Source organism: uncultured Dechloromonas sp., assembly GCF_945957265.1.
GTDB lineage: Bacteria > Pseudomonadota > Gammaproteobacteria > Burkholderiales > Rhodocyclaceae > Azonexus.
In genome coordinates this window covers 1-52,329 of the sequence record NZ_CAMFKO010000015.1, presented here as the reverse complement: position 1 = coordinate 52,329, position 52,329 = coordinate 1, and the positions used below count along the sequence as shown (strand labels likewise).

The 52,329-nt window shown below is 65.7% G+C and carries 60 protein-coding genes (1 of these 60 only partly in view); 15 read left to right on the top strand and 45 right to left on the bottom strand.

Going from position 1 to position 52,329, the window contains the following annotated elements; all coding sequences use genetic code 11:
- The 3 genes from nifK to nifH all read right to left on the bottom strand — a co-directional run.
- Positions 1 to 1,299 carry the 5' portion of a nitrogenase molybdenum-iron protein subunit beta gene (gene nifK / locus Q0P59_RS09955; protein WP_295006178.1) on the bottom strand. Its footprint begins 270 nt before the window's first position, so only the first 1,299 of its 1,569 coding nucleotides appear in the window; it begins with the start codon at positions 1,297 to 1,299; its stop codon lies beyond the left edge, outside the window.
- 138 nt (positions 1,300 to 1,437) lie between these two features.
- Positions 1,438 to 2,910, bottom strand: coding sequence for a nitrogenase molybdenum-iron protein alpha chain (gene nifD, locus Q0P59_RS09950; protein WP_295006176.1), 1,473 nt, complete (start codon positions 2,908 to 2,910; stop codon positions 1,438 to 1,440).
- 90 nt (positions 2,911 to 3,000) lie between these two features.
- On the bottom strand, positions 3,001 to 3,882 hold the full coding sequence (gene nifH, locus Q0P59_RS09945; protein WP_295006174.1) for a nitrogenase iron protein: 882 nt from the start codon (positions 3,880 to 3,882) through the stop codon (positions 3,001 to 3,003).
- Positions 3,883 to 4,058: 176 nt separating this feature from the next.
- Here nifH and Q0P59_RS09940 point away from each other — a divergent pair, with 176 nt between their 5' ends.
- The 5 genes from Q0P59_RS09940 to Q0P59_RS09920 all read left to right on the top strand — a co-directional run bounded on the left by Q0P59_RS09940 (position 4,059) and on the right by Q0P59_RS09920 (position 7,902).
- Positions 4,059 to 4,883 (top strand): NAD(+)--dinitrogen-reductase ADP-D-ribosyltransferase, encoded by an 825-nt coding sequence (locus tag Q0P59_RS09940; protein WP_295006172.1) that lies wholly within the window; start codon positions 4,059 to 4,061, stop codon positions 4,881 to 4,883.
- 143 nt (positions 4,884 to 5,026) lie between these two features.
- Positions 5,027 to 5,965 carry a diguanylate cyclase gene (locus tag Q0P59_RS09935; RefSeq protein ID WP_295006170.1) on the top strand — a complete coding sequence of 313 codons (939 nt, stop codon included), beginning with the start codon at positions 5,027 to 5,029 and terminating at the stop codon, positions 5,963 to 5,965.
- 132 nt (positions 5,966 to 6,097) lie between these two features.
- Entirely contained in the window at positions 6,098 to 6,934 is an 837-nt protein-coding gene (locus Q0P59_RS09930; RefSeq protein WP_295006169.1) for an SIR2 family protein, read from the top strand.
- 27 nt (positions 6,935 to 6,961) lie between these two features.
- Positions 6,962 to 7,519, top strand: a complete 558-nt coding sequence (locus Q0P59_RS09925) for a hypothetical protein (protein ID WP_295006167.1) — start codon at positions 6,962 to 6,964, stop codon at positions 7,517 to 7,519.
- Positions 7,519 to 7,902: a hemerythrin family protein gene (locus Q0P59_RS09920; protein WP_295006165.1), complete on the top strand. Its 384-nt coding sequence runs from the start codon at positions 7,519 to 7,521 to the stop codon at positions 7,900 to 7,902. Before Q0P59_RS09925 ends, Q0P59_RS09920 begins: the two co-directional genes overlap by 1 nt.
- A 145-nt stretch (positions 7,903 to 8,047) precedes the next feature.
- Here the strand turns inward: Q0P59_RS09920 and Q0P59_RS09915 are convergent, their stop codons facing one another.
- Together Q0P59_RS09915 and Q0P59_RS09910 are read right to left on the bottom strand one after the other, a co-directional pair.
- Positions 8,048 to 8,464, bottom strand: coding sequence for a hemerythrin family protein (locus Q0P59_RS09915; protein WP_295006163.1), 417 nt, complete (start codon positions 8,462 to 8,464; stop codon positions 8,048 to 8,050).
- 16 nt (positions 8,465 to 8,480) lie between these two features.
- On the bottom strand, positions 8,481 to 8,819 hold the full coding sequence (locus tag Q0P59_RS09910) for a helix-turn-helix transcriptional regulator (protein ID WP_295006160.1): 339 nt from the start codon (positions 8,817 to 8,819) through the stop codon (positions 8,481 to 8,483).
- A 149-nt stretch (positions 8,820 to 8,968) separates the two neighbouring features.
- Between Q0P59_RS09910 and Q0P59_RS09905 the strand changes: the two genes are divergently transcribed.
- Positions 8,969 to 9,496: a hypothetical protein gene (locus tag Q0P59_RS09905; protein WP_295006158.1), complete on the top strand. Its 528-nt coding sequence runs from the start codon at positions 8,969 to 8,971 to the stop codon at positions 9,494 to 9,496.
- Between the two features lie 32 nt (positions 9,497 to 9,528).
- Here the strand turns inward: Q0P59_RS09905 and draG are convergent, their stop codons facing one another.
- From draG to Q0P59_RS09860, 9 genes are all read right to left on the bottom strand, one after another.
- Entirely contained in the window at positions 9,529 to 10,488 is a 960-nt protein-coding gene (gene draG, locus Q0P59_RS09900) for an ADP-ribosyl-[dinitrogen reductase] hydrolase (RefSeq protein WP_295006156.1), read from the bottom strand.
- Complete coding sequence (locus Q0P59_RS09895) at positions 10,467 to 11,039, bottom strand: nitrogen fixation protein NifQ (protein WP_295006154.1); 573 nt, start codon at positions 11,037 to 11,039, stop codon at positions 10,467 to 10,469. Before Q0P59_RS09895 ends, draG begins: the two co-directional genes overlap by 22 nt.
- A 24-nt stretch (positions 11,040 to 11,063) precedes the next feature.
- The gene (locus Q0P59_RS09890) at positions 11,064 to 11,426 is read right to left on the bottom strand and encodes a 2Fe-2S iron-sulfur cluster binding domain-containing protein (RefSeq protein ID WP_295006152.1); all 363 of its coding nucleotides are present in this window, start codon (positions 11,424 to 11,426) and stop codon (positions 11,064 to 11,066) included.
- 89 nt (positions 11,427 to 11,515) lie between these two features.
- Positions 11,516 to 11,803 (bottom strand): 2Fe-2S iron-sulfur cluster-binding protein, encoded by a 288-nt coding sequence (locus Q0P59_RS09885; protein WP_295006150.1) that lies wholly within the window; start codon positions 11,801 to 11,803, stop codon positions 11,516 to 11,518.
- An 18-nt stretch (positions 11,804 to 11,821) separates the two neighbouring features.
- Positions 11,822 to 13,093 (bottom strand): FprA family A-type flavoprotein, encoded by a 1,272-nt coding sequence (locus Q0P59_RS09880; protein ID WP_295006148.1) that lies wholly within the window; start codon positions 13,091 to 13,093, stop codon positions 11,822 to 11,824.
- The gene (locus Q0P59_RS09875) at positions 13,071 to 13,556 is read right to left on the bottom strand and encodes an ArsC/Spx/MgsR family protein (RefSeq protein ID WP_295006146.1); all 486 of its coding nucleotides are present in this window, start codon (positions 13,554 to 13,556) and stop codon (positions 13,071 to 13,073) included. The genes Q0P59_RS09880 and Q0P59_RS09875 overlap by 23 nt, the downstream gene beginning before the upstream one ends.
- A 619-nt stretch (positions 13,557 to 14,175) precedes the next feature.
- On the bottom strand, positions 14,176 to 14,454 hold the full coding sequence (locus Q0P59_RS09870; protein WP_295006144.1) for a 4Fe-4S binding protein: 279 nt from the start codon (positions 14,452 to 14,454) through the stop codon (positions 14,176 to 14,178).
- Positions 14,455 to 15,957 carry a nitrogenase cofactor biosynthesis protein NifB gene (gene nifB, locus Q0P59_RS09865; protein ID WP_295006142.1) on the bottom strand — a complete coding sequence of 501 codons (1,503 nt, stop codon included), beginning with the start codon at positions 15,955 to 15,957 and terminating at the stop codon, positions 14,455 to 14,457.
- A 210-nt stretch (positions 15,958 to 16,167) separates the two neighbouring features.
- Entirely contained in the window at positions 16,168 to 16,662 is a 495-nt protein-coding gene (locus tag Q0P59_RS09860; protein WP_295006140.1) for a lipocalin-like domain-containing protein, read from the bottom strand.
- Between the two features lie 375 nt (positions 16,663 to 17,037).
- On the opposite strand from Q0P59_RS09860, the gene Q0P59_RS09855 reads away from it, so the two are divergent.
- The 3 genes from Q0P59_RS09855 (at position 17,038) to Q0P59_RS09845 (ending at position 18,865) form a co-directional block, all read left to right on the top strand.
- Complete coding sequence (locus tag Q0P59_RS09855; protein ID WP_295006138.1) at positions 17,038 to 17,247, top strand: hypothetical protein; 210 nt, start codon at positions 17,038 to 17,040, stop codon at positions 17,245 to 17,247.
- Between the two features lie 118 nt (positions 17,248 to 17,365).
- On the top strand, positions 17,366 to 17,758 hold the full coding sequence (locus tag Q0P59_RS09850) for a hypothetical protein (protein ID WP_295006136.1): 393 nt from the start codon (positions 17,366 to 17,368) through the stop codon (positions 17,756 to 17,758).
- 18 nt (positions 17,759 to 17,776) lie between these two features.
- Positions 17,777 to 18,865 carry an MBL fold metallo-hydrolase gene (locus Q0P59_RS09845; protein WP_295006134.1) on the top strand — a complete coding sequence of 363 codons (1,089 nt, stop codon included), beginning with the start codon at positions 17,777 to 17,779 and terminating at the stop codon, positions 18,863 to 18,865.
- A 48-nt stretch (positions 18,866 to 18,913) separates the two neighbouring features.
- Here Q0P59_RS09845 and Q0P59_RS09840 read toward each other — a convergent pair whose 3' ends face one another.
- From Q0P59_RS09840 to Q0P59_RS09830, 3 genes are all read right to left on the bottom strand, one after another.
- The gene (locus Q0P59_RS09840; RefSeq protein ID WP_295006132.1) at positions 18,914 to 19,744 is read right to left on the bottom strand and encodes a methyltransferase domain-containing protein; all 831 of its coding nucleotides are present in this window, start codon (positions 19,742 to 19,744) and stop codon (positions 18,914 to 18,916) included.
- A gap of 168 nt (positions 19,745 to 19,912) precedes the next feature.
- The gene (arfB, locus tag Q0P59_RS09835; protein ID WP_295006130.1) at positions 19,913 to 20,317 is read right to left on the bottom strand and encodes an alternative ribosome rescue aminoacyl-tRNA hydrolase ArfB; all 405 of its coding nucleotides are present in this window, start codon (positions 20,315 to 20,317) and stop codon (positions 19,913 to 19,915) included.
- Positions 20,318 to 21,058 carry a GntR family transcriptional regulator gene (locus Q0P59_RS09830; protein WP_295006128.1) on the bottom strand — a complete coding sequence of 247 codons (741 nt, stop codon included), beginning with the start codon at positions 21,056 to 21,058 and terminating at the stop codon, positions 20,318 to 20,320.
- A gap of 135 nt (positions 21,059 to 21,193) precedes the next feature.
- On the opposite strand from Q0P59_RS09830, the gene pcaB reads away from it, so the two are divergent.
- Positions 21,194 to 22,567 carry a 3-carboxy-cis,cis-muconate cycloisomerase gene (gene pcaB / locus Q0P59_RS09825; RefSeq protein WP_295006125.1) on the top strand — a complete coding sequence of 458 codons (1,374 nt, stop codon included), beginning with the start codon at positions 21,194 to 21,196 and terminating at the stop codon, positions 22,565 to 22,567.
- Between the two features lie 21 nt (positions 22,568 to 22,588).
- Positions 22,589 to 23,989: a cation:dicarboxylase symporter family transporter gene (locus tag Q0P59_RS09820; protein ID WP_295006123.1), complete on the top strand. Its 1,401-nt coding sequence runs from the start codon at positions 22,589 to 22,591 to the stop codon at positions 23,987 to 23,989.
- Positions 23,990 to 24,032: 43 nt separating this feature from the next.
- Here Q0P59_RS09820 and Q0P59_RS09815 read toward each other — a convergent pair whose 3' ends face one another.
- The 5 genes from Q0P59_RS09815 to Q0P59_RS09795 form a co-directional block, all read right to left on the bottom strand.
- Positions 24,033 to 25,136, bottom strand: a complete 1,104-nt coding sequence (locus tag Q0P59_RS09815; protein WP_295006121.1) for a PepSY-associated TM helix domain-containing protein — start codon at positions 25,134 to 25,136, stop codon at positions 24,033 to 24,035.
- Positions 25,137 to 25,215: 79 nt separating this feature from the next.
- Complete coding sequence (locus Q0P59_RS09810) at positions 25,216 to 27,396, bottom strand: TonB-dependent siderophore receptor (RefSeq protein ID WP_295006119.1); 2,181 nt, start codon at positions 27,394 to 27,396, stop codon at positions 25,216 to 25,218.
- A 112-nt stretch (positions 27,397 to 27,508) separates the two neighbouring features.
- Entirely contained in the window at positions 27,509 to 28,360 is an 852-nt protein-coding gene (locus Q0P59_RS09805) for a putative RNA methyltransferase (protein WP_295006117.1), read from the bottom strand.
- Positions 28,361 to 28,383: 23 nt separating this feature from the next.
- Positions 28,384 to 30,048: an ATP-binding cassette domain-containing protein gene (locus Q0P59_RS09800; protein WP_295006115.1), complete on the bottom strand. Its 1,665-nt coding sequence runs from the start codon at positions 30,046 to 30,048 to the stop codon at positions 28,384 to 28,386.
- A gap of 210 nt (positions 30,049 to 30,258) precedes the next feature.
- A complete protein-coding gene (locus Q0P59_RS09795) occupies positions 30,259 to 30,753 on the bottom strand; it encodes a heme-binding protein (RefSeq protein ID WP_295006113.1) in 495 nt (164 codons plus the stop codon).
- Positions 30,754 to 30,929: 176 nt separating this feature from the next.
- Here Q0P59_RS09795 and Q0P59_RS09790 point away from each other — a divergent pair, with 176 nt between their 5' ends.
- Positions 30,930 to 31,124, top strand: coding sequence for a hypothetical protein (locus Q0P59_RS09790; RefSeq protein WP_295006111.1), 195 nt, complete (start codon positions 30,930 to 30,932; stop codon positions 31,122 to 31,124).
- A 75-nt stretch (positions 31,125 to 31,199) separates the two neighbouring features.
- Here the strand turns inward: Q0P59_RS09790 and Q0P59_RS09785 are convergent, their stop codons facing one another.
- The 6 genes from Q0P59_RS09785 to Q0P59_RS09760 all read right to left on the bottom strand — a co-directional run bounded on the left by Q0P59_RS09785 (position 31,200) and on the right by Q0P59_RS09760 (position 36,707).
- Complete coding sequence (locus Q0P59_RS09785; protein WP_295006109.1) at positions 31,200 to 32,843, bottom strand: SagB/ThcOx family dehydrogenase; 1,644 nt, start codon at positions 32,841 to 32,843, stop codon at positions 31,200 to 31,202.
- A 114-nt stretch (positions 32,844 to 32,957) separates the two neighbouring features.
- Positions 32,958 to 33,218, bottom strand: coding sequence for a hypothetical protein (locus Q0P59_RS09780; RefSeq protein WP_295006107.1), 261 nt, complete (start codon positions 33,216 to 33,218; stop codon positions 32,958 to 32,960).
- A 231-nt stretch (positions 33,219 to 33,449) separates the two neighbouring features.
- The gene (locus Q0P59_RS09775) at positions 33,450 to 34,499 is read right to left on the bottom strand and encodes a COX15/CtaA family protein (RefSeq protein ID WP_295006105.1); all 1,050 of its coding nucleotides are present in this window, start codon (positions 34,497 to 34,499) and stop codon (positions 33,450 to 33,452) included.
- Between the two features lie 6 nt (positions 34,500 to 34,505).
- A complete protein-coding gene (gene cyoE / locus Q0P59_RS09770; RefSeq protein WP_295006102.1) occupies positions 34,506 to 35,402 on the bottom strand; it encodes a heme o synthase in 897 nt (298 codons plus the stop codon).
- Positions 35,403 to 35,412: 10 nt separating this feature from the next.
- Positions 35,413 to 35,970, bottom strand: coding sequence for a hypothetical protein (locus Q0P59_RS09765; protein WP_295006100.1), 558 nt, complete (start codon positions 35,968 to 35,970; stop codon positions 35,413 to 35,415).
- Positions 35,967 to 36,707 carry an SURF1 family protein gene (locus Q0P59_RS09760; RefSeq protein ID WP_295006098.1) on the bottom strand — a complete coding sequence of 247 codons (741 nt, stop codon included), beginning with the start codon at positions 36,705 to 36,707 and terminating at the stop codon, positions 35,967 to 35,969. Before Q0P59_RS09760 ends, Q0P59_RS09765 begins: the two co-directional genes overlap by 4 nt.
- 25 nt (positions 36,708 to 36,732) lie before the next feature.
- On the opposite strand from Q0P59_RS09760, the gene Q0P59_RS09755 reads away from it, so the two are divergent.
- The gene (locus tag Q0P59_RS09755) at positions 36,733 to 36,933 is read left to right on the top strand and encodes a twin transmembrane helix small protein (protein ID WP_295006095.1); all 201 of its coding nucleotides are present in this window, start codon (positions 36,733 to 36,735) and stop codon (positions 36,931 to 36,933) included.
- On the opposite strand, the gene Q0P59_RS09750 is transcribed toward Q0P59_RS09755, so the two are convergent.
- Genes Q0P59_RS09750 through coxB form a run of 5 tightly spaced genes read right to left on the bottom strand, consistent with a single transcriptional unit; the run spans position 36,921 to position 41,360 of the window.
- Positions 36,921 to 37,793 carry a cytochrome c oxidase subunit 3 gene (locus Q0P59_RS09750; protein ID WP_295006093.1) on the bottom strand — a complete coding sequence of 291 codons (873 nt, stop codon included), beginning with the start codon at positions 37,791 to 37,793 and terminating at the stop codon, positions 36,921 to 36,923. The two genes, Q0P59_RS09755 and Q0P59_RS09750, sit on opposite strands and share 13 nt — an antisense overlap.
- Positions 37,790 to 38,401: a cytochrome c oxidase assembly protein gene (locus tag Q0P59_RS09745; protein WP_295006091.1), complete on the bottom strand. Its 612-nt coding sequence runs from the start codon at positions 38,399 to 38,401 to the stop codon at positions 37,790 to 37,792. The genes Q0P59_RS09750 and Q0P59_RS09745 overlap by 4 nt, the downstream gene beginning before the upstream one ends.
- Before the next feature lie 4 nt (positions 38,402 to 38,405).
- On the bottom strand, positions 38,406 to 38,537 hold the full coding sequence (locus Q0P59_RS09740) for a hypothetical protein (RefSeq protein ID WP_295006089.1): 132 nt from the start codon (positions 38,535 to 38,537) through the stop codon (positions 38,406 to 38,408).
- A gap of 11 nt (positions 38,538 to 38,548) precedes the next feature.
- A complete protein-coding gene (ctaD, locus tag Q0P59_RS09735) occupies positions 38,549 to 40,144 on the bottom strand; it encodes a cytochrome c oxidase subunit I (RefSeq protein ID WP_295006088.1) in 1,596 nt (531 codons plus the stop codon).
- Between the two features lie 10 nt (positions 40,145 to 40,154).
- Positions 40,155 to 41,360, bottom strand: a complete 1,206-nt coding sequence (gene coxB, locus Q0P59_RS09730; protein WP_295006085.1) for a cytochrome c oxidase subunit II — start codon at positions 41,358 to 41,360, stop codon at positions 40,155 to 40,157.
- A 79-nt stretch (positions 41,361 to 41,439) separates the two neighbouring features.
- Between coxB and Q0P59_RS09725 the strand changes: the two genes are divergently transcribed.
- Positions 41,440 to 42,018, top strand: coding sequence for an SCO family protein (locus Q0P59_RS09725; protein WP_295006083.1), 579 nt, complete (start codon positions 41,440 to 41,442; stop codon positions 42,016 to 42,018).
- Positions 42,019 to 42,047: 29 nt separating this feature from the next.
- On the opposite strand, the gene modA is transcribed toward Q0P59_RS09725, so the two are convergent.
- Positions 42,048 to 42,794, bottom strand: a complete 747-nt coding sequence (gene modA, locus Q0P59_RS09720; RefSeq protein ID WP_295006081.1) for a molybdate ABC transporter substrate-binding protein — start codon at positions 42,792 to 42,794, stop codon at positions 42,048 to 42,050.
- A gap of 22 nt (positions 42,795 to 42,816) precedes the next feature.
- Positions 42,817 to 43,635, bottom strand: coding sequence for a TOBE domain-containing protein (locus tag Q0P59_RS09715; RefSeq protein ID WP_295006079.1), 819 nt, complete (start codon positions 43,633 to 43,635; stop codon positions 42,817 to 42,819).
- A gap of 189 nt (positions 43,636 to 43,824) precedes the next feature.
- Between Q0P59_RS09715 and Q0P59_RS09710 the strand changes: the two genes are divergently transcribed.
- Complete coding sequence (locus tag Q0P59_RS09710; RefSeq protein WP_295006077.1) at positions 43,825 to 44,253, top strand: TOBE domain-containing protein; 429 nt, start codon at positions 43,825 to 43,827, stop codon at positions 44,251 to 44,253.
- Positions 44,254 to 44,312: 59 nt separating this feature from the next.
- Here the strand turns inward: Q0P59_RS09710 and Q0P59_RS09705 are convergent, their stop codons facing one another.
- From Q0P59_RS09705 to Q0P59_RS09660, 10 genes are all read right to left on the bottom strand, one after another.
- The gene (locus tag Q0P59_RS09705) at positions 44,313 to 45,644 is read right to left on the bottom strand and encodes a di-heme oxidoredictase family protein (RefSeq protein WP_295006075.1); all 1,332 of its coding nucleotides are present in this window, start codon (positions 45,642 to 45,644) and stop codon (positions 44,313 to 44,315) included.
- Entirely contained in the window at positions 45,641 to 46,945 is a 1,305-nt protein-coding gene (locus Q0P59_RS09700) for an extracellular solute-binding protein (RefSeq protein WP_295006073.1), read from the bottom strand. Before Q0P59_RS09700 ends, Q0P59_RS09705 begins: the two co-directional genes overlap by 4 nt.
- On the bottom strand, positions 46,942 to 47,508 hold the full coding sequence (locus Q0P59_RS09695) for a DUF2478 domain-containing protein (protein WP_295006070.1): 567 nt from the start codon (positions 47,506 to 47,508) through the stop codon (positions 46,942 to 46,944). Before Q0P59_RS09695 ends, Q0P59_RS09700 begins: the two co-directional genes overlap by 4 nt.
- Before the next feature lie 10 nt (positions 47,509 to 47,518).
- Positions 47,519 to 49,540 carry a TonB-dependent receptor gene (locus Q0P59_RS09690; RefSeq protein ID WP_295006068.1) on the bottom strand — a complete coding sequence of 674 codons (2,022 nt, stop codon included), beginning with the start codon at positions 49,538 to 49,540 and terminating at the stop codon, positions 47,519 to 47,521.
- Positions 49,534 to 49,848 carry an XRE family transcriptional regulator gene (locus tag Q0P59_RS19675; protein ID WP_366090558.1) on the bottom strand — a complete coding sequence of 105 codons (315 nt, stop codon included), beginning with the start codon at positions 49,846 to 49,848 and terminating at the stop codon, positions 49,534 to 49,536. Before Q0P59_RS19675 ends, Q0P59_RS09690 begins: the two co-directional genes overlap by 7 nt.
- The gene (locus Q0P59_RS09680) at positions 49,820 to 50,233 is read right to left on the bottom strand and encodes a hypothetical protein (RefSeq protein ID WP_295006064.1); all 414 of its coding nucleotides are present in this window, start codon (positions 50,231 to 50,233) and stop codon (positions 49,820 to 49,822) included. Before Q0P59_RS09680 ends, Q0P59_RS19675 begins: the two co-directional genes overlap by 29 nt.
- Positions 50,234 to 50,394: 161 nt before the next feature.
- Positions 50,395 to 50,700: a hypothetical protein gene (locus tag Q0P59_RS09675; RefSeq protein ID WP_295006062.1), complete on the bottom strand. Its 306-nt coding sequence runs from the start codon at positions 50,698 to 50,700 to the stop codon at positions 50,395 to 50,397.
- On the bottom strand, positions 50,697 to 51,242 hold the full coding sequence (locus Q0P59_RS09670; RefSeq protein ID WP_295006060.1) for a flavodoxin: 546 nt from the start codon (positions 51,240 to 51,242) through the stop codon (positions 50,697 to 50,699). The genes Q0P59_RS09675 and Q0P59_RS09670 overlap by 4 nt, the downstream gene beginning before the upstream one ends.
- Positions 51,243 to 51,245: 3 nt before the next feature.
- Positions 51,246 to 51,515, bottom strand: a complete 270-nt coding sequence (locus Q0P59_RS09665) for a nitrogen fixation protein NifZ (protein WP_295006057.1) — start codon at positions 51,513 to 51,515, stop codon at positions 51,246 to 51,248.
- A 2-nt stretch (positions 51,516 to 51,517) separates the two neighbouring features.
- Positions 51,518 to 51,844 carry a (2Fe-2S) ferredoxin domain-containing protein gene (locus tag Q0P59_RS09660; protein WP_295006055.1) on the bottom strand — a complete coding sequence of 109 codons (327 nt, stop codon included), beginning with the start codon at positions 51,842 to 51,844 and terminating at the stop codon, positions 51,518 to 51,520.
- Positions 51,845 to 52,329 lie beyond the last annotated feature (485 nt).

Sequence of the window (52,329 nt, the reverse complement as noted above, 5' to 3'; positions counted from 1 at the left end):
GCACAGGCTGCGCATGTGCCACAGGTCGTTGCCGACGTAGACCTTGCCCAGGGTGCCGAACGGGCTGGAGGCGAGCAGCTTTTCCATGCTCTTGCCCCAGCGCTTGTTGGCGTTGTGGGAGAGGATGTGGGTCGGCTCGGCGCCAACTTCGAGCAGGATCTTGACCATGCCCATGACGAAGTCCGGGTCGCCGTAGAGGGCGAACTTCTTGCCGTGCAGCCAGGCGTGGCTGTCGGAGATGAGGTCCATGCAGCGGCCGCGTTCCAGTTCCAGCGAAGCAGGGATCGGCTGGCCGGTGACTTCGGAGACCTTCATCAGGAACTCGTCGGTCCACTCGACACCCATCGGGATGTTGAGCTTCGGAATGTCGTGCTTCCACGTGTTTTCGACGAACTTCTTCGTCTTTTCCAGCTGGGCAGGTTGCATCAGCAGCGTGGTGATGGCGTTCGGCGCGTCCTTGACTTCGTCCATCGTCGTGCCGCCGGAGTACATGCGGAATTCGCCGTCGGCCGGGGTGTCGAAGACGTCGGTCGGGTCGGACAGCATGGTGTAGCCGACGCCCATCTCGGTCAGCATGCGCTTCACGACACGGTAGTTGCCGAGGTAGGTCTCGAAGCCGGGAACGATGTTGACCTTCTTGTTCGAGCCGACGACCTTGCCTTCCATGGCGTTCAGCGTGAAGTAGCGGAGGATGCCTTCTTCCATGTTGTCCCAGCCGGTGGTGTGCGAACCGACGAAGGACGGGGTATGGGCGAAGGGCACCGGGTAGTCCTGCGGAATGTGGCCGGCCTTCTTCGAGTTGTTGATGAAGGCGTTGAGGTCGTCACCGATGACTTCGGCCATGCAGGTGGTGGAGACGGCGATCATGTCCGGCTTGTAGATGGCCTTGGCGTTTTCCAGGCCGTCGAACATGTTCTTCTGGCCGCCGAACACCGCGGCGTCTTCCGTCATCGAGTCGGAGACGCAGGAGCACGGTTCCTTGAAGTGACGGTTGAAGTAGGTGCGGAAGTAGGCGACGCAGCCTTGCGAACCATGCACGTAGGGCAGGGTCTTGTGGAAGCCGGAGGCGCAGAGGACGGCGCCGAGCGGCTGGCAGGCCTTGGCCGGATCGACGGTCAGGGCTTCGCGCTTGAAGTTGAGTTCCTGGTATTCCTGCGTGGTCGTCCACATGAAGGTTTCGAAGACCTTGTCCGGACCGTGACCTTCCTCGAACTGGACGCGCTTCTCGGCCAGGTTCTTCTTGTAGTCGTCGTCGCGGAACAGCGGATAACAGGGCTTGATGTTGTCTGCGGTTTGCATTGCTATCTCCTTGCCCGTACCGCTCATCTGCAGTGCCGGGCGCAAGGTTGAAGATCAGGGTCCCGGGGGAGGGGACGGGTGAAGGACGCGAAGTCCGCAATCACCCGCCGCCATCGTCCGTTTCCCAATTCCTGGTACTTAGGCGGCCTTCTTCACGTCTTCTTCAGCGACCTTCTTCCAGGGCGGAACCAGGTTCTTGAAGGTCGGGTTGGAGAGGGCGATGTCCATGTCGCGGGCGAAGATCGCGAAACCGTCGTAACCGTGGTACGGACCGGAGTAGTCCCAGGAGTGCATCTGGCGCAGCGGGATGCCCATTTTCTGGAAGATGTACTTTTCCTTGATGCCGGAGCCGACCATGTCGGGCTTCAGGCGCTTGACGAACTCTTCCAGCTCGAAGCCGGTGACGTCGTCGTAGAGCAGGGTGGCGTCGCCCATTTCCTTGATCGTCCGGTCGTAGTCGTCGTTGTGGCCGAATTCGTAGCCGGTGCCGATGACTTCCATGCCGAGGTCTTCGTAGGCGCCGATGACGTGACGCGGACGCAGGCCGCCGACGTAGAGCATGACCTTCTTGCCTTCGAGGCGCGGTTTGTACTTGGCGATGATCTCGTCCATCATCGGCTGGTAGCGGGCGATCATGGCCTCGGTCTTGGCCTTGACGGTGTCGTCGAAGAAGGCGGCGATCTTGCGGCAGGATTCGACGATCTTGGTCGGGCCGAAGAAGTTGTATTCCAGGTAAGGAATGCCGTACTTCTCTTCCATGTGGCGCGAGATGTAGTTCATCGAACGGTAGCAGTGCAGCAGGTTCAGCTTGACCTTCGGCGTGTTCATCATTTCGGCAATGGTGCCGTCGCCGGACCACTGCGCCGTGACGCGCAGGCCCATTTCCTCGAGGAGGATACGGGTGGCCCAGGCGTCGCCGCCGATGTTGTAGTCGCCGATGATGGCCACGTCGTAGGGGGTCGATTCGAAGGGCTGGCCGTCGCGCTTGTCGAGCACCCAGTCGCGGATCGCGTCGTTGGCGATGTGGTGGCCGAGCGATTGCGACACGCCGCGGAAGCCTTCGCAGCGCACCGGGACGACCGGCTTGTCGAGGACGGCGGCAGCCTTCTTGGACACCGACTCGATGTCGTCGCCGATCAGGCCGATCGGGCACTCGGACTGGACCGATATGCCCTTGTGCAGCGGGAAGAGCTGTTCGACTTCCTCGATCAGCTTGGCCAGCTTCTTGTCGCCGCCGAAGACGATGTCCTTTTCCTGGAAGTCCGAGGTGAAGTTCATCGTGCCGAAGGTATCGACGCCGGTGGTGCCGACGTAGTAGTTGCGGCGGCCGGCACGGGAATACTGGCCGCAGCCGACCGGGCCGTGCGAGATGTGGATCATGTCCTTGATCGGACCCCAGACCACGCCCTTGGAACCGGCGTAGGCGCAACCGCGGATGGTCATCACGCCGGGCAGCGACTTGCGGTTGGAGGTGATGCACTTCTTGGATTGTTCAACGGAAACGTCGTTGGACGCGAGGTGCTTCGTACGGTCCTTCTTGGCTTTTTCCGGGTAAACCTCGAGCACCTCGGCGATGAGGGCGTCGGTTTCTTCACGAGACAGAGTCGTCATTTTTTCCTCCTGGCGCTGCTACCAATCTGTAGCCAGCGCGCTGGTTGAAAGTGGCGGATGCCTGGGCACCCGCCGGGCGGCGGGTATTGCTCAGGCGGCCAGATCGGCGGCGGTCTTGCCGACGATGGACTCGTCTTCGGCTTCCATGATGCCGAATTCCATCAGCAGGTCTTCCAGCTCTTCCATCTCGATCGGGGTCGGGATGACGAAGTTGGTGTTGTTGACGATCTTGGCGGCCAGCTGACGGTATTCGTCGGCCTGCTTGTGCTTCGGATCGTATTCAATGACCGTCATGCGGCGGATCTCGGCGTGCTGCACGGCGTTGTCGCGCGGCACGAAGTGGATCATGGTGGTGCCGAGGCGGGCAGCCAGGGCCATGATCAGTTCATCCTCGCGGTCGGTGTTGCGCGAGTTGCAGATCAGGCCGGCCAGGCGGACACCGCCGGAGTTCGCGTACTTCACGATGCCCTTGGAGATGTTGTTGGCGGCGTACATGGCCATCATTTCGCCCGAGCAGACGATGTAGATTTCCTGCGCCTTGTTTTCGCGGATCGGCATGGCGAAGCCGCCGCAGACCACGTCGCCGAGCACGTCGTAGAACACGAAGTCGAGGTCTTCGTCATAGGCGCCTTCTTCTTCCAGGAAGTTGATGGCGGTGATGACGCCGCGGCCGGCACAGCCGACGCCGGGTTCCGGGCCGCCGGACTCGACGCACTTGATGCCGCCGAAACCGACGGAGAGCACGTCCTCGAGTTCGAGGTCTTCCACGGAGCCGGCTTCGGCAGCCAGGTGCATGACGGTGGTCTGGGCCTTGCTGTGCAGGATCAGGCGGGTCGAGTCGGCTTTCGGGTCACAGCCGACGATCATTACTTTCTTGCCGGATTCGGCCAGTGCCGCCACCAGGTTCTGCGTGGTGGTGGACTTGCCGATGCCGCCTTTGCCGTAGATGGCACATTGACGGAGTTTTGCCATGGTGTAATCTCCTTAGTCTGTCAGTCGATTTGCGAAGGAATTGGTTAGTGTCGCGACTGACTATCTGCACGTAGCGTGCCAGATCGATTGACAGACTCCATGTGATTGAATTTTCAATGGAAATTGAAATTTATCCGGCTTCTGCCGGGGCGGGCACACCCGACAATTCCCCTACAATGTGTAGGGGTGACAACAAAGCGACGCTGCCGCGCGAGGCGCGCTTGCCGATCAATCGCTGCAACCTGCCGGCGGTCGTGCTCGGCAGCCTCACCTTCCAGCAACATCCGGCCGAGCTGCTGCTCGACGGCGTGGCCGAACTGCACCGCAACCTGTTCCAGCGCCTGGAAGCAGCGCCCGCGGCGCAGCGCGGCGAGGTCTTCGGCGACTACCTGACCGTGCATTTCCGGCTGGAACGGCCGGAGGACATGGGGTTCAGCGGCACCCGGAAGGGCCGGGCCAAGGCCAATTACATCAGGATGATCCGCGGCTGGAGCTTCGATGCCGACAGCCGCGAGGGGGCGGTGCTCAAGGGCTGGGTCGAGTCGCGCTTCGGCCTGACCCCGCGCTGGCACGGCCAGGCGCTGCGCGACCCGTCGGGCAGCGCCTATCGCCGCTACCAGGAAATGCGCGCCCAGGGCCTGTACGGCACCAACGCCATCGAGGCCCAACTCGACCTGGTGTACACCTTCTGCCAGTTCGAACTGGCCCGCCGCCACCCCGGTGCCCGCCATGTCACGCTTTATCGCGGCGTCAACCGGCTGGCCGACCACGAGGTGCTGGAAAGCCGGGGCAAGGGGCAGCACGTCGTGCTGCTCAATAACCTCAACTCCTTCACCTGCAGCCGCGAGCGCGCCTGCGAGTTCGGCGACTACATCCTGGCCGTCGACATCCCGCTGACCAAGATCTTCTTCCACTGCGGCCTGCTCCCCGGCGTGCTGCAGGGCGAGGACGAGTTCCTGGCGATCGGCGGGGTGGTCGAGGTCAGCCTGACCACCCTGTGAGCGGCCGGCCCGGCGAGCGATGCCGGGAATTTTTCACGGTTCACGCAAAACATTGTTGATCTATTACTTTCGGACTATTTTTCGTGGCCGCGTCCGGGTATGCTCTGGGCAATTGTTTTTGTCATGACAGGGTTCCGCAAGACATGAAGATATTGCTGGTCGACGATTCGCGCGCCATTGCCATGGTGATGTGCGCCCGCCTGGAATCCTTTGGTCATGAGGTGCGCCATGCCCTCGACGGGCAGTCGGCGATCGACCTGTTCCGGGCCGAGGCCTTCGACCTGATCCTGATGGACATCGAGATGCCCGGCATGAACGGCTTCGAGGCGACCACCCGCATTCGCGCCCAGGAAGGCCACGAGCCCTGGGCGTGGACGCCGATCATCTTCGTCACCGCCACCGATACCGACAGCAACCTGGTCACCGCCATCGAGGCCGGCGGCGACGACTTCATTTCCAAGACCGTGTCGGAAGCCGTGCTGCAGGCCAAGATGAAGGCCATGTCACGGATTGCCGGACTGCGCACGCGGCTGTCGCTGGCCAATGCGAAGTTGCAGGACCAGGCCAACCGCGACGGCCTGACCGGGCTGCTCAATCGCCGCGCCATGGATCTGCAGGTCGACACGCTGTGGGAGCTGGCGACCCGCGCCGGCCGGCCGTTCAGCCTGCTCATGGTCGACGTCGACAATTTCAAGAAATACAACGACCACTACGGCCACCTGGCCGGCGACGAGTGCCTGCGTGCCGTGGCCGGCTGCATCGACCGCTGCGTGCAGCAGGCCCATGACGACCGGACGGCGCTCGGCGCCTTTGCCGCCCGTTACGGCGGCGAAGAGTTCGCCGTGGTCATTCCCGAGGTCGCGCCCGGGGTCCATGCCGGCCTGGCGGCGAGCCTGGTCGAGGCGGTCCATGCCTTGCGCCTGCCGCACGAAAAGAACGGCGATTTCGGCGTGGTCACCATCTCGGCCGGCGGCGCCTGCCTTGCTCCGGCCGGCGGCGAAATCAAGACGCTGTTCCGTCAGGCCGACGAACTGCTCTACCAGGCCAAGGGAGCCGGCCGCAACCGGGCCGAGGTGTGCTGAAACGCCCTCCTGTCGTGTAGGTAAACCGACAACGGCCGCCGACGTGCCGGCGGAAAAGCCCGTGGCTGCGTGATCTGCCGACGGGCCTGGATTTTGCTCAAAGGGCTTGCCCCCTCTTCCAGAGCAAAAGACATGACCCCACAACTGCGCGACACACTGCTGGCCGGCCTCCGGGACGGCAGCATCGTTCCCTATCTCGGCCCCGGCGTGCTGGCCGATGTCAGAAACGCGGCGACCGGCGCAGCGATTCCGGCCGACAGCGATTCGCTGATCTACGCCATGAACGACGGCAAGCCGATGGCGCCCAAGCTGATGTACGAATTCCCGCGCGCCGCGATGAACGTCGAGCTGAAGCGCGGCCGCAGCACGGTGACCAAGTTCCTCACCCGCGTCTACGGCGACACCCAATGGACGCGCGGCGCCCTGCACGACTGGCTGAAGAGCCTCACGCCGCACTACGTCATCGACATCAACCGCGATACGCAGCTGCAGGACTCCTACGCCGACATCCCGCACAACCTGATCGTCGGCATCGCGCGCATCGGCGGCACCGATTTCCGCTACAAGCTCTATTTCTGGAACGGCGTGTCCTACCAGAAGAGCGAGGTTATCAACCCGGCCATCCCCATCCTGTTCAAGCCGATGGGCACGCCGAAGCCGGAGCCCGTCTATATCGCCTCCGATGCCGACTACGTCGATTTCATCACCGAACTGATGGGCGGCTTCTCGATTCCGCCGGCGGTCAAGGAACTGCGCAAGGGCAAGCAATACCTGCTGCTGGGCATGCGCCTGAACCGCGATACCGAGCGCATGGTGATGGCCGACATGATCCACGCCGCCGCCCAGCCGGCCGGCTGGATCTTCATCGCCGAGCCGACCGACAAGGAAAGGCGTTTCTGCAGGAAGGTCGGGCTGGAGATCATCCCGTCCGACATTTTCGAATTCATCGGGGCCGCCATACCGGCCTGACCGCATTCATGAACAGGGAGAAATACCATGCTGCTCAATAGCTACGAACCGTACTTTTTCAATTCCAACTTCCGCGAAGCCGCCAGCGATGCCGGCTGGGAGGCCTATCGCGGCGAACTGGTCGTCATCGAAGGCGACGTGGCCGACGACCAGGGGCGCCGCAAGCCGCCGGTCGCGCTGTTCAAGCAGGCCATCGTGCTCGGGCAGGGCGACGCGCTGAAGCTGATTTCCGGTTCGCTCGAAGAACTGCAGCACTGGCCGGCCCTGATGGAAAAGTTCGGCGCCGGCCTCAATCCGGGAACCGTCGCGGTGATGTTCACCGTCAATATCCCGAAGCCCTTCGTGTCCGTCGTCAACGGCGCCACCGTCGCCTTCATCCCGCTGACCGAAGGCCTGTGCTGGAACGAGCTGATCGACCTCGCCGCGCTGGAAAAAGGCGACTTCAAGGGGCAAAGCTCGGCCGACAAGGTGGTCACCGTGTTCAATGCCTTCAAGGGATTCAAATACAAATACCCGGAATCGAGCGTCGAGGAAGCCCTGAAGACCACCAACAACGCCAAGCGCGAAACCCACGGGGCGGTCTGATGCCCTGGGACGAGCGGTTTGCGCTCGGGGTGGCGGACATGGACGCCACCCATCGCGAATTCGTCGCCATGGCCGATGCCCTGTTCGCCGCGCCGGACGACAGCTTCCCGGCGCTGTTCGACAGCTTGCGCGAGCATACCCGGCTGCACTTCGAGCACGAAGGCAGGCTGATGAAGGCCTGCCGCTTTCCCGCCATCGGCGAGCACAACGGCGAGCATCTGCGGGTGCTTGGTGAACTGGCGCAGATGGCGCGCGGGGTGGCGGCCGGGCGCCTGGGCATGGCCCGGGAATACGCGAAGAACCTGCCGGCCTGGTTCGCCACCCATGTGGCGACGATGGATGCGGCGCTGGCCGGCTGCCTGAAGCGCTCAGGCCATGGCTAGTCGTCAGTCACGCAGATGCCATGTTCGGCACGCCCCGCATCCCCGCTCGCCTTGTCGCTCATCCTCGCCATGGCTGCGCTTCGCTTCGCGCGACCGGGGCGCGGATGCGTGCCTCGGCATCGACGCGAACCTGCGTGACTGACTGCTAGGGCGGCGACAGGCCGAGGTTCGGACCGTGGGTCCGGATGTCGGCGAGGTCGGTGCCCAGTATGTGGTCGTGCCACCAGGCGATCAGGAAATGCAGCAGTTCTTTCGTCGCATTGACGCCGAGGGCGGCCTGCAGGCAGTGATTGGCGATGTATTCCTGGAAGCGCAGGTGTTCCCTGGCGTGGCGGGTGCTCATGGCGACGCCGATGGCGGCCAGCACCTGTTCCTCGCGGCTCAGCGTCTCGAAGGCGTAGGCGGTCAGTTCCCCGAGGATGTCGGTGATCGCTTCCGAGCCGACCGCCAGGTCCTGGCTGTGGTGCAGGCGGTTGATCAGGCCGGCGAGCAGGCGCCTGTCCGCATTGAGGAGCGGCGCGTTCAGGCTGCATGGCACGCTGCGTATGAGGCTGTCGTTCATGACGGCGCGGAATTCGTTAAATTTCTTTACTCATCTTCGGGTCTTTACGTACCATTCGGTCGAGGTAGTCTTTGCCGTTTTTTCCGCTGTGGAGGTAGAGGCCGCGCCGGGGCGAGCCGTCGCTGTGGTAGCGGCTCGGCCAGATGGTTTGCGGGGAAACGCCGATGACTTCGGCGAGGATGGCCTGTGCCCTGGGCAGCGGCCGGTGCAGCGCCTCGGCGAAGTAGGTGCGGCTGACCGCGTGCCGGCGTGCCAGTTCGCGCAGGGTATAGCCGGCTTTTTCCACGGCCGCCTTGATGTCAGCTTTGTGCCAGTCCTGAGGGGCTGGTTTTTTCGGGTTTTTGAACGTTGTCATGTACACGTTTTCGTATTGAAAAATTACGAAACTTGCCGGTTGTTGAAGCGCCTTGCCTTCTCTTTGGCGGGGTTTCGTGACTTTTCATGGCTTCGCGGTGGGTTGACAAATGAATTGTTGCATGCTTTTTCAATAACACGGTATGAAAAATGAGATTCGGTGACCGCTTTCGCCTGGTGGCTGGCGAACACCCCTTTGCCTGGCCGCACGCCCGGCATTTCCCGAAGGCGACGATCCAGAGCTTTCTGGCATGCAAGATCCGGCCGCAGAAGGCCAACCTGGACAAACTGGTCAGGGTCACCGGCATCCCCGAAAGCTGGTGGCTGAGCGGCGAAGGGGCGCCTCCCGCCGAGGCGGGGCCGTCGTTGCGGGTCGAGTCGCCGCGCGCCGATTACGTCGTTGCCGGGGGGGCGCTTCCGGAAGGCGCCATCCTGCCCGGGGAGTTGGCCTTGTCGGTTTCGTACGCCACCCGGGTGCTGCGGGTGGCGCAGGCGGTTTCATGGTTCCCGCCAGGCTACGATGACGTCAGGATGTCGGCTCTGGTTACCCGGGTTCTCGGTTTGCTCGCCGGTTGCGCCGCGGGCGACCGGAGCCGCTTCGAGCGTCTGCTCGAGGGCGATATCGCGGTCGAGGCCGCGTTGCGCCTGGCGCTGGAAGCAGAGGCCGCGGCGATATAACCCTTCCTCTCCTTGCCTCGGTCAGCCGGCGTTCAGGCAAGGCTGGCGCTTGAGGCGATCAGCGCCTGCGCCTGATCCCGGCAGCGCCGCTGGATGTTGCCGTCGAGCGCGTCGCGCCAGCGGCGGGGGATGGCGGCCAGGCCGTAGCGGGCGCCGGCGAGCATGCCGGCGATGGCGCCGGTGGTGTCGGCGTCGCCGCCGCGGTTGACGACGTCGATCAGGCAATCTTCGAAGTTTTCGGTGGCGAAGAAGGCCTGGAAGACGGCCTGCAACGTTTCGACCACGTAGCCGCTCGGGTTGTCGCGGCGCTTGCGGTCGCAGGCGAAGAGCGGGAAGCGTTCGATCAGGGGCAGGACCCGTTGGCGCTTGACGGCGGCGGCATCCTGGCCGGCCAGGAAATCCTGCACCATCAGGGTCAGCACCTCGCAGGCAGCGTCGGACAGCGGGTTGTGGTGCGTGGTGTGGGCCTGTGCGGCGCTGGCGCTGCGGACCGCGTCTTCCGGCTGGCCGACGGTGGCGAGGGCGACGGGCAGCACGCGCATGGCGGCGCCGTTGCCGGCATCGTGTTCGGAGGGTGGCGCCTCGGGATTGCCCGTCTTGCGGTAGGTGATCAGGTTGCGGCGCACGGTGTTGCCGATATCGACCGGCTTGGCGCGCATCCAGGCGTCGAAGGCGTCGGCGGCGACCCTGGCGTCGACCCGGCCGTGGGCCAGGATGGCGTCGCCGAGGGCCAGCGACATGGTGGTGTCGTCGGTGACCTGGCCGGCTTTCAGGCGCAGCCAGCCGCCGCCGACGATGTCGCGATGCACGCCGTGTTGCTGGCGGATCTCGGTTGGCGTCATGAATTCGACGCTGGCGCCGAGCGCGTCGCCGATGGCCAGCCCGAGATAGGCGGCCGTGGCGCGCTCGGCGAGCGGCGACAGAGGCGGTTCGCCGGTCGGGCGCCGGCGGACCGGGGCGCTGCGGGCGATCAGTTCTCCGGTCCAAAACATTTTTTGTAATCGGCGCAAACCCCGCACGATGGGGCGGGGCAGACATAGATACCTTCCGCCGCGCAAAACTGGCGGTAGAGGAATTTCTTCCACTTCATGTCGCCGGTGTTGGCGCGGGCGAGGGCCGGGAAATTCACCCACATCAGGCGGCTCAGTTCGTCGCGACTGGCCAGCCCGAGGTCCTGCCACAGGTGATCGCGGCCGGCGCAGGCGGTGGCGAGGATATTGGCGACCAGCAGCTCGGTCGGCGATTGGCCGGCCCGGTTCTCGAGGAGCAGCTTCTGCAGGTCGCGCCATTCCGGGATGGCTTCCCCGGCGCGTTCCGTCATGCGCACCGCACAGCCGGGGAAGTAGGCGATCAGCAAGGTGTGGCAGGCGGCCGGGCCGAGGCCGAGATGGGCCGGCAGGCTGCCTTCGCCGCTGGCCTGGCCGGCGACGATGCTGGCCAGCAGCGTACGGTTCGGATCGCCCGCCGCCTTCGCCCCGGCCGGGGACGAGAGCAGTTCGGCGAGCAGCGTTGCCCGGTGGGGCAGGCGATCCGGACCGTTCATGGCATTTGCCTTACTTGCGCGGACTCATTTGCTGGGATATTCGACCAGGATGTCCTCGTCGCGGACGATCATCTGGCAGGCGAGGCGCCACTGGGTGGGCGGGATGTCGTCGACGTACATCTGGTCGATCTGGGCCTTGGTGACGTGGCCGAGTTCGAGCAGGGCGGCGACTTCGCGGACGTTGAGCGGGCCGCCCATCGGGGCGCGCTTGCCGTCGACCGACGAGACCTTGACCAGGCAGGTGCCGCAGTTGCCTTCCTGGCAACCGAAGTCGATGGGGATGTGATGTTCCTTGGCCAGGTCGAGGATGGTCTGGGTGTGGCTGCCGGCGACGGCATAGACCGTCTTGTCCTTGTGCAGCGGGCTGCTGAATGTGATGAGGGCCATGTCTTGGTTCTCCAGTGAGAGCGGTTATCGGGTTTCTCTGTCGTCGTCGGGTGAGCTGTGCTTTTAATCTTGTTCGGTGGGCGGGGCGGTCAGGCCGGCTTGACGACGATCTCGCCGCCGATGATCTGCGCCTGGCAGGCCAGGCGGTGGCCGCGCGGGGCCAGGTTGTCCTTGAGCACCTGGTCTTCCAGGATGCTCGGCGGGGCGAGGTTGTCGCCGCCGGAAACGACCTTGGTCAGGCAGGTGCAGCATTCGCCCTCGCGGCAGCCGTAGGTGATGCCGGCGCCGACCTTTTCCGACACCTCGATCAGCCGGGTGCCGGCCGGTACGGTGACCGAGACGCCGATATCCGCGAAGGTGACCTTGGCTTTAGGCATGTTGTTTTCTCCCTGTAATCAGGCCAAAGCGGCCATGTCGATTTCCCGCGGCTCGACCTTGCCGGTCAGGTGGCGGGCCAGTTGTTCGCCGAGGCTGCGGCATGCCTCGAGTTCGCCGGCGTCCGGCACCAGCTTGATGCGCAACCCCTCGAGCGGGACGCGCAGCTTGAGGCCGCGCAGGCGGTCCTCGATCAGCCGCACCGCCTCGCCGCTCCAGCCGTAGGAGCCGAAGGCGGCGCCCAGCTTGCCCTTGACGTTGACCGTGGTCAGCGAGGACAGCACGTCCCAGATCGGCTTGACCGCGTCGGCGTTGATGGTCGGGCTGCCGAAGGCGAGGCCGTCGGCTTCCTCGATCAGGTCGGTGAAAATGCCGGATTCGCCGCCTTCGAGGTCGTACAGCGAGACGCGCACGCCGCCGATGGCTTCGGCCCCGGTGGCGAGCGCCTCGGCCATGCGCCGGGTGTTGCCGTAGGCCGAGATGTAGAAGACGACCAGCGTCTTCTCGCTGCGCGCCTCGTTGAACAGGCGCGGCGTCGCCAGTTCGCGGTAGCGATGCACGTAGTCGCGCGGCATGTGGCGCAGGATGGGGCCGTGCGCCGGGGCGATCAGGCTGATCGCCAGCGGTTCGATCAGCGCGATGGCATCGAGCACGTACTCGCGGAAGGGCCGCATGATGTGGGCGTAGTAGTACTCGAACGAGAAGCGGAAGTCGCCGACCCGGTCGTTGAACAGCCGCGCGTCGCAGAAATGGCAGCCGAAGATGTCGCCGGTGAACAGCAGGCCGTCCTCGACGAGATAGGTGCATTGGGTGTCGGGCCAGTGCAGGTAGGGCGTGTGCAGGAAGCGCAGGCGGCGGCCGCCGAGATCGACCTCGTCGTCGGTGGTGACCGGGATGTATTCCGGGGCCTTCTCGCCGGTCGGCTTGAGCAGGGCCTTGAGCATCATCTGCGCCCGGCTGGACAGATAGACCCTGGCCTGCGGGGCGCGCTTGAGCAGCTCGGGCAGGGCGCCGCTGTGGTCCGGCTCCAGGTGGTTGAGGACGATGACGGTGATTTCGTCGTAGCGGGCCACCGATTCGAGGCGGGCGAAGAAGGTGTCGGCGAACTCCTCCTTGACCGTGTCGATCACCGCCACACCATGCTCGCCGCGCACCACGTAGGCGTTGTAGCTGGTGCCGTTGGCGGTCTTCAGGATGATGTCGAAATTGCGCAGATGCGGGTCCAGCGCGCCCACCCAGTGGACGCCCGGCGCCAGCTCGACGGCAGCCTTAGCGAGCGCCGCCGCCGGCATGCTCGGCTTCCTCGTGCATTTGCGTGGACTCGTGGGCATGGCTGCCGCAGCTGCCGTGGCCTTCCGGGCCATGCGCGCAGGTCTCGATGTCGCCCTCGGGCAGTTCGACGTCGTTCAGGCCGAGCCAGGCGTCGACCCGGGCGAGGTCGAAGCCGACCATGCGTTCGTCGCCGACTTCCATCAGCGGCCGGCGGATGAGCAGGGGGTTGTTGAGCAGCAGGTGCAGGGCGTCTTCGAAGCCGAGGTTTTCCGGGACGATTTCGCCGGATTTGATATCGGGGGCCGAGCGGTTGAACCACTCGGCGACGGGCAGTTTTCCGAGGAAGGCGAGCAGGCGGTCGGCGGTCCATGGCTCGGTCTTCAGGCTCTTGGCCTGGACGGTGTGGCCGGCTGCGGCGAGCAGGGTCTTCTGGCGGAGGTTGCCTTTGCAGCAGGGTTTTTCGTAGAAGGTGATGGTGGCCATGGTTTTTAGGTGGCTTTTGTTGAGTGCTGCTTGCTTTGCAGGCGGTGGGTTCCGCCCTTGCGGGGCGTCTTACTTTCTTTTGCGTCGCCAAAAGAAAGTAAGCAAAGAAAAGGCGACCCCGGGTCGGTGCCCGCTGCGCGGGTTCCCTGCGCTACTCGAAACGCCGGGCGGCTTGCCTGAACTCGCCTGCGGCTCAGACAAGGCAAGCCGAAGGCCCCCGGCATTTCTGCGTTGCTCGGCACCTCTCAAGGGGCCCGGAAAAACGTCCGGGTTCAACCCGTGGCGCCTGGCGTTTGGGTTTTTCAGTGATCGGCGAACGCAGTCATTTCTTCGGGTGTTGCCTATCCCCGCGACGCCTTTAGGGTCCCCATGTGGAGCGCCGAGCAACGCAGCTGCCGGCGGAAAAAGGGCGAGGACTGTCTGAGGGCGCAGCCCGAGTTCCGCAGCCCCCGCCGGCGGCGAGTAGCGCAGGGAAGTCGGCAACGCCGACCGCGTAAGTTGGGGTCGCCTTTTCTTTGGCTACTTTCTTTTGGCGAAGCAAAAGAAAGTACGCCCGCCCTCAAGGCGGAAAGCAACGGTCGATTAACCGAGGCCTCCGCATCAGGCAAGGAACCCAACATCACGCCGCCTCCCGCCACAACCCAAACTCCTTCAACTTCTCGATCGGAATCCCGGTCAACGACCCCGGCGGGTTCAGGAACTCGCCCAGTTCATCGACGATAGCCATCTCGATCGGACAAATCGCCGCACACTGGGGAACGGCGTGATCGCCCAGACACTCGGTGCATTTGCCGTCGTCGATCAGGAAGTGCGGTTTGTCTTCGTAGATCGCGTCGTTCGGGCAGACATCGACGCAGGCCCAGCAATTGACGCAGGATTTGGTTATCTGAAGTGCCATTCACGCCACCTTCAGGCTTTCTGCGGCGGGAAGGAGCTTCCCGGTCGCCGCGATTTCCTTGTACACCGCCATCACGGCGTCCTCGATCGGCTCCATCGCATGTTCGCCGTTCGGCGCGATGCCGGCGGCTTCCAGCTTGCCCCACGGCTCGTAGCCGATCTTCGAGCAGAGCACGACCTCGCAGCCTTCGAGCACGCGGATGTTGCGGTCGAGCAGGGATTCCGTGGCGCCTTCGTCGACCACGTCGCCATCGCCGCAGGCATCCATGCCGCCGCAGTACAGCTCGGTCTTGCGGTGGCTGAGAAAACGCACACCTTCCGGCGAGGCTTCGTAGATCAGGAATTCCTTGGCGTGGCCGAAGTGCTCGGCGACGACGCCGTTCTTGCCGGCCACCGCCATCAGCACCGGGCGCGACCCTTCCGGGATGCCCTCGGCCTTGGGCTTGACGATGCCGCGCTTGGCGTCGAGCTTCTCGATGATCTCGTCGTGCACCACCTTGCGGCGGACCATGGCGGCTTCGTAATCGACATCCATGACGTCGATCTTGTCGAGCGTGAACTCGTCGCCGCGGTCTTCGCCCAACAGGCCGACCGCGTCGGCTCGGCACTGGCGGCAGTGGCGCATCATCGCCATGTCGCCGGCGCAGGCGTCCTGCAGCTCCTGCAGCTGTTCCGGCGTCGGTTCCGGCTGCTCCATGATGCCGTAGTAGGTGCCGTGCTCGGGCTCGGCGATCAGCGGCATGACGTTATGCAGAAAGGCGCCCTTGGCCTTGACGATCTTCGAGACTTCCTTGAGATGCTCGTCATTGACGCCGGGGATCAGCACCGAATTCACTTTGACCAGGATGCCGCGCTCGGTCAGCATCTGCAGACCCTTCTGCTGCTGCTCGATCAGGATGCGGGCACCTTCGACGCCGGTGATCCGCTTGTTCTCCCAATAAATCCACGGGTAGATCCTGGCGCCGACTTCCGGATCGACACAGTTGATGGTGATCGTCACATGGTCGATGTTGTGTTGGGCGATACGGTCGACGTACTGCGGCAGGTTGAGGCCGTTGGTCGACACGCACAGCTTGATGTCCGGGGCGCGCGCCGACAGCTGTTCGAAGGTTTCAAAGGTGCGGCCCGGGTTGGCCAGGGGGTCGCCGGGGCCGGCGATGCCGAGGACCGTCATCTGCGGAATCTCGGCGGCGACGGCGAGCACCTTCTTGATCGCCTGGTCCGGCGTCAGCAGCTCGGAGACGACGCCCGGGCGCGATTCGTTGGAGCAGTCGTATTTGCGGTTGCAGTAGTTGCACTGGATGTTGCAGGCCGGGGCGACGGCGACGTGCATGCGGGCGAAGTAGTGGTGCGCTTCTTCCGAATAGCAGGGATGGTCCTGCACCTTGGCGCGGATGTGGTCCGGCAGGTGGGAGAGGGCATCCGGCGCGGTGCCGCAGCCGCTGGAAGCACAACCGCCGCCTTCGGCTGCCGGCGCGCTGTTGCTGATGACGGGAAGTTCCACGATGAAGGCTCCTCGAAAACTGTTCGGAGCCTATTCAGCAATCGCTGTGCCAGTGATGTTTTCTTAATTAAAACAATGGCCTGTCGTGTTTGTGGGGGCGGGGTGTCTGATCGGATGTCGCAAAACCTACAGACCCGGATGGCCGCCCGGCCCCCGGATGGACAGCTTCGCATCGGAAACTGTCCGGCGGGCATGCAGCGTATCGGGCAACTATTTGAGCCGGGTGAGCATGACGGTGGATGTGCCAGCGGAGGGCGAACTGGGGTTGATGATCGTCATGGCATCTCCGCTGACCTTGATGAAGCGTTTCTGGTCGCTTCCGTTCCAGTTGGGGAACGAACTGCCAATGACATGGAGGCTGATTTCACCCGTTTTGGGATCAAGCAGCTTCCATTCGCCAAAGAAAGCCATGACCCCCTGCGCGATAGCCGCATTTTCTTCCTGCGTCGCCTTCTGGCGGTTGTTGGCCGCTATTTTCGGGATGTCCGGACGCATGAACTGCGCAGCAATGCGGCCATCCGGGCCAAAGTTGATGTACCCGATTGGCCGGGGGCCAAACGCCTGGATACGGCCGTCAGCCGTGTCGGTTTCCAGCGAAACCAGCGACCAGCCGCCAAGCAGCTGTTTGGCGGTAGTCTGGGCAGTCGCCAGGCCGCTGATGGACAACAGGGTCAATGCCAATACGCAACCAAGATTCTTTTTCATCATTCGCCCCTTCGGAAAGTTTCGGAGAATGTCTTCGGAATGCCGCTGCGGCATGGGCATTGGATGCCTGTGGGCTGGATAAAGTTCTCGGAGGCGATACTGCGGGGCTGGATGCGTCGGCCTACGGGGCACGCTCAATGCGGCGCACCAAGGGAGATGACGTTCTGGCGACTTCCGGGCAGACTGAAAGCCGGCTGGCTCATTGTGCGGCTGTGCGAGAGTACGCCCCGTACGGCCGCTTTCAGGCATGATTCTTCATGCGGGATGCGGTCAAAAGTGGGAGTTTGGCGACGCCATCCAATTGACTTATCTTATCGTGGCTATTCGCTACAAATGGCTTTTCCCTACATCCTTGTTGCGGCCCGCAGATAATCCATGACCGATACCGTTTATTACTCAGTCGCGCTTCTCTTGGCCGCTATCCCTATTTGGGCGCTTATTTCCGGCAAGGCCTTAGGCGTATGGTGGTGGCACACGATTATTTATCGGCAGGATAAACCAACGGTGTACTGGCTTGTTGTGGCAGGTCAGTTCTGCATTTTCTCTTTGTTTCTCTGCACGGGACGATCGTGGTATTTCCGCTAGCAAAATCAGAAGGTCGCAGTGTGGCCAGGAGCCGTCTGTCGAATTTTCCGGTCAATCGCCCTGGTGGCACGACGTATCCATGTCGTTGTTCTCACGTCTAACAGGCACATCATCGGCAATGGCGAACCTTGTCGGAATCGTTATCCTCGCCGCCATGACAATGGGAGTCGCATGGCTCGTGCCAGACAAACTGGTGAGCCGCTCGTTCTGGTTACTCATCTTCGCGGCATTGGCAGCCTTCTCCTTTTTTTGCTGGGGCCACAGGCAAGTCCCAAAAGCACCAAGAGAATGGCTATTCCTGGCGGGCATCTCGATACCTTTCGCGATCGTGCTTTCTCTCGCCGATGGGGCTGTTGCGCTGATGTTCAACCCGTCGTTTACGCTCCTTGAAGCCTTAATGTCCAACGCAATGGCGGGCTTCATTTTTGCGATATCGCCGTTTGGAACGTGTGTGGCGATCGGCGGTTGGGTGCGTAGCCTTATTCTGCAAAGGGCAAGACGCGACAGCTAACCCGGAGGGTATTCATCCATGTACGGCAACCTGATTTTTCGGCAGCTATTCGATGCGGCGTCGTCCACCTACACCTATCTGCTGGGCGACTCGGCAACCCGCCAGGCAGTCGTCATCGATACCGTGTTCGAACAGCATCTGCGCGACCGTGCCCTGATCGAGGAACTCGGGCTGACGCTGGTCGCTTCGCTCGATACCCATTGCCATGCCGATCACGTGACCGGCAGCTGGCTGATGCAGCAGGCCACCGGCTGTCTGATCGGCATCTCGAAGCGCTATGGCGCCAGTGTATCGGCGGCCAAGCTGCGGCTCGATCATGGCGACCGCGTCGATTTCGGCCGGCGCCATCTCGAGGTGCGGGCGACGCCGGGGCATACCGACGGTTGCCTGAGCTTCGTCACCGACGACCACGGCCTGGCCTTCACTGGCGACTGCCTGCTGATCCGCGCTGCCGGACGTTGCGATTTTCAGCAGGGCAATGCCAGCCTGCTGTTCCGCTCGATAACCGAGCAGATTTTCAGCCTGCCCGACGATTGCCTGGTTTACCCCGGCCACGACTACAGTGGCCGCACCGTCACCTCGGTCGGCGAGGAAAAAGCGCACAACCCGCGCATCGGCGGCCAGGCCGACGAGCAGGATTTCGTCGGCTTCATGCAGAACATGAACCTGCCGCATCCCAAACAGATCGCCATCGCCGTGCCGGCCAATCTGCGCTGCGGGATGCCGGAGGACGGCAAGGTGCCGCAGCCGGCCGACTGGGGGCCGGTCCGCAAGAGCTATGCCGGCCTGCTCGAAATCGATCCGGAGTGGGTGGCGCAGTCCCTCGATGCGCTCTGCGTGCTTGATGTACGCCAGCCCGAGGAAATCGACGGGGGGCTCGGGAAGATCGCCGGTGCCCGCGCTATCCCGCTCGGAGAACTCAAGGGGCGGATCGACGAAATCCCGCGCGACCGACCGGTGATTGCCGTATGCCACTCCGGCATGCGTTCCGGGCAGGCGACCGTCATCCTGCGCGAGGCGGGTTTCGCCGAGGTCGCCAACCTGCACGGCGGCATGCTCCTGTGGCAGCAGATGGGGCTGCCCATCGCGCTGCCTCCCGGGAGGTAATGCCGTCTACCCGAGCGGCCCCTGGCTTGGCTTGTCCGGGCATGATTTTTATTTTGCGGCAACAACTTGCCCGAGGGAAATCCGTCCTTCCTCAAGGTTGCGACCCTGGTTTTGCGCCATTGTGCGAAAGTCATGACCCATCAGCAAATGAAATCCCAGCACCGGAAAGCCGTCCCGGCGGATGCGCTCGGCCAGGTTCACAAACCATACGCGCGCTTCCGCCGTCGTATCCTGCCAGTCCGAAACCGTAAAGCCGGCATCTCCAAGTAGTTGGCGCAGCTCTTCCGGCGACACGAGAAAACTCGTCTCCGGCGTGCGCGCCCACGGGACAGGGAAGAGCACAGGTCCGGCGGCGCCGGCGAGGACATCGTAGATGGCAAGCGTTCCCCCGGGTTTCAGGACCCGGTACATCTCGCCGTAAAAACGACGCTTGTCGGGAATGTTCATGGCGACGTGCTCTGTCCAGACGACATCGAACGCATTGTCTTCGAATGGAAGATTCGTCGCGTCGCCCTGGCGATAGTCAATCAGTCCATCGAGGCCAACCTTGGCGGTGAGCATCGCGGCAACCTGGCAATATTCGTCCGTCAGGTCGATGCCTGTGACACGACAGCCAAACTCCTTGGCCAGGCACCGCGAGGTTCCGCCAATGCCGCTCCCGATATCCAGGACGTGCATTGTCGAACGCAAGCCGGCCGCCTGGGCGAGCTCGAGAGTCGCCGCGCGGCCGCGAATATGAAACTCATCGATGGGCGCCAGCGCCTCGAGGGAGAGTTGCCGTACATCGATGCCCGCTTGCTCCAGGGCCGTAAAAATGACCTCCGCCAACTCGGAGCGACCGTAATGGGCTTGGATGGCCTGATTAACACCATTCCGCATAGATATTCCCTCCTCGATTCAGCGTCGTTGCGCTTGCCTGCCTTATCAGGTTGAGACCGGCGGACGCCTGGGAAAGTTGCCGCCAGGGAGGAGATTGACCGACCCAGGTCCGCCGCATCGAGCGTGTACCCCGGGCTGAGCGGTGCATTGCCGCCAGGCGCGGGACGCTCAGTCGCCGGTCGAGCGCCGCCCCGCCTTGATCTCGGCCCGCCGCCCCTTCTGCTCCAGCCGCCGCTTGACCGAGCCGTGCGTCGGCTTGGTCGGGCGGCGCTTGCGCGGCAGCACGGCGACGCTGTTCACCAGCAGTTCCAGCCGGCGCAGCGCCTCGGCCCGGTTCTTTTCCAGGCTGCGGAATTCCTGTGCCTTGATGATCGCCACGCCGTCCTTGCTGATCCGCTGATCGCCCAGCTTGAGCAGGCGCTCCTTGACCTCCGGCTGCAGCGACGAGGCGGGAATGTCGAAGCGCAGGTGGACCGCGTTCGAGACCTTGTTGACGTTCTGCCCCCCGGCGCCCTGGGCGCGGATGGCGGTGAATTCGATTTCGGCGGGGGGGATGGTTAGAGCGGGCGGCATTCAGGGGGCCGAACGTTGCAGCGTCATGGCGACCGCAAACCGGTCGGCCGGATGGACGGTAATCGAAGCCTCGAACATCTGACCCGCCGCATCGAAATATTGGCGGAGGATTTCCAGACCGGCACTCGCCGCGTCCACCTGCAGCGCCGCGGCGGTCGGGGGCGGGATCAGGATGGCCCGTACGACCTGGCGAATTTCGGCCACCCGCCGCCCATAGCGTTTCTCGATCAAGGTGCTGATCAGCGTATCGGGCGCCGCACGCACCCTGTCGGCAATTTCGTCGTACTGCGGATCGACATACACATCGGTCCAGCCCACCGGCTTCTGGGTCGCGCTATCGACCCGCAAGCTGGAAATACGCAGCCAGTCGGTCCCGTTGAAACAGCCCAGCGTTTTGGCCAGCGCTCCTTTGACCGTGGTCGGCTCGATCGATTGAACGACCCGGACGTTGGTCGAACCGAACTGCACCAGATCTTCCAGCGACCCCAGCGACGGCCTGAAATCGTTCCGCGGCGTGGCCGATTCGACCCGTGTCCCCGCGTTTTTCTTGCGCGACACCAGGCCGAGTTGCTGCAACTCGTTCAGCGCGGCCCGGATGGTGTGGCGACTGGTGTCGTAGAGGTCGCACAACTCCAGCTCCCCCGGCAGAACGCTGCCGACCGGATAGCGACCCGCGGCGATGCCTTCGGTCAGGTCGCGGGCGATTTCGGCGAAATGCGGCTTGCTTGCGGGCTTTTTCATGGTTCGAAATTCTACGCCAGAAATAGTGCTTGCAATATATGTCCGGACATAATAGATTGGAAACATGTCCGGACATATTTGGGTTTGGGCAGCCAGATTCAGACACGCCACAAACGACATTCAGAGGAGACGCTCATGTCACATTCCATCCCGATGGCCAGCACCGTCGTCGATTCCATCCTGTACCGCGATGCCTTCGGCACCGCCACCATGCGCAACATCTTTTCCGACCACGCGCTGATCCAGCGCTATATCGATGCCGAGGTCGCGCTGGCCAGGGCCGAAGCCCGGGTCGGTGTGATTCCGGCCGAAGCGGCCGACGTCATTGCCCGCGAGTCGAAGATCGAGCGCATCGACTTCGATCACATGCGCCATGAAACGGATATCGTCGGTTACCCGATCCTGCCGCTGGTTCACCAACTGGTCGCCATGTGCGGCGAGGCCGGTCGCTACGTGCATTGGGGCGCCACGACCCAGGACATCATGGATACCGCGGTGGCCCTGCAAGTCCGCGATGCCCTGAATGTCATCGACAACGACATCCGCGAACTGCGCCAGATCCTTGCCGACCTGGCGGTCAAGCATCGCGACACGCCGATGGCCGGGCGGACCCATTTGCAGCAGGCGCTGCCTGTCACCTTCGGCTACAAGGTCGCGATCTGGCTGGCCATGTTCGACCGCCATCAGCAGCGCATCGCCGAGCTGCGTCCGCGTGTCGAAGTCGTCGAGTTTGCCGGTGCCGCCGGAACGCTCGCCTCGCTGGGCAGCAAGGGTTTCGCGGTGCAGAAGGCGATGGCCGAGGAACTCGGCCTCGGCGTGCCGGCCACGACCTGGCACGTCGCCCGCGACGGCTTTGCCGAGGCGATCAACCTGCTCGCCCTGGTCACCGGTTCGCTGGGCAAGATCGCCCTCGACATCATGATCATGGCCTCCACCGAGTTCGCCGAAGTCTATGAACCCTTCGTGAAAGGCCGTGGTGCCAGCAGCACCATGCCGCAGAAGCGCAATCCGATTTCCAGCGAACTGATGCTCGCCGCCGCCAAGGCCGTCCGCCAGCAAGCCGGCCTGATGGTCGATGCCATGGTTCAGGATTTCGAGCGGGCGACCGGCCCGTGGCACGCCGAATGGATCGCCATTCCGGAGAGCTTCATCCTGACCGCCGGCGCCCTGCATCAAGCCAAGTTCGCCCTGGGCGGCCTGATCGTCGATACCGACCAGATGAAGAAGAACCTCGGCATCACCAGGGGCCTGATCGTCGCCGAAGCCGTGATGATGGGCATGGCGCCCTTCACCGGCCGCCAGCAGGCGCACGACATCGTTTACGACGCCTGTCGCACCGTCAATGAAAAGGGCGGCACGCTGGCCGAAGCACTGGCCGCCTTGCCTGCGGTCACCGAGCACTTCGACCGCGCCGCCATCGAGCGCCTGACCGATCCGGCCAACTACCTGGGCCTGGCGCCGCAGATGGTGGATCGCGCCGTTGAACTGTCCAAGTCCGTTACCGCCTGACCGGCCCGAGAGGAGACAAACATGACAACACTAAATCATCCGGCCGACGCCATCGTCGCTACCCCCAAGAAGCTGCCGTGGTACCGCAAGCTGGGCATGCAGGTGCTGGTCTCGCTGATCCTCGGCATCGCCGTCGGCTTTGCCTTTCCCAAGTTCTCGGCGCAGCTCAAGACGCTGGGCGACATGTTCCTGTCGCTGATCAAGTGCGGCGTCGCCCCGCTGGTCTTCCTGACCATCGTCCATGGCATTGCCTCGGCGGGTGACGTGAAGAGCGCCGGTCGGGTCGGCTGGCGCTCCATCGTCTATTTCGAGGTGGTGTCGACCTTCGCCCTGATCCTCGGCCTGTTCGCCGGCAACATCCTCCACATCGGCGAAGGCATGACCACGGTGGCCGGCGGCGCCATTCCGCCGGCTGCTGCCAAGGCAGCACCGCAGAGCTTCCTGGAGTTCCTGGCGCACATCGTTCCGGACAACTTCATCGGCGCCTTCACCAAGGGCGAACTGCTGCAGGTCGTCGTCCTGGCGGTGATGTGCGGCATCGGCATCCTGGCCATTCCGGAAGGCAAGCGCAGCAAGATCAACGCGGGCCTCGATCAAATCTCCGAAGTGCTGTTCTCGTTCATCAACCTGGTCATGAAACTGGCGCCCATCGGCACTTTCGGTGCGGTGGCCTATTCGGTCGGCAGCAGCGGCGCTGCCGTACTGATCGCCCTGACCCAGCTGGTGTTGAGCTTCTACGGCGTGGTCCTGGTCTTCATCGTCGGCGTGCTCGGTCTTATCGCCAAGCTGAGCGGCTTCAGCCTGTGGCGCTTCCTCAAGTACATCAAGGACGAGGTGTTCATCGTGCTCGGCACGGCTTCTTCGGAAAGCGCCCTGCCGCGACTGCTGATCAAGCTGGAGCGCCTGGGCTGCGGCAAGCAGACGGTCGGCCTGGTGCTGCCCACCGGTTATGCCTTCAATCTCGACGGCACTTCGATCTTCATGTCGATGGGCGTGATGTTCATTGCCTACGCCTACGGCGTGCCGCTGTCGCTCGATGCCCAGATCGGCATCCTGCTGCTGATGCTGCTCACCTCCAAGGGGGCGGCGACGGTGTCCGGTGGTTCCTTCGTCGTCTTCGCGGCGACGGTGACCTCCACCGGCATCCTGCCCATCGAAGGCGTGGCGGTGATCTTCGGCGTCTATCGCTTCCTGTCGATGGCCATCGCCACCTGCAACACCATCGGCAACAGCGTCGCCACCGTGGTCATCGCCAAATGGTCGGGAACCTTCGATGCGCAGGTCGCGGAACGGCATTTGTATCCGGAACGCTATCCGGCGACGGCCGCGGCGGACGATGCGCTGGCCGACGGCAACCTGCTGCCGGAAGATACCGACGAGGCAGTTCCGCATCCCGGCGGCATTCAGCTTTCCAAGGCCTGACCGGCATTTGCAATCGACGAGTCCCGCCGCGGCGGGGCTCGTTTTAGCGTCGGCGCCACCACAGCCAGATGCCCGAGAAACCCAGGCCGCCCAGTGTCAGGCCGAAGATGAAGACCAGCGCTTCCAGCGCCGGCCCGCCCAGTTCCCCGGTGTGCAGGGGGAAGATCACCGAGAGTGCCCGGGCGCCCGGATCGACCCGGTCCCAGCGGTCGACGGCGAGGATCGCGCCGCTTTGGGGGTGCAGCCAGATCGATGTCCGGCCGTTGGGATGCGGGTCGTCGGCGAGCCGCATGCGAATGCGAACCGGACGGTTTGCTTCGGCCGGAATCTGGATGTAGGTGAGCCGGTCGTCCGGGAATTGGGCTTGGGCGCGCCTCGCCATGTCGTCGAGGGTGGCCGGCGATTCCGCCGACGCCGGTTTGCCGCCGATCTTCGGGGGCATGACCGTCTGTTCGCCGCTCAGGCTCGTCACCCACTGGGCCAGCGGCCGCCAGGCCATGTAGGCGCCGGTGGCGAGGGTGACCGCCATCAGCACGCCGAGCACGGCGCCGGCGGTGCGATGCAGGTCGAACACGCTGCGCGATACGCCTTTGTGCCACGTGATCCGCAAGCTGGGAGGCCACTGCCGAGGCCACCACAGGATCAGTCCGGATACCAGCAATGCCAGGTAGAGCAGGGATATGCCGGCGAGGATCGCCTTGCCGGTGTCGTCGAGGAAAAGGTTGCTGTGGAACTTGTGGGCAAGATTGACGATGCCTTCGTATTCGCCGCGCCGCCCCTGTTCCTGCCCCGTTGCCGGATCCAGGTAGACGCTGCCGTTCCATTGCTTGCCGCGCACGCTGACCCGCAGGCTGTCGTCGGGCTTCCTGGGCAGACGCATCGTGAAACCCGAGTGCTCGCCGAACGAGGCCGACAGGTTGTTGCGAATAGCCTCCAGGCTGACCGGCGGCGGGGCTGCCGAAGCCGCCGCGGCGAGCGGGGTGGCAACGAAAAGCTGCGGGTTGAGCCAGCGGTCGATGGCCGGGCCGACGACCAGGACGCTGCCGCACAAGGCCACCAGGGCGAGCAGCCAGCCGACGCCCAGGCCGCTCCATCGATGCGTCAGGCGCCAGAGTTTCCGGAGGTTGGCAGTGCGGTTCGTGGGCATGGGCGTAGGGGCTTCAGGCAATGTTCAAAATGCGACAGCCGGCCATCCGGGGCCGACTGTCGCGGTGCGGGGGCGACGCTCAGAAGGCGTAGTTGGCCTGGAGGTAGAGGGTGCGCGGCGCGCCGACCATGCGCCCGGCGTTGCCGTCGATATTGCGGGTGTAGTAGCGCTTGTCGGTCAGGTTGTTGACGCCGGCACGGATGTCCAGCCCCCGCACGTTCGGCACTTTCAGGCGGGCCTGGGCATTCCACAGGCGGAATCCGGGAATCTCGCCTATGGTTGCCGCGGCATTTTCGGCGACGGTATTGGCGTTGTCCGAGAACTGCCGGCTCTGGTGGGTGCTCGACAGGTTGAAATCCCACGGACCGGTTTGATAGCGGGTGCCGATGCTGTCGGTGTGGCGGGAGTAGAAAGGCACATCCTTGCCGGCATCCGGCCCGGATTCCTGGGTCGCCCGGACATGGGTGTAGTTGGCATAGACATTCAGGCCGGCCAGCATGCCGGCCTTGTCGAAGCTGTAGTCGATGGCGGTCTCGACCCCTTCGTGCCGGGTGGCCCCGATGTTCCTGAAGGTCGCGGGGGTGATGCCGGTTACCTGCTGGATCTGGTTGTCGAAGCGCATGTTGAAGACGGTGACTTCGGCATTCAGCTGGCTTCCGCTCCAGCGCATCCCGGCTTCGACGGTCTTCGCCAGTTCCGGAATCAGCGGATTGCCCGGCGTCTGGGAATTCAGCTGGGTGTTCTGCACCGGGCCGAACGAGGTGCCGTAGTTGGCGAACAGCGTCAGCGCCGGGTTGAGCAGGTAGGCGACGTTCAGGGAGGGCAGCGCCTTGTTGTTCTTCACCTCGTAGCTGTTGCCGGTGCCCCTCGTGCTGCGGACCGATTCGATCTTCTCGAAACGCACGCCCGGCGTGATGCGCCAGGCGCCGATGGCGATCTTGTCGTCGATGTAGAAGGCGTGGGCGTCGGTCGCGTTGTCGTTGATCGACGACGAGGTGACGTTGCCGGTGGCGAAGTTTCGCGTCACCGCGTCGTCGTGGCCGCGTTCCTGCAGATAGCGGTAGCCGACCGTGACGTCGTTGCTGACCGACCCCACGGTGACGCGCTGGGTGTAGCGCGGTTCGATGCCGAGCACTTCGTAATAGCGCGGCTGGTGCGTTACGCTGGCCGGGGTGTTGCCGGCGCCGCTGGCCAGGTAGCTTTCGCGGAAGCTCTCGTTGTAATAGGTGCGCACTTCCAGTTCCTGGGTGTCGCTGAGGAAGTTGATATAGCCGAGGTCGACGCCCTTGCGGTCGCCGCTCCAGTAGTCGTAGGGGCGGGTGTTCTGGAAGGGATTGGCGTTGTATTGGGCGACGGTGAGGCCGCCCGGCGTCTTGGAGCGGACGTCGTAATACGAGAACTTGCCGTAGATCTCGGAGCCGGAATCGATCTGGTAGCGGAACTTGAAGGCCAGGTCGTTGACCGTTTCATTGCTGTTTTGCCGCCAGGTCGCCCCGTCCTGGCCGGAATACAGCACCGCGACGCCCAGGCCGTTGTCCCACTGGTTGCCGGCGTAGGCGCTGTAGCGCCTGGTGGAGCCGCCTTCACCGTACCAACTCTCGCGGACCGTCACGTCGGCGGCCGCGCCCGGCTGGGCCGGAATGGCCCTGGTCTTGAAATTGATGATGCCGCCGACGTTCTGCGGACCGTAGCGGACGGCGCCGCCACCGCGCACGACGTCGATCGACTCGATGTTGTCGAGGCTGACCGGGGCGAAGGAAAGATGCGGCTGGCCATAGGGTGCGACGGCCAGCGGAATGCCGTCGAGCAGCACCGTGGAGCGCGGCGAGTAGCGGCCGGTCAGTCCCCGGACGCCGATGTTCAGGGAGATGGCGCTGCCGGCCGTGCCCGAGTTGTCGGTGGACTGGACGCCGGGAATCCGGCGCATGACATCGCCGATGCTGTTGGCGCCGGTGGCCTGGATTTCTTCCTTCTTGACGACGGTGCGTGCCCCGGCAAAACCCTTGACGCTGTTTTCCAGGCCGCTGCCCAGCCAGTCGCTGCTGACCTGGATGGCCTCCAGCTGGACATCCTTGTCGGACGCGGCACAGGGAAGCGCGAGGAGGGCCAGGGAAACCGCCGTCGAACAGGGGATGCGACGAAAGGGAAGTTGACGGCGGCGCATGATGTCGGCCATGGAATCGATCTCCGGAATGCGTAGAGGTGTGCGCTGGCTAGTCTTCAGCGGCGCGACGCGGGTCGACGGAGACATGGCTTGCATGGGGCCGGGCCGCGACAAGGCCGGCCAGGGCAAAAAAGCCGTAAATGGTAACCATTATCATTTGAGTGGTCAATGGCGGCAGCCGCTGACCCGGCATCGGGCAAGGCTTGTCTTATGCGTCGGGGAGTGCCGTAGCGAAGACGGCGATCCGCACATCGACCGTCATCGACAGTTCGCTCAGCGCCGCTGCCCTGGCCCGTCCGTCGGCACTGGCGCGGTAGAGGTGCGGGGTCATCGCCAGCAGGTCGGCGATCCGTTCCTGGCCTTCGAGGTGCAAGGCGAAGCGCACGTTCGTTGCGGGGCACGCGGCGAACCCCGGCGGGGGCGTCGGGTCGGCCGGGCGTTGCGGTTTCAGCGTCGGGTAGATGATTTCGCGCAGTTCGCGCAGGTGGTCCGGGCCGGCATCGACCTGGATGAGCCGGCCGCCCGGCTTGAGGACGCGGGCGAATTCGGCGTAGACCGGGAAGCCGAACAGGCACAGCACGCGGTCGACCGTGCCGTCGAGCACCGGCAGGCGGGCGTTGGTGCCGACCACCCAGTTCGGGCGCGGGTCCTGCTTGGCGGCGGCGAGCACAGCCCATTTCGAGATGTCGAGGCCGAGGATGGCCAGCGTTTGGCCTTGTTCCGTGGCGGCCGCGGCTAGCTGGCGCAGGTAGTAGCCTTCGCCGCTGCCGGCATCGAGGCAACTGGCTGTGGCTGGCAAGTCGGCGAGCACCGCGCGGGCGACGGCCTCGGCGATCGGCTGGTAATGGCCGGCGTTGAGGAAGCGGCGGCGGGCGGCGACCATCTCCTTGCTGTCGCCGGGGTCGAGCGAGCGCTTGTGCTGCACCGGCAGCAGGTGGGTGTGGCCCTGGCTGGCGATGTCGAAGTTGTGGCCGGCCGCGCAGCGCCAGGCGCCGTCGGTGCGCCGCAGCGGCGCGCCGTCGAGCGGGCAGGCGAGGGCGGTGAAGGGCAGGATGGGCATGCGGTGCGCCGGCGGGGTGGGGCTCAGGCTGCCAGCTTGGCGTCTTCGCGGGCGCGCTTGGCTTCGTCGAGCAGGTAGCGCTGGTAGTCCTCGAGGTCGCCGTCGAAGGGGCCGACGCCGCCCTTGGAGACCAGCCAGAACTCGTCGCACACCGAACGGAGCAGGGCGCGGTCGTGGCTGACCAGCATGACGGTGCCTTCGAATTCGTTGAGGGCGACGGCCAGCGCCTCGCGGGTGTTGAGGTCGAGGTGGTTGGTCGGTTCGTCGAGCAGCAGCAGGTTGGGGCGCTGCCAGACGATCATGCACAGTACCAGGCGGGCCTTTTCGCCGCCGCTCATGGTGCCGACCGCCTGCTTGACCATGTCGCCGGTGAAGTTGAAGGTGCCGAGGAAGTTGCGCAGTTCCTGCTCGCGGCCCGGCACGCTGCGGTTGCCGGCGGCCAGGGCTTCCTTGGCCAGGCGGGTCATGTGTTCGAGCGGCGTGTCCTGCGGGCGCAGCACGTCGAGTTCCTCCTGCGCGAAGTAGCCGATGTTGAGGCCCTTGCCGGCGGTCACTTCGCCGCTGATGGCCTGCAGGTCCTGGGCGATGGTCTTGACCAGCGTCGATTTGCCCTGGCCGTTGGCGCCGAGAATGCCGATGCGCTGGCCGGCCATCACCGAGCGGTTGATGCCGCGCACGATGACGGTCGGCGGCGTGCCTTCCGGCGCTTCCTCGGGCGGCGGGTAGCCGATGGCGGTATCGACCATCGACAGCATCGGGTTGGGCAGGTTTTGCGGCTCCTGGAATTCGAAGCTGAATTCGGCCTCGGCCAGCACCGGCGCGATCTTCTCCATGCGGTCCAGCGCCTTGACCCGGCTCTGTGCCTGCTTGGCCTTGCTGGCCTTGGCCTTGAAGCGGTCGATGAAGGATTGCAGGTGGGCGATCTTCTCGGCCTGGCGGGCGGCGGTGGCCTGTTGCAGCACGATCTGCTCGGCGCGCATGTCCTCGAACTTGCTGTAGTTGCCGCCGTAGCGGACCAGCTTGGCGTTGTCGATGTGCAGCGTGACGCCGGTGATGGCGTCGAGGAATTCGCGGTCGTGGCTGATCATGACCAGCGTGCCCTGGTAGCGCTTGAGCCAGGCTTCGAGCCAGACCAGGGCGTCGAGGTCGAGGTGGTTGGTCGGCTCGTCGAGGAGCAGGATGTCGGACGGGCACATCAGGGCGCGGGCCAGTTGCAGGCGCATCCGCCAGCCGCCCGAGAAGCTGTTGACCGGGTTGTGCAGCTCGGAAACCTTGAAGCCGAGGCCGAGGATCAGCGCCTGGGCGCGGGATTCGGCGTCGTGCTCGCCGGCGTCGTTGAGCGCCATGTAGGCCTCGGCCATGCGCATGCCGTCGTCGCTCGCCTCGGCGTCGCGCACCTCGTTGCGGGCGGCGAGCAGCGGGGTATCGCCGTCGATGACGAAGTCGGTCGCACTCTGCTCGGTTTCCGGCATGTCCTGCGCCACCTGGCCCATGCGCCATTGCGCGGGAATCGAATAGTCGCCGCCATCCTCGTGCAGCGCGCCGTTGAGCAGCGCGAACAGGGTGGATTTGCCGGCGCCGTTGCGGCCGACCAGGCCGACCTTCTCGCCGGGGTTGATGGTGACGGAGGCCTTGTCGAGCAGGGTCTTGGTACCGCGGCGCAGCGTGACGTTGCGGAGGATGATCATGAGTGAAGCTTTCGGGGGACGGTCGGGCGGCGTGCTTGCATTTCCGACAAGGGGCGAGATTGTATCTGATTGATCTCGCGAATGTTTTTTCCGGCGCTCGTTTTGCGTGAAGTCGGGCATGAAAACCCGTCGCCGCCGGTCGGCCCCCGATGCCGGCATTCCGCTGTGCCTACGCCGCCATCGGCTCGATGGCGGCGGGGTCCGGATTCCCTACTTCAACTGGTCTGCCACCCGGGCGATGCCGGCGTAGGCGCAGACCTCGTCCTTCTCGCCGCCGGGGGCGCCGGAGACGCCGACGGCACCGATCGTCACGTTGCCGACCTTGATGGGGACGCCGCCGCCCACCGCCACGGTGCCGGGAATCTGGCGCAGATAGGCGTTGGCCGGATTGTCGGTGAGCTTCATGAATTCGAGCGAGGTTTGTCCGCGCGTGCGGGCCGTGTAGGCCTTCATGTGCGCGAATTCCATGGTGTGCGGATTGGTGCCGTCACCGCGCAGCGATGCGCGCGCCAGGCCGGCGTTGTCGACGACGACGACCGAAACCCTGTAGCCGTCCTTGGTGCACTGCTCGATCGTGCCGTCGATGATCGCCTGGGCCATTTTCATCGAGACGTTCTTCTCGGTGAGCGGGGCCTGGGCACTGGCCGAGGCGATTGATGCGACGGCAAGCACGGCAGCAGTAACAACTTGTCTCCTGAAGCTCATTGATCTCTCCTCTGTTGGTCGGTCCGCGGGCGTGTCCCGAAGGTTCAGCATATGTCAGCGAAGTGTCCGAATCAACCGGGCTGGCCGGGCGCCATGACTCCGCCAGGCAAACGCCGGGTCAGGCCCGACGATTGCTTGCGGACAGGCATAACCCAAGGATTTCACGGAGGTGTGCCATGTCCATGAAATTGACTGAAGAAACCCTGTTCTGGATGCGCCTGGCGGCGTTTTCCGGTCTTTCCGAGCACGTGCTGTCGTCCGGCGCGTCGCTTCAGGATGCGGAGGAGCTGCTGTTCGGCTTTGCGTTGCCGGGCAGCCTGCCGCTTTCCTACGCCTGTCTGACCGGCGGGGCGGCGGCGGAACTGCCGTAGGCGCCGGCCGAAACGCGCACGAAAGCGAGGCATGCGCCCCGTTGCGGGGCATGGCTCGGGCCGCCGGGCGCGGGGTCATGGGTTTTCCGGTAGGCGCTGAGGGTAGGGCGGCGCGGTTTCGATGCGGCTGTCGCTGACCGGCGTGCCGACGGTGAAGTGATAGACGCTCTGCCAGCGCGGGTCGGCGATGCCGAAGGCGCGGTGCACCGGGTCGTCGAAGAAGCAGCCGATGCCGGTGCCGCGCACGCCGGCCGCCTCGGCCTCGAGGTAGAGCGCCTGGCCGACCAGCCCGGCCTCGCGCAGCAGGCGGCGGTAGGCGTAGCCATCCCCGGCGACCGGCGACAGGTCGCCGAGCATGCCGAGCGAGAAGGCGCTGGTCGCGGCGATGTCCTGGTGGCAGGACAGGGCGCGGGCGAGGCGCTGCATTTCCGGCAATTCGAGCGGGGCGAGCAGGATCAGGCCGAGATGGGCGGGGCAGTCGGGGTCGCTGTCGGCAACCGTGCATTGGCCGGTGAAGCGCCCGTCGCCGGGGCCGAGCACGGCGGGCAGCGTGCGCGCCGCTTCCGGCGTGCGCGGCAGCAGGTAGAGGCCGCTGGGCAGGCCGTCGACGCGCAGCACGAAAAGCAGCAGGTGGATGGCCGGGGCGTTTTCCTGCCCGGCGAAGGGCGCCTGCGGGCGGGGCAGCGTGGCGTCGAGCATCCGGTAGAAGGCGGCCTTGTCCAGCGTGCATTGCGGATCGAAGCGCTGGGCGCTGCGCCGCTGGCGGATGAGTTGCGCGGCGCCGCTCGGCGTCGGGTGTTTGGGCAGGGCGGGGCGTTCCGGGAAGCGGGGCGGGGGCGAAGCTGCCGCGCCTTGCCGGCTGGCCGTGGCGGCCTGGCCGACAACCGGCCAGCGGTAGCCCGGCGCCGCGTCGATCTGGCTCGGCGTGCCCTGCCAGCGGGCCGCCGCCAGCCAGTCATTCCATGCAGCGGGCGGCGCGGCCAGCCCCGGGGCGTGAATGGCGAGCAGGATTTCCGGCTCCTCGGCTTCGGTATAGGCATGGCGCGTGGGCGGGAAATCGTCCGCCCGGTCGATGCCGAGCAGGCGGGCCAGGTTGTCGCCGGGCACGGCCAGCGGTTCGACCCGCCAGCCGAGCAGGGCGGCGGCGTAGCCCAGGGCGCCGACGGCGTGGCCGATATCGAGCTGGCAGTAGCGGAAGGCGCGCTCGCCGTATTTCCAGGCCTCGCGCCACATCGCGCTGGACAGGCCGACGGCCAGCCAGCACGAGCCATCGGCCGGGCGCAGGGCGCGCCCTTCGAGCAGGTGGTCGCGGGGGTCGTAGTGGTGCACGCCGTCCGCCACGCCGGGCAGGCCGGCGCTCAGCGCATAGGCCTCGACCGGGTGCAGGTTGCCGGAGGATGGATTGCAGCGCAGCGCCCAGCGGCTCGGCCCCCAGCTTTTCCACGCCGAGATGCCGAAGCTCAGTTCGAGCAGGGCGCCCAGGCTGTCCAGGCCGGGGGCGATGGGGGCGGCCGGCGCTGCGGCCAGCTGTCCGTAGGGGCGTTCGAAACGGTCGGCCGCCAACGGCAATTCGAGCAGGGGGGCGCCGGGGTAGCGGCGGAAGGCCTCGGGCTGGGCGTCCCAGTCGAGCTGCCCGGGGCCGTCGGCGAAGGCTTCGAAGCGGTGCTTGGTCCGGGCGTGGTAGGCAATGAGCGGCGGGGATTGTGGGGTTTCCGACATGTAGGGCGTTTTTCCGCAGGGTGGGGTGGTTTCAGCAGGTAGGCATGGCCGCGTCAAATCGGGCGCTCAGGCACTGTGCCCCGGCCGCCGCCTTTCCCGCAAGGCCGGATTGCCTCACGCGCTCTGCCGCTCCATCTGGCGCGGCGCCAGGCCGACCAGGGTGAGCTGCGTGCCTTCGTCGCCGTTCCACCATACCGCCACCCAGCCGGTGCCGTCGGCATCGATGCGTTCGATGGCGCAGCGGGCGCCGATCATGTCCATGAACATCTCGAGCTGGTCCTCTTCCAGTTCCGGGTCGGGCGAAATGTCGAGGACGAGAACCAGGTCGCCGACGGCGACGCTGTGGCCATTGACGTCTTTGGTGGTGAATTGCATGGCGGACTCCTTGCTGGGGCAGGCAGTCGTGTCGCGAATCCGACAGCGGACCGGGGTTTGACCACGGGTTCGCAATGGACGTGCCATCCGCGTATCGATTTTTGACGGAGCGGCCATGTCGTTCCCGCCTGGCTGGCCAGCTTCTCCCGCAGGAATTCGATGAAGAGCTGGGTCTTGGCCGGCAGCAGGCGGGTTTCGGTCAAGGCATACGGGAATCGGCGTGATTGACTGCTAGGCGGGCGTATGCAGGCCCGGCGCCCGCCGGCCATGCCGCGAGCGCTGCGCGGCCAGCGGTTCGCCGGCCGGAAGGCGCAGGTTGATGGTCAGCAGCACGCCGAGCAGACCAGCCGCGCCCAGGGTGTGGGCGACGGCGACGGGTAGCGGGAGCGAGAGCAGCACGTTGCCGATGCCGAGGGCGATCTGCAGGCCGAGCACGCCGAGCAGCAGGCCGGCCCAGCGGCGCCGGTCACGTTCGCCGGCGGCGCCGAGGGCGACGGCCAGGGCGAGGACGCTGGCGGCCACGACGGCGGCGCCGAGGCGATGCGCCCAGTGGATGGCGGTCAGCGCCTCGGCGTTCAGGAGCTGGCCGTGGGCGGTGTAGCCGAGATCGCGGACGACGGCGAAGGCATGGCCGAAATCCATGGCCGGTTGCCATTGCCCCTGGCAGCGGGGCAGGTCGGGGCAGGCGAGGCCGGCGTAGTTGCTGCTCACCCAGCCGCCCAGCGCGATCTGGCCGACCGTCGCGAGCAGGGCCAGGCGTGCCGCCAGGCGCAATCCCGGGCCGGCAGCCGATGCCGGGGCAGCCTGCCATTCACGCCCCAGGAGGACGAGCAGCAAGGCCAGCGTGCCCATGCCGCCGAGCAGGTGCAGGGTGACGATCGCCGGCTTGAGCAGCAGCGTCACGGTCCACATGCCGAGGGCCGCCTGCAGGCCGACGAGGCCGAGCAGGACGGTGGTCAGGATGGGCGACTGCCGGCGGCGCAAGGCCGGGCGCCAGGCGAGCAGGCAGATGGCGAGGATGAGCAGGCCCAGCGTGCCGGCGCAATAGCGATGGATCATTTCCTTCCAGGCCTTGCTTGTATCCACCGGTCGCTGCGGGAAATTGGCCTGGGCGGCCAGATGTTCATGCCCGCTTTCGGGAACGCCCAGCCAGTGGCCGTAGCAGCCCGGCCAGTCGGGGCAGCCGAGGCCGGCATCGGACAGCCGGACATAAGCGCCCAGCCCGATGACGAGCAGGGCGAGCAGGGTGGCGGCGACGAGCAGGCTGCGGTAGAGGCGCATGGCGGCCTAGAGGAGGATCAGCCGGTCGGCGAACAGCGCCGCGAAGAGCAGGGTCAGGTAGAGGATGGAGTAGCGGAAGGTTTTTCGGGCCAGCGCATCGCTGTAGCGGCGGCACAGCGCGATGGCGTAGCCGAGGAAAACGAGGTCGAGCAGGCTGATGGCGACCAGGTAGAAAGTGCCGCTCATGCCGAGCGAGACCGGGATCAGGCTGGCGGCGGAGAGCATCACGGTGTACCAGAGGATGTGCTGGCAGGTGAAGGCGATGCCGTGCGTCACCGGCAGCATGGGCAGGCCGGAGCGGGCGTAGTCGTCGCGCCGGTAGCAGGCCAGCGCCCAGAAGTGCGGCGGCGTCCACAGGAAGATGATGAGGAAGAGAACCAGCGGTTCGGCCGAGACCTGGCCGGTCATCGCCGTCCATCCGAGCAGCGGCGGCATGGCGCCGGAAGCGCCGCCGATGACGATGTTCATCGGTGTCGCCGGCTTGAGGATCAGCGTGTAGATCACGGTGTAGCCGACGAAGGTGGCCAGCGTCAGCCACATCGTCAGGTCGTTGATGAAGCCGTGCAACAGCCCGAGGCCGGCGGCGCCGAGGGCGGTGGCCAGGGTGATGGTTTCGAGCGGCGAGATGTCGCCGCGCGCCGTGGCCCGCCAGCTGGTACGCGCCATCTTGGCATCGACGGTGCGCTCGACCAGGCAGTTGAGGGCGGCGGCGGCGAAGGAGACCAGCGCGATGCCCAGCGAGGCGACGACGAAGCGCAGCAGCGGCGGGAAGTCCGGCGTCGCCAGGCACATGCCGATCATGGCCGTGAACACGATCAGGCTGTTGACCCGCGGCTTGCACAGGTGGCCGAAGGCGGCGAGGCGTTGGCCGAGGCTCAGGGTGGGGGCTGTCGCGGTGTGCATGGTGAATCTCCTAGCCGGCGTATTTGAGCAAGCGTTCGAGATCGGCGCGCAGGCCTTGCGGGCTGGCGTCGGGCGGGTAGGTCATGATCACTTGGCCCTGTGGGTCGACCAGCAGCACGGGGTCGGCGATGTCCGCCAGGGTGCCGGGCGGGGCTGGCAGCAGCAACAGGTCGGGCTGGCTGGCGCGCAGGGCGAGCAGGGCCGGGTCGTCGGGCTGGTCGGTCAGCACGGCGCGGCTCAGGCGGCCCATGTTCTTGTAGAGGGCAACGTGGATGCGGCGCATTTCGTCGAGACGGCGGCTGCATTCGGCGGCGCAGGGGCCGCGGACGTGGAGCACCAGTTTCCATTTTTCGCTGTTTTTGCCGGCCCACCGCAGCAGGACAGGCTCCGGCAGCGGGCGGGGCGGATTGAGCAGGTGGCCGTGCCGGACGCTGCGGGTCGGCTGCCAGCCGCCAAAGTACAGGCCGGCCCCGATGGCGAAGGGCAGGGCGAGCAGCACGACGATCAGCGCCAGCATCAGTCGGCCCTGGCGCTGGTTGGGAGGCGGCCGGATGGCCAGGCTGTTCATGGCTTGCGCACCAGGAAATAGACCCAGATGCCGAGGCTGGCGACGGCGAAGCCGAACCATTGCAGGGCGTAGCTGCGGTGGCGGTCGGCCCGTTCGTCGGGGCGCGGCCAGTCGCGGACGAAACCGCCCGGCGCCTCGGGGTCGAGCTGGATGACGACCGGCTGCAGCGGGTAGGGAACGGCCGAGCGGAAGCGCGCCAGGTCGAGGTTCTGCCACACCGCTTCCCAGCCGCTGGTCGGTTGCGCCGTCAGGTTGAAGAAGCGCTGCGGCGGCAGCACGGCCAGGCCGGTTAGTTCGACCGTGCCGGCCGGCACCCCGGCCATTGGCTGGACGCGGTGATCGGCCGGGGCGGCCAGCCAGCCGCGATTGACCAGCACATGCATGGCCGAGCCTTCGAGTTGCAGCGGCGTGATGACGTGGTAGCCGGCCTGTTCCCGGTACAGCCGGTTGTCGAGCAGGATCTGCTTCGCCGCATCGTAGTGGCCGCGCACGATGACGCGGCGGTGGCGCAGCGACTCCGCGTCGGCCGGCGCGCTGGGCAGGGCGACCGGCGCATCGTGGCGGCGGCTGTCGAGCTCCGCCTGCAGCGCAGTCTTGGCCTCGGCCTTGCGCCACTGCCACAGGCCGAGCGAGACGAAGGCGGGCAACAGCGCCGCCAGCAGCAGGCTGCCGAAGATCGCCACCCGCCGCCGGCCGGCCCTTGCCGGCGTGCTTGGCTGGCGCGCATACTGGGGCATCGCAAGCCTGTCGGGAGTATCGGCCATGCTCAAGGTGCTGGTGGTTTTGTTGTTGGTGGCCATCGTCGGCAGCCTGTTCTCGGGGCTCGTCTTTCTCTACCGCGACCGGGGCGCCGGCGAACGCACGGCGCGCGTGCTGACCTGGCGCATCGGCTTGTCGATCGCCCTTTTCGTGCTGCTGCTGATCGGGTTCCGCTTCGGTTTCATTCCCGGCTACAGCCAATAGACGAAAACGAAGAGGATCAGCCACACCACATCGACGAAGTGCCAGTACCAGGCCACCGCCTCGAAGGCGAAGTGGCGCTCGGCGCTGAAATGGCCGCTCAGGCTGCGCAGCAGGATGACCGCCAGCATGACGGTGCCGAGCGTGACGTGGAAGCCGTGGAAGCCGGTCAGCATGAAGAAGGTCGCCCCGTAGGCGCCGGCGCCCAGGGTCAGGCCGAGTTCGCTGTAGGCGTGGTGGTATTCCCAGGCCTGGAAGCCGAGGAAGGTGCTGCCGAGCAGGACGGTGGCCGCCAGGCCGAGCGCCAGTTGCGAGCGCTTGCCGCGCAGCAGTCCCCAGTGCGCCCAGGTCACCGTGGCGCCGGAACTGAGCAGCAGGGCGGTGTTCAGGGCCGGGATGCCCCAGGCGCCCATCGGCGTGAAGGCGGCGCCCTTCGGCCCGCTGGTCGGCCAGGTGCCGGCGAAATCCGGCCACAGGCTGAAGCCGTGCATGGCCATCATGTCGCCGAGGCGGGGCACCGAGATCATGCGGACGTAGAACAGGGCGCCGAAGAAGGCGGCGAAGAACATCACCTCGGTGGCAATGAACCAGATCATGCCGTAGCGGAAGGAGCGGTCCTCCCAGTCGCGGTAGGCGCCGCCCTGCGACTCGGCGATGACCTTGCCGAACCAGCCGAACAGCACGTAAATGATGACCGCGGTGCCGCCGAGCATGACCCACTTGCCCGGCGCCATGTGGTTGAGCAGCTGGACGAAGCCGAGGGCGAGCAGGAACATGCCGGCCGACAGGATCGCCGGGTAGTAGCTGGGCTGGGGAACGAAATAATGTTCGCCGGATGCGGTATGGGCTGGGCTGGTTTTCATCGGGCCTCCCCGGGGCGGGTCAGAGTCTGGCGTTGTCCGTCGATGCTGAAAAAGGCGTAGGACAGGGTGATGTGGCTGATGTCGCGGCCGACCTCGGGCTTGACGATGAAGGCGAGCGGCATTTCGCGCGCCTCGCCGGGGGCCAGCGTCTGCTGCGAGAAGCAGAAGCACTCGATCTTCTCGAAATGCTGCGCCGCCTGGCCCGGTGTCACGCTCGGCACGGCCTGGCCGGTGACCGTGCGGTCCGAGGTGTTGCGCACCAGGTAGCTGACCTGCTGCAGTTCGCCGGGGTGGATGTCGAGGCTGACGGTCAGCGGCCGCATGTCCCACGGCAGGCCGGGCATCACGGTGCCGGTGAATTCGACGCGCACGGTGCGCGCGGTGTCGACCTTGCTGGCCGGCGCGGCTGCCGTCTGCAGGCCGCCGACGCCGAAACCGTCGCGGATCGCGCCCGGCCCGGCGGTCTTGCCATTGAAGCCGGTCGCCTCGCACAGCACGTTGTAGAGCGGTACCAGCGCGAAGGCGAAGGCGAAGGCCCCGGCCACCATCAGCAGCAGGCGGCCGATCAGGCGGCCGTGACTGCGCGGGGTGGGCTGGACCTGTTCCATGATCTCAGCGCTTGATGAACAGCCCGACGAGGTAGATGGCGAGCACGATGGCGGCGAGCAGCCAGGCCAGCCGGCGCGACGCGCTGCGGCGGCGTGCGAGATCGGCTGCGGAGAATGCGGGTTGCGCGGTTTGCATCTTGCCCTCCCTCATTTGACCTGCGGCTGGGTATCCCAGCTATGGTGGGGCGGCGGCGAGGAGAGTTCCCATTCCAGCCCGTCGGCCCCCTCCCAGACGCGGTTCTCGACCTTCGGGCCGCCCCGGATGCAGGACCAGATGTTCCAGGCGAAGAGCAGCTGGCTGAGGCCGAGGATGAAGGCCCCGACGGTCGAGATCGCATTGAATTCGGCGAACTGCAGGGCGTAGTCGGGGATGCGTCGCGGCATGCCGGCCAGGCCGAGGAAGAATTGCGGAATGAAAGTCAGGTTGAAGGAAACGACGGTCAGCCAGAAATGCAGCTTGCCCAGCGTTTCGTTGTACATGTGGCCGGTCCATTTGGGCAGCCAGTAATAGACCCCGGTCATCACGCCCATGATGCCGCCGGCGAACAGCGCGTAGTGGAAGTGGGCGACGACGAAATAGCTGTGGTGGTACTGGGCGTCGGCCGCGACGTCGGCGAGGATCAGCCCGGTCAGGCCGGCGATGCCGAAGAGCACGATGAAGCCGACGGCGAACAGCATCGGCGTCTCGAAAGTCATCGCCCCCTTCCACATGGTGGCGATCCAGCAGAAGAAGAGTACGGCCAGCGGCAGCGAGATGGCCATGGTGCTGAACATGAAGTAGATCAGCGCCGGCACCGGCATGCCGGCGGTGAAGAAATGGTGCGCCCAGACCACCACCGACAGGATGCCGATGGCGATGAAGCTGTACACCTGCGCCGTGTAGCCGTAGGTCGGCTTGCGCGAGAAGGTGGCCAGCACGTGCGGCATCAGCCCCCACACCGGCAGCAGCAGGATGTACACCTCGGGGTGGCCGAAGAACCAGAACAGGTGCTGGAAGAGGATGGGGTCGCCGCCGCCGGCCGCGTCGAAGAAATGCGTGCCGAAATGGCGGTCGGTGAGCAGCATGGTCACCGCGCCGGCCAGCACCGGCAGCGTGGCGATGAGCAGGAAGGCGGTGATCAGCCAGCCCCAGGCGAACAGCGGCAGCTTCATCATGGTCATGCCCGGCGCCCGCATGTTGAAGATGGTGACGATGATGTTGATCGAGCCCATGATCGACGAGATGCCGAGGATATGCACGGCCAGTATCGCGAAATCGACGCCCATGCCGCCCTGCACCGAGAGCGGCGCGTAGAAGGTCCAGCCGGTGGCGATGGCGCCGTCGCCGATGCCGAACAGGGCCAGCGTGAAGGGCAGGGTGAGCAGGATCGCCGCCGGCGGCAGCAGCCAGAAGCCCCAGTTGTTGAGGCGCGGCAGAGCCATGTCCGGGGCGCCGATCATCAGCGGGATCATCCAGTTGGCGAAACCGGTGGCGGCCGGCATCAGCGCCGCGAAGATCATCACCAGCGCGTGCACGCCGATCAGCTGGTTGAAGAACTCCGGCTTCATCAGCTGCAGGCCGGGCTGGAACAGCTCGGCGCGCACGGCGAGGATCATCAGGCCGCCGACGAAGAACATGATCAGCGAGAAAGTCAGGTACATCGTGCCGATGTCCTTGTGGTTGGTCGTCGTCAGCCAGCGGCGCAGGCCACCGGGGTGATACTCGCCATGATGTTCTGCAGCGTGGGTGGAGGCTGTATTCATCGCTCGTCTCCTAGCGCAGGGACTTGATCTGGGCGGGCTGGATCATGTCGCCCTTCTGGTTGCCGAAACTGTTGCGTTCGTAGGTGATGACCGCCGCCAGCTCGACATCGGACAGGCTGGTGGCGAAGGCCTGCATGGCGGTGCCGGCCTTGCCGTGCATGACCCGGTCGACGTGGCTGTCCTTGACCGCCTTGCCGTTCATGTCGAGCAGCGGCCCATTGACGATCTGGCTGCCGGCCAGCGCCGGGAAGGCCGGCGGCAGGCCCTTGCCGTCGGGCTGGTGGCAGGCGGCGCAGACCTTTTCATAGACCGCCTTGCCCTCGGCCATCAGTTCGTCGCGGCTCCAGCTCCGGTCGGCGCCGCCGGCCGCCGCCCTGGCTTCTGCCTTCTGCGCTTCCAGCCAGGCCAGATACTCGGGTTCGGGCACGGCATGGACGACCACCGGCATGAAGCCGTGATCCTTGCCGCACAGCTCGGCGCACTGGCCGCGGTAGATGCCGGGCTTCTCGATCAGCACCCAGGTTTCGCGCAGGAAACCGGGAATGGCGTCGCGCTTGACGCCGAACTGCGGCACCCACCAGGTATGGATGACGTCGGTCGAGGTCAGCAGCACGCGCACCTTCTTGCCGACCGGCAGCACCACCGGCTTGTCGACCTCGAGCAGGTAATGCTCGCCCTTGGTTTCGGCATTGGCGATCTGGTCGCGCGGCGTGGCCAGGGTGCTGATGAACTTGACCCCGGCCTCCGGGTATTCGTACTGCCATTTCCACTGCATGCCGGTGACCTTGAGCACGAGGTCGGCCTTGGTCTTGGTGTCTTCCATGTTGATGATGGCTTGCACGGCGGGGATGCCCATCAGCACGAAGTCGATGAAGAGCAGGATGGCGAAGGGGATGAGCGCCCAGAACCACTGCAGCGCGCCGGTCGGGCCGGAGAACTTCGACGGTTGGTGGCCGATGCTTTTCCGGTGGCGGATCATCGAGTAGATCATGATGGCGAAGACCACCACGAACAGCGTGGTGATGATCAGCATGAACTCGTTGTGGATGTGCAGCGTTTCCCGGGCGATGGGGGTGACCGGCTCGGGGAAGTTGAAGCTGTAGCCGGCGCCGGCGGCAACCGGGAAGACGGCGGGGGCGAGGCAGGCAGCCCGTCGGAGCAGGGTGGGCCGCCGGTTGTGGCGGCTGGCCGAAGAGTCACGCGGTACGATCACCATCCCGTTCCCTCCCCTTGTGAGAACCGATTCGTCCGGTGAGAATCAAACTTTCGTAATTGGTTCAACAATATTTAACGCCATGCGCCGCCGCCGCTTTCTCGCCCTGTCGTTTGCCTTGCTGGCGGCCTGCTCTCCGGCGCCGGAGGCGTTCCGCAATACCGACCTGACCGGCGCCACCTTCGGGCGCGGTTTCACGCTGACCGACCACGATGGCCGGCAACGTTCGCTGGCCGATTTCAAGGGCCAGGCGGTGGTCGTCTTCTTCGGCTATACCGCGTGTCCCGACGTCTGCCCGACCACCCTGGCGCGCCTGGCCGGGGTCATGGCCGCTCTGGGCAAGGAGGCCGCGCGGGTTCAGGTGCTGTTCGTCAGCCTCGACCCGGAGCGCGACAGTGGCGAGCGCCTGAAGGGCTTCGTGCCGTGGTTCCATCCCTCGTTCATCGGCTTGCGCGGCGATGCCGGGCAGATCAAGGCGGTCACCGACGAGTTCCGGGTGTTCGGCGCCCGGCGCCCGGTGGACGGCGAACTCGGCTACGTCATCGACCATTCGACGGGCGCCTACATCTACGACCCGGCCGGCCGCCTGCGGCTCTACGTCAAGGACAGCGCCAGCGTCGACGACATCGCCGCCGATATTCGCCAGCTGCTGGCGCACTGAGCGCGCCGGGTCGCCTCAGCCGGGGGCGGTCAGCGCAGTTCGTAGCCGAAGGACTTGATCACGTCCCGCGCCTTCTGCCCCTTCAGGTAGGTGAGCAGCGCGGCGGCGGCCGGCTTGTCCTTTCCCTTGGCGAGGATCACCGCGTCCTGGAGGATGGGGTCGTAGAGGTTGCCCGGCACCACCCAGCCGGAGCCGGAGCCGAACTGGCCGTTCTTGATGACCTGCGAGTAGGCGACGAAGCCCAGTTCGGCGGCGCCGGTGGAAACGAACTGATGGGTCTGCGCGATGTTCTCGCCCTGCACCAGCAGCGGCTTCACGCTGTCGGCGACGCCCAGCTTGCCCATGGTCTGCACGGCGGCGGCTCCGTAGGGGGCGGTTTTCGGGTTGGCGATGGCGAGATGCTTGAAGCCGCCTTTTTTCAGGATGTCGCCCTTGGCGTCGATCAGCTTGGGGTCGGCCGACCACAGCACCAGCTTGCCGATGGCGTAGGTGAAGGGCGTGCCGGCCACCGCCAGGCCTTCCCTGACCAGGCGGGCCGGGGTTTCGTCGTCGGCCGAGAGCAGGACCTCGAAGGGCGCGCCGTTGGCGATCTGGGCGTAGAACTTGCCCGTGGCGCCGAAGGCCAGGCTGGCCTTGTGCCCGGTATCGCGCTCGAAGAGCACGGAAATGACCTGCATCGGGCCGGTGAAGTTGGCGGCGACGGCCACCTGGACTTCGTCGGCGCGGGCCGTGGCGACGGCCAGCAAGGAAAGGATCAGGGCGCTCAGGCGTTTCATGGGGCGTTCTCCAGGATAAGGGTCAGGAATACTTGCAGAGGATGACGGCGGAGGCCTTGAACACGGCGCAGGCCTGCTCGCCGACGACCAGGCCGAGGCGTTCGACGCTGTCGTGGGTGACCACGGCGCAGACCGACTTGCCGCTCTTCATGGCCAGGGTGACCTCGGCGTTGACCGGGCCGTCGTGGATGCGGGTGATTTCGCCCCACAGGTGGTTGCGGGCGCTGGTCTTCATGGTCGGGTCGTTGAGCAGCAGGACGGACGAGGATTTGACCAGGGCGTTGATTTCCATGCCGATGGCCAGGCCCAGGCTTTCCGCCGAGTCGCCGGTAATCACGGCGACGATTTCGTTTTCGTCGTCGAGCTTGATGCGCACCTCGAAATCGATCTGGCCCTCGCGCAGGCCGACGATGTTGCCGGCGAACTGGTTGCGGGCGCTGGTCTTCATCGACATGCGCTTGAGCAGCTGGCGGAACTGCTTGAAATCGCTGGCCTGGCCGTCGTTCATGCTTTCAGTCAGGCGGTCCAGCGCGGCCTGGTATTCGGCTTCCAGCGCCCGGTAGAGGGCGACCACCTTGCGGCCGTAGTCGGTGAGCTGCGTGCCGCCGCCGTGCTTGCCGCCCGTCGAGCGCACGACCAGCGCCTGCTCGGCCAGGTTGTTCATCGCATCGACGGCATCCCAGGCCGCCTTGTAGGAAAGCGGCACGGCTTTTGCTGCCTGCGAGATGGAGCCGTGCTGCTCGATGGCCTCGAGCAGGCGGATGCGGGTATCCCCGAGGAAGGTGCCGAATTCGGAATCGACTTCGAGTTTGCCGCGCAGGCGATGCAGGATGGTGTCCATGATCAGGTCCGTTTGTCTATATACACAACACTATAACGCATGTCGAAGATACTCTCCGGATTGGCAACGCTATGGTTGAAATCGCCGAACGGTAATCGGTACATTGTTGTTGTCCCGACAAAATTCGCTGCTTAGGTTGGTATATAGCGAAAACTGGGCCAGAATGCTCGATAACTCAGGAGAAAAGCAATGAACGTCAGTGCGCGCAATGTATTTACGGGCAAGATCACGGCCTTGACCAATGGCGCGGTCAATGCCGAAGTCGAAATCGGCTTGCCGGGAGGCGACAAGATTGTCGCGATTGTTACCGAAGGCAGCGTCAAGTCGCTGGACCTGGCGGTCGGCAAGGAAGCCGTCGCCTACGTCAAGGCGCCGTGGGTCATGCTCCTGGCCGGCCCGCAGAACGTCCGCTTTTCGGCCCGCAACCAGTTGTCCGGCAAGGTCGCCAGCGTGCAGAAAGGCGCAGTCAATACCGAAGTCGGCGTCAGGCTGTCGGGCGGAGCCACCGTCTATGCCGTGGTGACCAACGAAGCGGTCATGGAACTCGGCCTCAAGGAAGGGGTCGAGGCCAGCGCGCTGATCAAGGCCAGCCACGTCATTCTCGGCGTGCCGGCCTGACAGCCGGCCGGCGATGCCAGGGGCGGCCGCGTGCCGCCCTATTTTCATGGCGGGCAGTTTCATAGCGACTGCAGGAAGGCGATGAGTGCCCGGCGCCGCTCGGCAGGCGCGCCGGCATAGCGCTGGCGGGCTTTCTCCGCCTCGCCGCCATGCCACAGGATGGCTTCCTCGATGTTTCTGGCCCGGCCGTCGTGCAGGAAGCCGACGTCCTCGTTGATCGCGGCCAGCGCCCCCAGTCCCCATAGCGGCGCCGTGCGCCATTGCCGGCCGCCGGCCAGGTGGTCGGGGCGGCCGTCGGCCAGCCGGGGGCCCATGTCGTGCAGCAGCAGGTCGGTGTAGGGCGCGAATTCGCGGTGGGCGAGCGCCGGGTATTGCGGGCTGTCGCCGCTGCTCAGCGTCGGGCGATGGCAGGCGGCGCAGCCGAATCCGGCAAAGGCCGCGGCGCCCCGCACGACTTCCGGCGCGGTGTCGTTGCGCCGGGGCGGCGGCGCGAGATGGGCGACGTAGAAGGTGATGTCGTCGAGCTGCGCCGCCGACAGTTCCGGCTTGCCGCCGTGCGGGGCGCGCCGGCAGGTCGTTTGCGCCGGGGTGCAGTTTTCGTCGGGGAACAGTTCGGAGGTAATGCTCATGTCGCCCACGAAGGCGCCGGCGATCTGCTGGCGCAGGTTGGGCATGTTGGATTTGAGCCCGAAGCGGCCGACGGCCAGGGCACCGGTCCGGCGGTCGGCGACCCGGTTGACGCTGCCGCGGATGCCGTCGGGCTGCGCTTCGGCGGCCATCGCTTCGAGCGCGCTGGCGGGGACGGCGTCGAGCAGGCCGAGGCCGGCGACGTGCGGCGACACGCGCAGCGAGGTGAGGACAGGCCCGAGCTTGCCGTAGGCCAGTTCGACGAATGTCGTCCGCGGTTCGCGCAATTCGACGCGCGTGCCGTCGGCCAGGCGCACCGTGTGCGTGCGCCAGCGTATCTGCACCCGGCCCTCGCCGGGTATGCCGGGGATGCCTTCCTCGTTGAGTTGGTCGCCGTAGACCGGGTGTGCTCGCGGCGCCTCCCCGGGTTTGCGGCCGGGGACCGAGAGCCGGACGAGCATCGACTGCATGCGTTCCTCCGGTCGGCTCGGCGCGCCGCCGCGCCCGTTCTTGGCGTGACAGGAAATGCAGGCCAGGCGGTTGTAGAGCGGGCCGAGGCCATCGACTTCGTGATCCCGGGCCGGGGCGATTACCCAGCTTTGCCGGAAGAGGCTGCGGCCGCGCAGGAAACGCTCGGTGTCGTCGGCCGACAGGCCGGGCAGCGGCCGGGTCAGGGTTTCGCGGTCGATGGCCGGTTCGGCCGGAGCGGCGGGGCCGGCCGCGGCGAGGAGCAGGGTGGCAAGCAGGGCGGCGGACGTTTTCATGCGCCGATCTCGTCCAGTTGTCGGCGGGCCTCGGTGCGATGGTCGCGGCAGCTGTCACGCCAGGCCAGTTCGAGCGGCGATGGCTGCCGCTCGCCGCTGCCTTCGAGCCGGTTGCCGATCTGGCGCTGGATCTCGGGCTGGTTGGCGGTCGCTTCGTCTATGGGCGGCCGGCCGAGCAGCGCGCGGATGGCGCGGGTGTCCCGGCCGCCGGCTTCGGCCTGGCGGGTGCGTTGCCACAGGGTTTTCAGCTCGTCCTGCGGGTCGACCAGCAGGTGCTGGAAGATCGCCGCCGTGGTCGCCAGGCGGGGGCGGGCGGCATCGCTGTCGAATTGCAGGCCGCCTTGGCGGGCGGCGACGAAGGGATCGAAGCTGCCGGCGGGCGCCTGGGCGTAGGCGTCGGGGCGGATCGCCAGGCGGCGGATGTCGGGGTGGGCCAGTAGCCGCTGGCCGGCCGGCGACAGCATGAAATCGATGAAGGCGGCGGCGCCGCGCGGGTTCGGGGCGTGCCGGGCGACCGCGATGTGGGCGGGGTTGAGGCCGGTATGCCGGGGATAGACGAAGCGGATGGGGGCGCCGTTGGCGATCGCCGAATTGACGAAGAAATCGATGGAGATGCCGACGGCGCAGCGACCGCTGACGATCTCGTCGGTCACGAAGGTGGAGCCGCGTTCGACGAAACGGGCGTTGGCGGCGATTTCGCTCCACAGCGCCCAGCCGCGCTCCCAGCCCAGGGCCTGGAGCACGATTTCGACGATGGGCGGGGCAAAGCCGACGCGTGCGGGAACCGGCATGGCGATCAGCCCGGCCAGGCGCGGGTCGGCCAGGTCGCTCCAGTCGACGGGTATGGGAATGCCTCGGGCGGCGAGCAGTTCCGGGGCGACGGCGAAGCCGAAACCGGCGACTTCTGTGGCTGTGTAGAAGTCTTCCGCGTCGCCGAGGGCGGTGTTGCCGATGCGCCGGGGTAGCTGGCGGCGGTCGATGGGCAGCTTTTGCCAGGCGCCGTTGGCGGCCAGCCGCGCGAAGCTGCGCGGCGAGGCGGACCAATAGACGTCGGCCAGCCCCTGGTCGGGCTGGCTCAGGGTGTCGTAGGCGTCGTTGGGCATGCGCCAGACGACCTGCATCCGGTATTGCGGGTTGGCCTTCTCGAAGGCGGCCTGGATGCGGGAGACGAATTCGTCCGGGTAGCTGGTGACGACGGTGACAGCGGTCGGGGCGGCCAGGGCGCAGCGGCTGCCGGCCAGGGCGAGGGAGGCGGCGCCGAGGAGAAGCAGGCGGCGGTTTCGATTGACGAGGCGGTTCATGCGCGGGCTTCCGAAAAAGCCGGCGACGGGGGGCGGCAGCCGGCGGGGCTGGGTGAGAGGTCGGCAAACCAGGCGTCCAGGGCGGGGCGCTCGGGGGCCAGTTCGACCGCCTGGTGGCCGGTGAAGCGTCGCCAGGTCGTCAGGTGCCGGGCCGGGACGATGGTCAGCACCGGGATGCCCTGGCTCATCAGGTCGAGCATTTCGGCGGCAAAGCCATGGCCGTGCGCTTCCAGTGTCGAAAAGCGGTTGAAGATGGCGAGGTCGGCGCCGCGGATGGCGATGCGGCGCATGACGGCGCTGGCCTCGCTGATCCCGCCGTGGTCGAGGCGGCACGCTGTCGAATGGGTGCCGAGGAACTGGCTGATCGGGTAGAGGCGGCCGTCCTCCAGTGCCACCAGGCGGATCTGTTTCGAGCGCTGTGTCTGGTGGATTTCCTGGACCAGGCCGCCGATGCGCCATCCCCGGTTGAGCTGGGCGATGGCGAAGCCGGCGACGACTTCGTCGCTGTCCGTTCTCTCGTCGGGAACGACGGCGGCGATGGCGAAACGGGTTTTTTCGGCCATGATCGATCCGTCAGAAGCGATAGTTGGCGTTGGCGAACCACATGCGGCCCGGATTGGGGAATCCGTAGTCCAGTTCGTAGTTCCTGTCGGTCAGGTTGGTGACGCCGGCTTCGAGGCTCAGCTGCGGCAGCGGGCGATACGCCGCCTTCAGGTTGATTACCGTGTAGCCGTCGATGCGCACGGTATTCGAGGCCCAGCGCCCGGTGTTGTATTCGACGTAGGGGATCACGTCGACCTGCGCCAGCGGCCGGGCGATGGCGTAGGCGATGAACTTCTTGTCGGGGATGCCGGTCAGCCGCGTAGACGGGTTGCTGACGTTGTCCATGTTGAGATAGGTGAAGTTGCCGCCGACCTCCAGCCAGCTGGCGACCGGCGTGCGCAGGCTGAGTTCGACGCCGCTGGTGTGCACCTCGCCGACGTTGCGCATCTGGCACTTCGCCGAGCTCGAGCACTGGGCGGCGACGGTGCCGACGAAGACCGACTGGATCTTGTTCGAGATTTCGCTGTAGAACAGCGCCGCTTCGGCCTTGGCGCCGGCCCACGGGCTGCCCTGGTAGCCGATTTCGTAGTTGATCGACTCTTCCGGCTGCAGGTTGGGGTTGGCGTCGTAGGTGCCGAGCTTGCCGGAATAGCGGTCCTTCAGCGTCGGCAGCCGGGTTTTCTCGGCCACCGTGGCGTAGAGGCGCGCGTTCGGCGCGAGGTCGTAGAACAGGCCGACCTGGCCGTTGTCCGCCTTCTGCTTGTCGGGCAGCGCGTAGCTGCCGCCGTTGGCGGCGCTCTTGAAGACCGTGTCCGGGCGCAGTTCGTGGTGGGCATAGCCGATGGAAAGCAGCCATTTCTCGGCGAGCTGGATGTTGTCCTCGGCGGCGATGGAGAACAGGCTGTCCTTGAATTCGGCGCCGAGCACGGCCGCGGCGTCGGTTTCCTGGTGGCGGTCGCTCCGGTAGTGGGTGACCAGGCGCAGGGTGTTGCTGGCGATGCGCGTCGATTCCAGCTCGACCGAGCCGCCGGTGGTCCGGTCGTCGTAGAAGCTGCGGCCGGTGCCGACCGAGCCGCTGCCGCTGGTCTTGAGCACGTTGTAGTTGCCGTTGGTGTAGCTTGCCAGGCCGTTCTTGAAGCTGTCGACGTAGAGCCGGGTCTTCAGCGTTTCATGCTGGCCGAGGGCGGTCTTCGACAGGAAATAGAGGCTTTCCTTGTCCCAGGACGGCCATTGCCAGTAGCGGGCGCTGGCCGGGACGGTATTCGGCGGCTGGCCTTTCTCGCCATCCTGCTTGACGTAGCTCAGGGCGTATTCGTCGGTGGCGTTCGGGGTCAGGCCGAGCTTGAGCGAGACGCGGCTGTCCTTGCGGTAGGAGTTGTCGCGATGGCCGCCGTTCTCGCTGGCCGTCGGCTGGAAGTCGGAGGACAGCGGGAAGTAGTCGGCGTCGATGTAGGAGGCCCCGGCCTGCAGGTACCACATGCCCTGGTTGGTGCCGACGTTCACCGCGGCCTTCTTTTCGTTGCCCGACGCGAAACCGATCATCGCGTCGCCTTCCAGCTTCTCGCGCGGCTTGCGCGAGATCAGGTTGATCGCGCCGCCGATGGCGTTCGGGCCGTAGGCGACCGAGCTGAATCCCTTGACCACCTGGATGGCGGCCAGGTCGAAGGTCGAGAAGCGGTTGAAATCGACGTAGCCGTCGTACGGTACATAGACCGGGATGCCGTCGATGTAGAGCGGCACCTGGCGCGCATCGTAGCCGCGCACGTTGATCATCTTCTCGTTGCGGGTGCCGTTGGTGACGCTGACGCCGGGCAGCAGGTTGACGGCGTCGGCGACGTTCTCGCGGTTGAAGGTCTGCATGTCCTGGCGGGTGACCACCGAGGCGACCTGTTCCTCGCCGACTTCGCCGACCTGCACTTTCCGGGCGCTGACCTGGATGGTGCCGAGTTCGAAGACCGGTTCGGCGGCCAGGCCGTTGCCGGCGCCCAGCAGGTTGGCCATGACGGCGGCCAGGATAGTGCGTCGGGTCGACGGTTTCTTGGGGTTCAGCATGGAGTCCTCCCTGACTGTGGCTGATCGGGTAATGGGGATGAATGCGGGGTGGCGCTGTCCGGCAGGACGATTTCAATGCGCTGGTCGGGAAAGCGGACGACCAGTTCGAGTTCTCCGCCGAGCGCGGCGAGGTGGCGGCGCAGGGTGCCCAGCTGCATGTCGGCCTGGCTTTCGAGCTGGGCCACCTGCGGCTGGGAAACACCCAGCCGGCCGGCCAGCGCCGCCTGCGACAGGCCGAGCCGGCGACGCAGTCCGCCCAGGCTGGTGGGCAGGGCCGCCTTAGCGCGGCATGTCCGGGCTGAGGGCATAGAAACCTCGCGGCGGATTGCAGGGCGATGTCGTGACGGTGCGGAAGATCAGCCAGCGTTCGTCGCGCAGGCGCCAGGCGGCCATTTCCTCGGCGTAGGTGACGACTTCGCAGGGCGCCTCGTCGTCGCCAGCGGCGGTGCTGGTCAGGATGAACTGGTGGGCGGTGAAGCACGGCTTGCCTTCGGCGTCGTAGCCGACCGAGCGTTCGGCGCAGATTTCGTATTCGCTGTAGTGCCTGAAATACAGGGGCTGGTCGATGGCCCCCAGCCAGGCCTCCGGCAGATGCTTCAGCCAGTCATCGGAGCTCTCTTCCAGACTGGATTTCGCCGCCTTTCTGGCGTGTCGGCCGGAAGGCGGGGGGCGGAGACTCTGGGCGCTTTTCATGATTTCGATATGTCTATTTGTATATAGCGATAGGTGTGACTAAGCGAAATGAGTGCCAGCGTTTATCGGGGGTTTGATGGTGGCTTTGTACGGAAAGTCGACATCGTTGTGTTGTTAACTATACAACGATGTCGACAAGCTGACACGAAACCTGTCCACATTCAGGCGTCGAAGTGCATGGCCAGGCTGGCCAGGGCGGCGGGCAGGGGCAGGTTTTCCTCCGTTTCGAGGATGCCGGGAACCGGATGCGGGTATTCGAAGAACAGGCCGTAGGTGCCCGGGCGCTGGCCGTGCAGGAATACATGGGCGCGCAGCCGCTCGAGTTCGGTATGGCGCAGCGTGACGATCCACGGGTCGTGGCCGTCGTCGGGGGCGATGTCGCAGGCCTGGCCGGCGCGTTCGTCGAGCGAGACGAGCAGCCGGCGCAGGGCGCGGTCCTTGGGGAGCGACCAGGGGTTGGCGTTCATGGCAGCAGCTCCGGGGTGATCCGGGCCAGCCAGCGCTCGATGCGTTCCTCGGTGAGCGCCGGCTGGTGGTGCTGGTCGAGGGCGAGGCCGAGGAATTCGTCGCCATCCGCCGCCTGCGACGCGGTGAAATCGTAGCCGGCCGTCGGCCAGCGCCCGACCAGCCGGGCGCCGCGCGCGGCGAAGGCGGCGTGGAGCAGGCCGATGGCGTCGACGAATTCATCCGGGTATTTCTTCTGGTCGCCGAGGCCGAAGATGGCGATGGTCTTGCCGCCCAGGTCGGCGGCGGCCAGTTGCGGCACGAACTCCTCCCAGCTCGGCTGGCTGAGCCCGGTCGATTCGCCGGGCAGCATGCCGTCGCCCAGCGTCGGGCTGCCGACGATCAGCGCGTCGTAGGCGAGGAAGTCGGCGAGCGTGGCACGGCCGATATTGACCGGCGCGTCGACGAGGCCTGGCAACTGCGCGCCCAGCTTCTTCGCGATCTGCTTGGCGATCAGCCGGGTGCGTCCGGTGTCGGTGCCGAAGAATATGCCGATGCGGGCCATGGTTTATGCACTCACGGGCTCGACCTGGGTCAGTTCTTCCGGCAGGCAGCCGACCGGATTGCCCAGGCTGCCGTCGGGGCCGTTCTCGAACTGGACGAGGTAGATTTCCTGGCTCTCGTCCATCTCGGCCACGCCGAAATGAACCACCACGCCGCGCATGCCGGCCGGGGCGATGAGGCCTTCCGCGTCGGCGATGCCGGGCATGCCGCCATCGTTGAGGATGTCTTCGGCGGCGAAGATCATGTCGCCGACTTCGTACTGGATTTTTTCCATGATCACCACACCTCGGCCGGGGCGAGCAGGCGCTCGACCGGCTGGTCGAACATCAGGTGCTCGTCGATGATCACGCCGACATCCGCCGGCTTGACCCCGGTGTACATGACGCCGTCGGGATAGACCAGCACGCTCGGCCCGAGGTGGCAGGGGCCGAGGCAGCCGGTGTTGGTCAGCTGGAAGCCGGAGGCCCACAGGTTGCGGGTGGTGAATTCGTCGGAAAAGGCTTGCCAGGTCAGGGCGCAGGCCTTGTCCTGGCAGGACCCGCGCGGGTGGCCCGGGGGGCGGCCCTGGACGCAGACGAAGAGGTGTTTTCTGGGTTTGGGCATGGGGGGCTCCTTGATGATGGGTTTTTCATTGCAAGGGGAGTGCCAGGGGGGGTAGTTCTGTAATTTCAATGGGTTGGGTTCGCTGAGTTGTTGGTTTGTCGGGTTTGCGACATCGGGGCTTGGGTTGAGGTTGTTTTCCGCCCTTGCGGGGCGTCTTACTTTCTTTTGCGTCGCCAAAAGAAAGTAAGCAAAGAAAAGGCGACCCCGGGTCGGCGCCCCTGCGGGGTCCCTTGTGCTACTCGGCAGGCCGGGCGGTTCGCATGAACTCGCCTGCGGCTCAAACAATGCGAACCGACTGCCCCCGGCCCGCCTGCGTTGCTCAGCGCCTCTCAAGGGGCCCGGAAAAGCGTCCGGGTTCAACCCGTGGCGCCTGGCGTTTGGGTTTTTCAGGGATCCGCGAACGCATTTATTTCTGCGGACGGTGCCCGTTCCCGCGACGCCTTTCGGGTCCCCATGTGGAGCGCCGAGCAACGCAGGCGTTGGCG

Excerpts from the sequence above, each read along its gene's own strand:
- Q0P59_RS09740 (WP_295006089.1), bottom strand. The coding sequence starts at position 38,537 with ATGCAAACCGCGCAACCCGCATTCTCCGCAGCCGATCTCGCACGCCGC.
- Q0P59_RS09775 (WP_295006105.1), bottom strand. The coding sequence starts at position 34,499 with ATGCGCCTCTACCGCAGCCTGCTCGTCGCCGCCACCCTGCTCGCCCTG.
- Q0P59_RS09830 (WP_295006128.1), bottom strand. The coding sequence starts at position 21,058 with ATGAAAAAGCCCGCAAGCAAGCCGCATTTCGCCGAAATCGCCCGCGAC.
- arfB (WP_295006130.1), bottom strand. The coding sequence starts at position 20,317 with ATGCCGCCCGCTCTAACCATCCCCCCCGCCGAAATCGAATTCACCGCC.
- Q0P59_RS09755 (WP_295006095.1), top strand. The coding sequence starts at position 36,733 with ATGCTCAAGGTGCTGGTGGTTTTGTTGTTGGTGGCCATCGTCGGCAGC.
- Q0P59_RS09670 (WP_295006060.1), bottom strand. The coding sequence starts at position 51,242 with ATGGCCCGCATCGGCATATTCTTCGGCACCGACACCGGACGCACCCGG.
- Q0P59_RS09870 (WP_295006144.1), bottom strand. The coding sequence starts at position 14,454 with ATGGCACTTCAGATAACCAAATCCTGCGTCAATTGCTGGGCCTGCGTC.
- cyoE (WP_295006102.1), bottom strand. The coding sequence starts at position 35,402 with ATGCACACCGCGACAGCCCCCACCCTGAGCCTCGGCCAACGCCTCGCC.
- Q0P59_RS09845 (WP_295006134.1), top strand. The coding sequence starts at position 17,777 with ATGTACGGCAACCTGATTTTTCGGCAGCTATTCGATGCGGCGTCGTCC.
- Q0P59_RS09660 (WP_295006055.1), bottom strand. The coding sequence starts at position 51,844 with ATGCCCAAACCCAGAAAACACCTCTTCGTCTGCGTCCAGGGCCGCCCC.
- Q0P59_RS09815 (WP_295006121.1), bottom strand. The coding sequence starts at position 25,136 with ATGCCCACGAACCGCACTGCCAACCTCCGGAAACTCTGGCGCCTGACG.
- modA (WP_295006081.1), bottom strand. The coding sequence starts at position 42,794 with ATGAAACGCCTGAGCGCCCTGATCCTTTCCTTGCTGGCCGTCGCCACG.
- Q0P59_RS09840 (WP_295006132.1), bottom strand. The coding sequence starts at position 19,744 with ATGCGGAATGGTGTTAATCAGGCCATCCAAGCCCATTACGGTCGCTCC.
- Q0P59_RS09820 (WP_295006123.1), top strand. The coding sequence starts at position 22,589 with ATGACAACACTAAATCATCCGGCCGACGCCATCGTCGCTACCCCCAAG.
- Q0P59_RS09860 (WP_295006140.1), bottom strand. The coding sequence starts at position 16,662 with ATGAAAAAGAATCTTGGTTGCGTATTGGCATTGACCCTGTTGTCCATC.
- nifD (WP_295006176.1), bottom strand. The coding sequence starts at position 2,910 with ATGACGACTCTGTCTCGTGAAGAAACCGACGCCCTCATCGCCGAGGTG.
- Q0P59_RS09680 (WP_295006064.1), bottom strand. The coding sequence starts at position 50,233 with ATGAAAAGCGCCCAGAGTCTCCGCCCCCCGCCTTCCGGCCGACACGCC.
- Q0P59_RS09785 (WP_295006109.1), bottom strand. The coding sequence starts at position 32,843 with ATGTCGGAAACCCCACAATCCCCGCCGCTCATTGCCTACCACGCCCGG.
- Q0P59_RS09810 (WP_295006119.1), bottom strand. The coding sequence starts at position 27,396 with ATGCAAGCCATGTCTCCGTCGACCCGCGTCGCGCCGCTGAAGACTAGC.
- Q0P59_RS09805 (WP_295006117.1), bottom strand. The coding sequence starts at position 28,360 with ATGCCCATCCTGCCCTTCACCGCCCTCGCCTGCCCGCTCGACGGCGCG.
- Q0P59_RS09745 (WP_295006091.1), bottom strand. The coding sequence starts at position 38,401 with ATGGAACAGGTCCAGCCCACCCCGCGCAGTCACGGCCGCCTGATCGGC.
- Q0P59_RS09780 (WP_295006107.1), bottom strand. The coding sequence starts at position 33,218 with ATGCAATTCACCACCAAAGACGTCAATGGCCACAGCGTCGCCGTCGGC.
- Q0P59_RS09790 (WP_295006111.1), top strand. The coding sequence starts at position 30,930 with ATGTCCATGAAATTGACTGAAGAAACCCTGTTCTGGATGCGCCTGGCG.
- coxB (WP_295006085.1), bottom strand. The coding sequence starts at position 41,360 with ATGGTGATCGTACCGCGTGACTCTTCGGCCAGCCGCCACAACCGGCGG.
- Q0P59_RS09800 (WP_295006115.1), bottom strand. The coding sequence starts at position 30,048 with ATGATCATCCTCCGCAACGTCACGCTGCGCCGCGGTACCAAGACCCTG.
- Q0P59_RS09940 (WP_295006172.1), top strand. The coding sequence starts at position 4,059 with ATGTGTAGGGGTGACAACAAAGCGACGCTGCCGCGCGAGGCGCGCTTG.
- Q0P59_RS09880 (WP_295006148.1), bottom strand. The coding sequence starts at position 13,093 with ATGCCGGCGGCGGCGCTCGCTAAGGCTGCCGTCGAGCTGGCGCCGGGC.
- Q0P59_RS09935 (WP_295006170.1), top strand. The coding sequence starts at position 5,027 with ATGAAGATATTGCTGGTCGACGATTCGCGCGCCATTGCCATGGTGATG.
- Q0P59_RS09915 (WP_295006163.1), bottom strand. The coding sequence starts at position 8,464 with ATGAACGACAGCCTCATACGCAGCGTGCCATGCAGCCTGAACGCGCCG.
- ctaD (WP_295006088.1), bottom strand. The coding sequence starts at position 40,144 with ATGAATACAGCCTCCACCCACGCTGCAGAACATCATGGCGAGTATCAC.
- Q0P59_RS09705 (WP_295006075.1), bottom strand. The coding sequence starts at position 45,644 with ATGAAAACGTCCGCCGCCCTGCTTGCCACCCTGCTCCTCGCCGCGGCC.
- Q0P59_RS09715 (WP_295006079.1), bottom strand. The coding sequence starts at position 43,635 with ATGGACACCATCCTGCATCGCCTGCGCGGCAAACTCGAAGTCGATTCC.
- Q0P59_RS09920 (WP_295006165.1), top strand. The coding sequence starts at position 7,519 with ATGCCCTGGGACGAGCGGTTTGCGCTCGGGGTGGCGGACATGGACGCC.
- Q0P59_RS19675 (WP_366090558.1), bottom strand. The coding sequence starts at position 49,848 with ATGCCCTCAGCCCGGACATGCCGCGCTAAGGCGGCCCTGCCCACCAGC.
- draG (WP_295006156.1), bottom strand. The coding sequence starts at position 10,488 with ATGTTTTGGACCGGAGAACTGATCGCCCGCAGCGCCCCGGTCCGCCGG.
- Q0P59_RS09890 (WP_295006152.1), bottom strand. The coding sequence starts at position 11,426 with ATGGCCCTCATCACATTCAGCAGCCCGCTGCACAAGGACAAGACGGTC.
- Q0P59_RS09905 (WP_295006158.1), top strand. The coding sequence starts at position 8,969 with ATGAGATTCGGTGACCGCTTTCGCCTGGTGGCTGGCGAACACCCCTTT.
- Q0P59_RS09700 (WP_295006073.1), bottom strand. The coding sequence starts at position 46,945 with ATGAACCGCCTCGTCAATCGAAACCGCCGCCTGCTTCTCCTCGGCGCC.
- Q0P59_RS09910 (WP_295006160.1), bottom strand. The coding sequence starts at position 8,819 with ATGACAACGTTCAAAAACCCGAAAAAACCAGCCCCTCAGGACTGGCAC.
- Q0P59_RS09930 (WP_295006169.1), top strand. The coding sequence starts at position 6,098 with ATGACCCCACAACTGCGCGACACACTGCTGGCCGGCCTCCGGGACGGC.
- Q0P59_RS09665 (WP_295006057.1), bottom strand. The coding sequence starts at position 51,515 with ATGGAAAAAATCCAGTACGAAGTCGGCGACATGATCTTCGCCGCCGAA.
- Q0P59_RS09855 (WP_295006138.1), top strand. The coding sequence starts at position 17,038 with ATGACCGATACCGTTTATTACTCAGTCGCGCTTCTCTTGGCCGCTATC.
- Q0P59_RS09690 (WP_295006068.1), bottom strand. The coding sequence starts at position 49,540 with ATGCTGAACCCCAAGAAACCGTCGACCCGACGCACTATCCTGGCCGCC.
- Q0P59_RS09895 (WP_295006154.1), bottom strand. The coding sequence starts at position 11,039 with ATGAACGGTCCGGATCGCCTGCCCCACCGGGCAACGCTGCTCGCCGAA.
- Q0P59_RS09695 (WP_295006070.1), bottom strand. The coding sequence starts at position 47,508 with ATGGCCGAAAAAACCCGTTTCGCCATCGCCGCCGTCGTTCCCGACGAG.
- Q0P59_RS09875 (WP_295006146.1), bottom strand. The coding sequence starts at position 13,556 with ATGGCCACCATCACCTTCTACGAAAAACCCTGCTGCAAAGGCAACCTC.
- Q0P59_RS09750 (WP_295006093.1), bottom strand. The coding sequence starts at position 37,793 with ATGAAAACCAGCCCAGCCCATACCGCATCCGGCGAACATTATTTCGTT.
- pcaB (WP_295006125.1), top strand. The coding sequence starts at position 21,194 with ATGTCACATTCCATCCCGATGGCCAGCACCGTCGTCGATTCCATCCTG.
- Q0P59_RS09710 (WP_295006077.1), top strand. The coding sequence starts at position 43,825 with ATGAACGTCAGTGCGCGCAATGTATTTACGGGCAAGATCACGGCCTTG.
- Q0P59_RS09885 (WP_295006150.1), bottom strand. The coding sequence starts at position 11,803 with ATGCCTAAAGCCAAGGTCACCTTCGCGGATATCGGCGTCTCGGTCACC.
- Q0P59_RS09925 (WP_295006167.1), top strand. The coding sequence starts at position 6,962 with ATGCTGCTCAATAGCTACGAACCGTACTTTTTCAATTCCAACTTCCGC.
- Q0P59_RS09675 (WP_295006062.1), bottom strand. The coding sequence starts at position 50,700 with ATGAACGCCAACCCCTGGTCGCTCCCCAAGGACCGCGCCCTGCGCCGG.
- nifH (WP_295006174.1), bottom strand. The coding sequence starts at position 3,882 with ATGGCAAAACTCCGTCAATGTGCCATCTACGGCAAAGGCGGCATCGGC.
- Q0P59_RS09725 (WP_295006083.1), top strand. The coding sequence starts at position 41,440 with ATGCGCCGCCGCCGCTTTCTCGCCCTGTCGTTTGCCTTGCTGGCGGCC.
- Q0P59_RS09795 (WP_295006113.1), bottom strand. The coding sequence starts at position 30,753 with ATGAGCTTCAGGAGACAAGTTGTTACTGCTGCCGTGCTTGCCGTCGCA.
- Q0P59_RS09850 (WP_295006136.1), top strand. The coding sequence starts at position 17,366 with ATGGCGAACCTTGTCGGAATCGTTATCCTCGCCGCCATGACAATGGGA.
- Q0P59_RS09760 (WP_295006098.1), bottom strand. The coding sequence starts at position 36,707 with ATGCCCCAGTATGCGCGCCAGCCAAGCACGCCGGCAAGGGCCGGCCGG.
- Q0P59_RS09765 (WP_295006100.1), bottom strand. The coding sequence starts at position 35,970 with ATGAACAGCCTGGCCATCCGGCCGCCTCCCAACCAGCGCCAGGGCCGA.